Origin of the sequence: Acinetobacter populi, from assembly GCF_002174125.1 — a bacterium.
Classification (GTDB): Bacteria; Pseudomonadota; Gammaproteobacteria; order Pseudomonadales; family Moraxellaceae; genus Acinetobacter; species Acinetobacter populi.
Genome location: NZ_NEXX01000001.1, coordinates 920,998 through 978,668, shown reverse-complemented (window position 1 = coordinate 978,668; position 57,671 = coordinate 920,998). Strand labels below are relative to the sequence as shown.

Annotated in this window: 49 protein-coding genes (1 of these 49 running past the window's edge); 27 read left to right on the top strand and 22 right to left on the bottom strand. The window is 42.0% G+C overall.

The window, feature by feature from the left end:
• The 3 genes in view from CAP51_RS04565 to ubiE are tightly spaced (at most 38 nt apart) and all read right to left on the bottom strand, a layout consistent with a single transcriptional unit that may run on beyond the window.
• Nucleotides 1-1,280 carry the 5' portion of an ABC1 kinase family protein gene (locus CAP51_RS04565; RefSeq protein ID WP_087619546.1) on the bottom strand. 340 nt of this gene lie to the left of the window's left edge, so only the first 1,280 of its 1,620 coding nucleotides appear in the window; its start codon is at nucleotides 1,278-1,280; its stop codon lies off the left edge, out of view.
• Between the two features lie 24 nt (nucleotides 1,281-1,304).
• Complete coding sequence (locus CAP51_RS04560) at nucleotides 1,305-1,976, bottom strand: ubiquinone biosynthesis accessory factor UbiJ (protein ID WP_087619545.1); 672 nt, start codon at nucleotides 1,974-1,976, stop codon at nucleotides 1,305-1,307.
• Between the two features lie 38 nt (nucleotides 1,977-2,014).
• A complete protein-coding gene (gene ubiE, locus CAP51_RS04555) occupies nucleotides 2,015-2,968 on the bottom strand; it encodes a bifunctional demethylmenaquinone methyltransferase/2-methoxy-6-polyprenyl-1,4-benzoquinol methylase UbiE (protein WP_087619544.1) in 954 nt (317 codons plus the stop codon).
• 110 nt (nucleotides 2,969-3,078) lie between these two features.
• Between ubiE and CAP51_RS04550 the strand changes: the two genes are divergently transcribed.
• Nucleotides 3,079-3,504, top strand: coding sequence for a DUF7832 domain-containing protein (locus CAP51_RS04550; RefSeq protein ID WP_087619543.1), 426 nt, complete (start codon nucleotides 3,079-3,081; stop codon nucleotides 3,502-3,504).
• A gap of 36 nt (nucleotides 3,505-3,540) precedes the next feature.
• Here CAP51_RS04550 and CAP51_RS04545 read toward each other — a convergent pair whose 3' ends face one another.
• Nucleotides 3,541-4,248, bottom strand: a complete 708-nt coding sequence (locus tag CAP51_RS04545; RefSeq protein WP_087619542.1) for a DUF8198 family protein — start codon at nucleotides 4,246-4,248, stop codon at nucleotides 3,541-3,543.
• Nucleotides 4,249-4,600: 352 nt separating this feature from the next.
• On the opposite strand from CAP51_RS04545, the gene pap reads away from it, so the two are divergent.
• Nucleotides 4,601-6,031, top strand: coding sequence for a polyphosphate:AMP phosphotransferase (gene pap, locus CAP51_RS04540; RefSeq protein ID WP_087619887.1), 1,431 nt, complete (start codon nucleotides 4,601-4,603; stop codon nucleotides 6,029-6,031).
• A gap of 35 nt (nucleotides 6,032-6,066) precedes the next feature.
• Here the strand turns inward: pap and CAP51_RS04535 are convergent, their stop codons facing one another.
• Nucleotides 6,067-6,576 carry a hypothetical protein gene (locus CAP51_RS04535; RefSeq protein WP_087619541.1) on the bottom strand — a complete coding sequence of 170 codons (510 nt, stop codon included), beginning with the start codon at nucleotides 6,574-6,576 and terminating at the stop codon, nucleotides 6,067-6,069.
• A 312-nt stretch (nucleotides 6,577-6,888) separates the two neighbouring features.
• Between CAP51_RS04535 and CAP51_RS04530 the strand changes: the two genes are divergently transcribed.
• The 5 genes from CAP51_RS04530 (at nucleotide 6,889) to hisA (ending at nucleotide 18,639) form a co-directional block, all read left to right on the top strand.
• A complete protein-coding gene (locus CAP51_RS04530) occupies nucleotides 6,889-10,512 on the top strand; it encodes an exodeoxyribonuclease V subunit gamma (protein WP_171294723.1) in 3,624 nt (1,207 codons plus the stop codon).
• Nucleotides 10,513-10,515: 3 nt separating this feature from the next.
• Nucleotides 10,516-14,403, top strand: coding sequence for a UvrD-helicase domain-containing protein (locus CAP51_RS04525; RefSeq protein ID WP_087619539.1), 3,888 nt, complete (start codon nucleotides 10,516-10,518; stop codon nucleotides 14,401-14,403).
• 18 nt (nucleotides 14,404-14,421) lie between these two features.
• Complete coding sequence (gene recD, locus CAP51_RS04520) at nucleotides 14,422-16,230, top strand: exodeoxyribonuclease V subunit alpha (protein ID WP_245809068.1); 1,809 nt, start codon at nucleotides 14,422-14,424, stop codon at nucleotides 16,228-16,230.
• A 597-nt stretch (nucleotides 16,231-16,827) separates the two neighbouring features.
• Nucleotides 16,828-17,658: an alpha/beta hydrolase family protein gene (locus CAP51_RS04515; RefSeq protein ID WP_087619537.1), complete on the top strand. Its 831-nt coding sequence runs from the start codon at nucleotides 16,828-16,830 to the stop codon at nucleotides 17,656-17,658.
• A 249-nt stretch (nucleotides 17,659-17,907) separates the two neighbouring features.
• Nucleotides 17,908-18,639 carry a 1-(5-phosphoribosyl)-5-[(5-phosphoribosylamino)methylideneamino]imidazole-4-carboxamide isomerase gene (hisA, locus tag CAP51_RS04510; protein WP_087619536.1) on the top strand — a complete coding sequence of 244 codons (732 nt, stop codon included), beginning with the start codon at nucleotides 17,908-17,910 and terminating at the stop codon, nucleotides 18,637-18,639.
• 140 nt (nucleotides 18,640-18,779) lie between these two features.
• Here hisA and thrC read toward each other — a convergent pair whose 3' ends face one another.
• The 4 genes from thrC to xerD all read right to left on the bottom strand — a co-directional run bounded on the left by thrC (nucleotide 18,780) and on the right by xerD (nucleotide 23,238).
• On the bottom strand, nucleotides 18,780-19,928 hold the full coding sequence (gene thrC, locus CAP51_RS04505) for a threonine synthase (RefSeq protein ID WP_087619535.1): 1,149 nt from the start codon (nucleotides 19,926-19,928) through the stop codon (nucleotides 18,780-18,782).
• 63 nt (nucleotides 19,929-19,991) lie between these two features.
• Entirely contained in the window at nucleotides 19,992-21,293 is a 1,302-nt protein-coding gene (locus tag CAP51_RS04500) for a homoserine dehydrogenase (protein ID WP_087619534.1), read from the bottom strand.
• 88 nt (nucleotides 21,294-21,381) lie between these two features.
• Complete coding sequence (locus CAP51_RS04495; RefSeq protein ID WP_087619533.1) at nucleotides 21,382-22,200, bottom strand: DsbC family protein; 819 nt, start codon at nucleotides 22,198-22,200, stop codon at nucleotides 21,382-21,384.
• Between the two features lie 117 nt (nucleotides 22,201-22,317).
• Complete coding sequence (gene xerD / locus CAP51_RS04490) at nucleotides 22,318-23,238, bottom strand: site-specific tyrosine recombinase XerD (RefSeq protein WP_087619532.1); 921 nt, start codon at nucleotides 23,236-23,238, stop codon at nucleotides 22,318-22,320.
• Between the two features lie 170 nt (nucleotides 23,239-23,408).
• Here xerD and CAP51_RS04485 point away from each other — a divergent pair, with 170 nt between their 5' ends.
• From CAP51_RS04485 to CAP51_RS04475, 3 genes are read left to right on the top strand one after another with little or no spacing between them, the layout of a single operon-like run.
• Nucleotides 23,409-23,657 carry a FeoA family protein gene (locus CAP51_RS04485; protein ID WP_087619531.1) on the top strand — a complete coding sequence of 83 codons (249 nt, stop codon included), beginning with the start codon at nucleotides 23,409-23,411 and terminating at the stop codon, nucleotides 23,655-23,657.
• A gap of 11 nt (nucleotides 23,658-23,668) precedes the next feature.
• Nucleotides 23,669-25,513: a ferrous iron transporter B gene (gene feoB / locus CAP51_RS04480; protein ID WP_087619530.1), complete on the top strand. Its 1,845-nt coding sequence runs from the start codon at nucleotides 23,669-23,671 to the stop codon at nucleotides 25,511-25,513.
• Between the two features lie 24 nt (nucleotides 25,514-25,537).
• The gene (locus CAP51_RS04475) at nucleotides 25,538-25,792 is read left to right on the top strand and encodes a DUF6587 family protein (RefSeq protein ID WP_087619529.1); all 255 of its coding nucleotides are present in this window, start codon (nucleotides 25,538-25,540) and stop codon (nucleotides 25,790-25,792) included.
• A gap of 114 nt (nucleotides 25,793-25,906) precedes the next feature.
• On the opposite strand, the gene CAP51_RS04470 is transcribed toward CAP51_RS04475, so the two are convergent.
• Nucleotides 25,907-26,305, bottom strand: a complete 399-nt coding sequence (locus CAP51_RS04470) for a MerR family transcriptional regulator (RefSeq protein ID WP_087619528.1) — start codon at nucleotides 26,303-26,305, stop codon at nucleotides 25,907-25,909.
• 73 nt (nucleotides 26,306-26,378) lie between these two features.
• Between CAP51_RS04470 and CAP51_RS04465 the strand changes: the two genes are divergently transcribed.
• The 3 genes from CAP51_RS04465 (at nucleotide 26,379) to CAP51_RS04455 (ending at nucleotide 28,553) form a co-directional block, all read left to right on the top strand.
• Nucleotides 26,379-27,020: a cation efflux transmembrane domain-containing protein gene (locus tag CAP51_RS04465; protein WP_087619527.1), complete on the top strand. Its 642-nt coding sequence runs from the start codon at nucleotides 26,379-26,381 to the stop codon at nucleotides 27,018-27,020.
• Between the two features lie 199 nt (nucleotides 27,021-27,219).
• Nucleotides 27,220-27,867: a response regulator transcription factor gene (locus tag CAP51_RS04460; protein ID WP_087619526.1), complete on the top strand. Its 648-nt coding sequence runs from the start codon at nucleotides 27,220-27,222 to the stop codon at nucleotides 27,865-27,867.
• A gap of 173 nt (nucleotides 27,868-28,040) precedes the next feature.
• A complete protein-coding gene (locus CAP51_RS04455) occupies nucleotides 28,041-28,553 on the top strand; it encodes a DinB family protein (protein WP_087619525.1) in 513 nt (170 codons plus the stop codon).
• 69 nt (nucleotides 28,554-28,622) lie between these two features.
• Here CAP51_RS04455 and CAP51_RS04450 read toward each other — a convergent pair whose 3' ends face one another.
• Both CAP51_RS04450 and CAP51_RS04445 read right to left on the bottom strand, forming a co-directional pair.
• Nucleotides 28,623-29,384 (bottom strand): hypothetical protein, encoded by a 762-nt coding sequence (locus CAP51_RS04450; protein WP_087619524.1) that lies wholly within the window; start codon nucleotides 29,382-29,384, stop codon nucleotides 28,623-28,625.
• A 255-nt stretch (nucleotides 29,385-29,639) separates the two neighbouring features.
• Nucleotides 29,640-33,131 carry a PAS domain-containing hybrid sensor histidine kinase/response regulator gene (locus CAP51_RS04445; RefSeq protein WP_087619523.1) on the bottom strand — a complete coding sequence of 1,164 codons (3,492 nt, stop codon included), beginning with the start codon at nucleotides 33,129-33,131 and terminating at the stop codon, nucleotides 29,640-29,642.
• 255 nt (nucleotides 33,132-33,386) lie between these two features.
• On the opposite strand from CAP51_RS04445, the gene CAP51_RS04440 reads away from it, so the two are divergent.
• A complete protein-coding gene (locus tag CAP51_RS04440; RefSeq protein WP_087619522.1) occupies nucleotides 33,387-33,719 on the top strand; it encodes a DUF485 domain-containing protein in 333 nt (110 codons plus the stop codon).
• 1 nt (nucleotide 33,720) lies between these two features.
• A complete protein-coding gene (locus CAP51_RS04435) occupies nucleotides 33,721-35,448 on the top strand; it encodes a cation acetate symporter (RefSeq protein ID WP_087619521.1) in 1,728 nt (575 codons plus the stop codon).
• Nucleotides 35,449-35,581: 133 nt separating this feature from the next.
• Here CAP51_RS04435 and CAP51_RS04430 read toward each other — a convergent pair whose 3' ends face one another.
• Entirely contained in the window at nucleotides 35,582-36,469 is an 888-nt protein-coding gene (locus tag CAP51_RS04430) for an SDR family NAD(P)-dependent oxidoreductase (RefSeq protein WP_087619520.1), read from the bottom strand.
• A 261-nt stretch (nucleotides 36,470-36,730) separates the two neighbouring features.
• Nucleotides 36,731-37,810 (bottom strand): amidohydrolase family protein, encoded by a 1,080-nt coding sequence (locus tag CAP51_RS04425; RefSeq protein ID WP_245809067.1) that lies wholly within the window; start codon nucleotides 37,808-37,810, stop codon nucleotides 36,731-36,733.
• Nucleotides 37,811-38,089: 279 nt separating this feature from the next.
• On the opposite strand from CAP51_RS04425, the gene ettA reads away from it, so the two are divergent.
• A complete protein-coding gene (gene ettA / locus CAP51_RS04420) occupies nucleotides 38,090-39,751 on the top strand; it encodes an energy-dependent translational throttle protein EttA (RefSeq protein WP_087619519.1) in 1,662 nt (553 codons plus the stop codon).
• A 69-nt stretch (nucleotides 39,752-39,820) separates the two neighbouring features.
• On the opposite strand, the gene CAP51_RS04415 is transcribed toward ettA, so the two are convergent.
• On the bottom strand, nucleotides 39,821-40,168 hold the full coding sequence (locus CAP51_RS04415) for a type II toxin-antitoxin system HicB family antitoxin (RefSeq protein ID WP_087619518.1): 348 nt from the start codon (nucleotides 40,166-40,168) through the stop codon (nucleotides 39,821-39,823).
• A 10-nt stretch (nucleotides 40,169-40,178) separates the two neighbouring features.
• Nucleotides 40,179-40,433 carry a type II toxin-antitoxin system HicA family toxin gene (locus CAP51_RS04410; RefSeq protein ID WP_087619517.1) on the bottom strand — a complete coding sequence of 85 codons (255 nt, stop codon included), beginning with the start codon at nucleotides 40,431-40,433 and terminating at the stop codon, nucleotides 40,179-40,181.
• A 214-nt stretch (nucleotides 40,434-40,647) separates the two neighbouring features.
• Here CAP51_RS04410 and CAP51_RS04405 point away from each other — a divergent pair, with 214 nt between their 5' ends.
• Nucleotides 40,648-41,553, top strand: a complete 906-nt coding sequence (locus tag CAP51_RS04405) for a polysaccharide deacetylase family protein (RefSeq protein ID WP_087619516.1) — start codon at nucleotides 40,648-40,650, stop codon at nucleotides 41,551-41,553.
• A gap of 377 nt (nucleotides 41,554-41,930) precedes the next feature.
• On the opposite strand, the gene CAP51_RS04400 is transcribed toward CAP51_RS04405, so the two are convergent.
• The 3 genes from CAP51_RS04400 to dkgB all read right to left on the bottom strand — a co-directional run bounded on the left by CAP51_RS04400 (nucleotide 41,931) and on the right by dkgB (nucleotide 44,808).
• Nucleotides 41,931-42,647 carry a hypothetical protein gene (locus tag CAP51_RS04400; protein WP_087619515.1) on the bottom strand — a complete coding sequence of 239 codons (717 nt, stop codon included), beginning with the start codon at nucleotides 42,645-42,647 and terminating at the stop codon, nucleotides 41,931-41,933.
• 186 nt (nucleotides 42,648-42,833) lie between these two features.
• A complete protein-coding gene (locus CAP51_RS04395) occupies nucleotides 42,834-43,994 on the bottom strand; it encodes an MFS transporter (RefSeq protein WP_087619514.1) in 1,161 nt (386 codons plus the stop codon).
• 10 nt (nucleotides 43,995-44,004) lie between these two features.
• A complete protein-coding gene (gene dkgB / locus CAP51_RS04390; protein WP_087619513.1) occupies nucleotides 44,005-44,808 on the bottom strand; it encodes a 2,5-didehydrogluconate reductase DkgB in 804 nt (267 codons plus the stop codon).
• Between the two features lie 154 nt (nucleotides 44,809-44,962).
• Between dkgB and CAP51_RS04385 the strand changes: the two genes are divergently transcribed.
• The 7 genes from CAP51_RS04385 (at nucleotide 44,963) to mraY (ending at nucleotide 53,126) form a co-directional block, all read left to right on the top strand.
• Nucleotides 44,963-45,886: a LysR family transcriptional regulator gene (locus CAP51_RS04385; RefSeq protein WP_087619512.1), complete on the top strand. Its 924-nt coding sequence runs from the start codon at nucleotides 44,963-44,965 to the stop codon at nucleotides 45,884-45,886.
• A 131-nt stretch (nucleotides 45,887-46,017) separates the two neighbouring features.
• Entirely contained in the window at nucleotides 46,018-46,929 is a 912-nt protein-coding gene (gene rsmH, locus CAP51_RS04380) for a 16S rRNA (cytosine(1402)-N(4))-methyltransferase RsmH (protein WP_087619511.1), read from the top strand.
• Between the two features lie 6 nt (nucleotides 46,930-46,935).
• The gene (gene ftsL / locus CAP51_RS04375; RefSeq protein WP_087619885.1) at nucleotides 46,936-47,241 is read left to right on the top strand and encodes a cell division protein FtsL; all 306 of its coding nucleotides are present in this window, start codon (nucleotides 46,936-46,938) and stop codon (nucleotides 47,239-47,241) included.
• 24 nt (nucleotides 47,242-47,265) lie between these two features.
• A complete protein-coding gene (ftsI, locus tag CAP51_RS04370; RefSeq protein ID WP_087619510.1) occupies nucleotides 47,266-49,086 on the top strand; it encodes a penicillin-binding protein PBP3 in 1,821 nt (606 codons plus the stop codon).
• Nucleotides 49,087-49,092: 6 nt separating this feature from the next.
• Nucleotides 49,093-50,598: a UDP-N-acetylmuramoyl-L-alanyl-D-glutamate--2,6-diaminopimelate ligase gene (locus CAP51_RS04365; RefSeq protein ID WP_087619509.1), complete on the top strand. Its 1,506-nt coding sequence runs from the start codon at nucleotides 49,093-49,095 to the stop codon at nucleotides 50,596-50,598.
• A gap of 8 nt (nucleotides 50,599-50,606) precedes the next feature.
• Nucleotides 50,607-52,007 carry a UDP-N-acetylmuramoyl-tripeptide--D-alanyl-D-alanine ligase gene (locus tag CAP51_RS04360; protein WP_087619508.1) on the top strand — a complete coding sequence of 467 codons (1,401 nt, stop codon included), beginning with the start codon at nucleotides 50,607-50,609 and terminating at the stop codon, nucleotides 52,005-52,007.
• A complete protein-coding gene (gene mraY, locus CAP51_RS04355; RefSeq protein WP_087619507.1) occupies nucleotides 52,008-53,126 on the top strand; it encodes a phospho-N-acetylmuramoyl-pentapeptide-transferase in 1,119 nt (372 codons plus the stop codon).
• Nucleotides 53,127-53,183: 57 nt separating this feature from the next.
• Here the strand turns inward: mraY and CAP51_RS04350 are convergent, their stop codons facing one another.
• Entirely contained in the window at nucleotides 53,184-53,711 is a 528-nt protein-coding gene (locus CAP51_RS04350) for an HPP family protein (RefSeq protein WP_087619506.1), read from the bottom strand.
• Between the two features lie 106 nt (nucleotides 53,712-53,817).
• On the opposite strand from CAP51_RS04350, the gene CAP51_RS04345 reads away from it, so the two are divergent.
• Genes CAP51_RS04345 through CAP51_RS04335 form a run of 3 tightly spaced genes read left to right on the top strand, consistent with a single transcriptional unit; the run spans nucleotide 53,818 to nucleotide 55,559 of the window.
• On the top strand, nucleotides 53,818-54,378 hold the full coding sequence (locus CAP51_RS04345) for a TetR/AcrR family transcriptional regulator (RefSeq protein WP_087619884.1): 561 nt from the start codon (nucleotides 53,818-53,820) through the stop codon (nucleotides 54,376-54,378).
• A gap of 2 nt (nucleotides 54,379-54,380) precedes the next feature.
• Nucleotides 54,381-54,725, top strand: a complete 345-nt coding sequence (locus CAP51_RS04340; RefSeq protein ID WP_087619505.1) for a DUF7709 family protein — start codon at nucleotides 54,381-54,383, stop codon at nucleotides 54,723-54,725.
• Nucleotides 54,726-55,559 carry a putative RNA methyltransferase gene (locus tag CAP51_RS04335; protein WP_425426736.1) on the top strand — a complete coding sequence of 278 codons (834 nt, stop codon included), beginning with the start codon at nucleotides 54,726-54,728 and terminating at the stop codon, nucleotides 55,557-55,559.
• A 6-nt stretch (nucleotides 55,560-55,565) separates the two neighbouring features.
• Here the strand turns inward: CAP51_RS04335 and CAP51_RS04330 are convergent, their stop codons facing one another.
• Nucleotides 55,566-56,294, bottom strand: coding sequence for a sulfite exporter TauE/SafE family protein (locus CAP51_RS04330; protein WP_087619504.1), 729 nt, complete (start codon nucleotides 56,292-56,294; stop codon nucleotides 55,566-55,568).
• A 167-nt stretch (nucleotides 56,295-56,461) separates the two neighbouring features.
• On the bottom strand, nucleotides 56,462-57,478 hold the full coding sequence (locus tag CAP51_RS04325) for a CorA family divalent cation transporter (protein ID WP_087619503.1): 1,017 nt from the start codon (nucleotides 57,476-57,478) through the stop codon (nucleotides 56,462-56,464).
• Nucleotides 57,479-57,671 lie beyond the last annotated feature (193 nt).

The following is a 57,671-nucleotide window of genomic DNA, read 5'->3' as shown; positions in this document are numbered from 1 at the left end:
TTGGCCAGTTTCCAGATATCTAATTGCGGATAAAGATCGGTACCTAGTCCTTCAACATGCACTAGTGTTTTGAGTAAGAGCATCAATTGTGGTGGAATTTCCAGTCGGAAACGACGGGCAATGTCCATAATTTGCAGTAGAATCCCAGCAAAATCCAGTTGATCCATTGGCTTTGATACCATTGGACCTACGGTACGGCGCATTTCACGGGCCAGTGCATCTTTGTCGGTATCGGGTGGAATCCAGCCTGCCTGATGCACGATCTGAATTAACTGCATAAAGTCGCTGTTCATCACCGCCAGTAACATTCGCGCCACTGTCATCTGATCCTGCTTGGACAGTTCTCCCATAATGGCGCAGTCCAGTGCAATATAACGTGGGCTCTGCGGATTAATGGTTTCGACAAAGACATTGCCCGGGTGCATATCGGCATGAAAGAAATTATCGCGAAATACCTGCGTAAAGAAAATAATCAAGCCTTTTTCAGCCAGATCGGCACGATCCATACCCAGACGATCAAAGGTTTCAGTATCCGAAATCGGTACACCGGTGATGCGCTCTGCAACCATCACATCTTTGCTGTCCATATACACTTCTGGCACATACATCATGCTAGAGCCGGTAAAATAATGCCGCATACGTCGGGTATTATCGGCCTCAATGGTCAAATCCAGCTCATTTAGAATGATACTGCGATAATCCTGAATAATTTCTGATAAATGCAAGGCCCGTGCGGCTTCAAGACGTTGTTCCAGTGATTGACCCAGCCATGCCAGAATTTCAAAATCCTGAATAATCTGTTCACGAATATGTGGCCGGGTGACTTTTACCACCACTTCCCGACCATCATGTAATGCTGCGGTATGCACCTGTGCAATGGAGGCGGCTGCCAGTGGTTTATCGTCAAAGCGGGCAAATAAAGTATCAATATCGGCTTTTAATGCTTCACTAATCCGAGTTTTTGCCACATCGACATCAAATGGTTTGACCCGATCCTGTAATAGCGTCAATTGGCTTAAAATTTCAGGTGGAATTAAATCCCGGCGGGTTGACAGCAATTGCCCCAGTTTAATTGCTAACGGCCCCATATCTTCTAGGGCTTCTTTGAGCTTAAGCGGATTTCTTTTTTCTTTGGAAGACCAGGCGGCAGGATGGGCACGAATGAGTTTTAGGATTGGCCTTGCTTTATTTGGCAATTCGTTGGCAGGGACTAATATGTCCAAACGATAATGTGCTGCGATACGCCATAATTGCAAAAGTCTGGAAAGGTGCGGAACCATAAACTTCAATCCTGAAACAATGATTTAAATTTTGTGTGATGCATCAAACTGCTGTGAAATCTGTTGGATTCTGGCTTCAATACGGTCTATTTGCTGATTGAGCTGCCGTGTCTGCTGTTGCAGATCAGTCATTTGCCAGCGGCTGGCAAATAAACCGGAATCTTCTTTTAAACTATCGCTAAACATAAATTCGGCACTTTTGGCCGTTTTCACCAGATGTTTTGGAAGAGATTGAAATTTGCCAATTTCATGTGCCAGTGTTGGGCCGATCCACGGGCTTAAATGTGCAGCCAGATCAGGATCGACTTGTGCCATGATTTCTTTTAGCGCAAAGAGCAGATGATAATCGCCCTGTAAGGGGATATTCCCCAGCGCATCATCTTTGCTATTTAGGAGCTTGAATAATTCGACCAGATTTTTAACCTGTAACGTGGCGGTCGCTTCGTGCACAGTTTGCTGCGGATCGAATGGACGTTGTTCAAAAATGCTGGGTTGCTCTGCCTGCCCAAGTGCAGTAGGTTCAAAGCGTAGTTTGTCCTGATCAAAATAGACATCGACACTTAAACGCGGTGCATCAATGACAACGCGTAAACATTGTCCTTGTAAGGCATTGAGTTTCAGACGGGTAATCGCATCGAGATCAATGATGCGATTGACGATGGCTTCGGCAGCACCCAAGGCTAAAATTGACCACATAATCGGCCTCGATGTTAAAAAGATTGATGTAGCTAAAGTTAAAGTTTAAAACCACGATGCACGGCGACAATACCACCGGTCAGATTGTGGTAATCACAGTTCTTAAAGCCTGCATTTTCCATCATGCCTTTTAATGTACGTTGATCGGGGTGCATACGGATCGACTCTGCCAGATAGCGATAGCTTTCCGAATCATTGGCAATGATTTTACCCATTAATGGTAGGGCAGTGAAAGAATAGAGGTCATATAGTTTTGAGAAAGGTTCAAATACCGGTTTTGAAAATTCCAGAATCAGTAAACGGCCACCCGGTTTCAACACACGGAACATGGCTTGTAATGCAGCATCTTTGTCGGTGACATTACGCAAGCCAAAACTGATGGTGACAAGGTCAAAGCTATTGTCGGCAAAAGGTTCTAATGTTTCGGCATTGGCCAATACAAAATCGACATTGGTACAGCCGGCATCAAGCAGACGATCACGACCAACATTGAGCATAGATTCGTTGATGTCTGATAAGACCACATGACCGGTTTCGCCGACTTCACGGCTAAAAACCTTGGCCAGATCACCGGTCCCTCCGGCGATATCCAGCACTTGCTGACCACGACGTACACCGGATAGATGAATGGCGTAGCGTTTCCATAAACGGTGAATACCCAGTGACATCAGGTCATTCATCAAGTCATATTTACTGGCAACAGAATGGAAAACTTCGGCAACTTTTTGTGCTTTTTCTTCGGTATTAATGGTTTTAAAACCAAAATGTGTGGTTTCTCCGACATTGCCGGTATTGGCACCACGCGGAAGATTATAATGGGGAATATTCTGATTTGATGCGGTACTATTTTGTGCCAGTGTTTGTTGTTGACCCTGTGCAGTGCCTTGTGGCAATTGTTCAGTTAAAAATGGACTTGGCTTTTTCTCTGGCAAAGCAGTGCTGTTTGGGTTTGATGTCGTTTGATTTTCTATGTTTTGATTGTCGTTAGACATGTCGCACTCCTAAGACGAATAATTTTCTCAACTTCGGCAAAGATAACATATTCAAGGCAAATCATCATGGTAATATGTGAAAAAACCATAATTCAACGCAGGACTATCTCATGGCAATAGATCGGATAGATTGGCATGCTGATTCAACAGAACAATATGATTTACCCTATGAAAATGCAGGTACACATATTGGAATGTTTCTAGCATGGGTGATTAATCATCATCTTGAAGGTGAACTTCATATTGAAGAAAGTCTGGAAGAACTGGCACAGGTTCGTGAAAGAAAAATGACTGGTCGAGAATTTTTAATCAAGATGTGTGACGAAAAATTCTGGGAAGAAGATTTAAATGGCGAGGGTCTGGCATTTGTGAAATTTTATTACGAAGCGGAAGATTATCGTTATTATGCCGATTATGAAGAAACTTTAGTTCAAAATTTACCAAGCATCTATCATGTTGAAGATACTTGGGAAAATTATGATCTCATTGCAGCCAAAATTACAGCAGCTTATCAACAGTGGAAAACTAAAAACTGAATTGTTCTTAAAAGTTAAAAGTACCGACCAATCATTTTACAAGCTAAATGGTTGTGGATGACCTGCATGTACTGCCGCAATAATTTGTCTTTCTTTGCTGGTAAATACACCGACAAATTTTTGTGCCGAATCCAGTGGTTGCATGGCTTTAAAACCCTCATCAATAAAGTCGTAAATTGGATCAACCTTATAGTGATAAGCTAATTTTTTCGATAATTTAAATGCAGTTTTGACCATGCGAGAACGTACATATAGGTCAAGTTTTTCGCCCAGTAATTCCAGCAATTCCATTTGATGATAGCGCGCATTGGCTTGATCACAATCCAGATATGCCTGACGCATAATGTCATCATTGAGCGGATAATTTTCCGGATAATGTGCCAGCAGATGTTTGGCAATATCCTCATCCAGTTGAATCGATAATCGTGCCAATTCAACTCCAGCATCACCGGTTTTTAATGCCGATGCCGGAATCACTTTTTCCACAATATGCACATGATCAACCAGACGACGAATCTGGAAAGCCAACTGATTAAAATCTTCTGCGCCGTACAAACGATTGAGAAAATAGGCGGCCATCAACTGATGTTCAGGTTGTTTAAAAAAATCGGCATGGGTGTTTTGCATGCGCTGTTTTTGCCAAAGCTGAACATCATGTAAACGCTGCGCTAAAATAGGGTTGCGATGACTTTCAAGATTGTCATACAAATCGAGTTGCTGTTGCAGAAATTCAAATTTTGACATGTGATTCCCAATATTGATCTCTCACCGAAAGCATTTAATAGGCAATTGGTGAGGTGATTTTATCATTGCCGGCTAATATACGTGAAAGGCATGTGAATTGACATTGACCATTTGATCCAGACACTATTGCTGTTGTGCTATATTTTTAAATATAAGCCAGACATTGTGACAAGCCATCTATAATTTATAAAAATAGGCTTGCCAGATTGTCCTGAAATTGTGTAAAAAAGTATCAGTATGCTGTAATGTGAAAATAGATGTCATATGATGTTTGCTGATCAGACACAATTGACTGATGTATTTGAATAAATTTAAGTCATTTCCCGCTAAATTAAACCGAGCGCATTTAAAAATGTCACAGAAATCACATGACGCTGTAGAGCAACAGGATGAAAATCAACTGTCTTTTGATCTGATTGAAGCACAATATCAGCTCAAGGCAGGTCGGGGCAGTACGCAGGGTAAAAGTGTGCTGGTTCTGGTTAGTGGCATTGAGTTGGCGGGAAAAGGTGAGGCCGTACAGCAATTAAGGGAATGGGTCGATCCACGCTATCTTATTGTGAAGGCTGATGTACCGCATCCACTGACTCGGGAAGAACCGTTCTGGCAACCGTATGCTGGTTTTGTGCCTGCACAAGGACAACTGACCTTGTTGTTTGGAAATTGGTACAGTGATTTGCTGGCTACTGCAATGCATGTGTCCGAACCGATTAGTACCGAACAATTTAAAGATTATGTCGAACGTATGCGGGCATTTGAACAGGATTTGCAGGCCAATCATGTGCATGTTATCAAAGTCTGGTTTGATCTCTCGTGGAAAGAATTGCAGAAACGTCTGGATAAGCTCGATCCTACGGTACAGAAATGGCAGCAACTACACGGGTTGGATTGGCGTAGCCGCAAACAATACGACACCTTACAGCGCATACGGCAATATATTACGGACGACTGGATTGTGATTGATGGCGAACATGAGACTGCACGTGATCAGAGTTTTGCCCGACATATTTTAACTGCGCTAAAACAGCCCTTATCCGAGATTACACCCAAGCCAATTACCGGACGCTGGAAAAAATCTAAAATTCCTCATCAATTATTGAGTTTTGAACACGATGGCTTGGCGAAAGCAGAATATAAAGCAGAACTGAAAGATTTAACCAAACAAGTGGCACAGGCACTACGCAAAGAACGTAGAAATGTGGTGATCCTATTTGAGGGTATGGATGCAGCTGGCAAGGGTGGGGCAATTAAACGCATTATCAAAAAACTTGATCCACGCGAATACGACATCTACACCATTGCTGCCCCGGAAAAATATGAATTACGTCGTCCTTATTTATGGCGCTTTTGGACAAAATTACCAAAAAACGGTGGCATCGCCATCTTTGACCGTTCATGGTATGGACGAGTGCTGGTCGAACGACTAGAAGGCTTTGCCAAACCTTATGAATGGAAACGAGCTTATGCAGAAATTAATCGCTTTGAGCAGGACTTGATTGAAAATAATACGGTGGTAATCAAATTCTGGCTGGCGATTGATAAAGATGAACAGGCACAGCGCTTTAAGGCACGAGAGAATACCCCACATAAACGCTTTAAAATCACCGATGATGACTGGCGCAACCGGGGAAAATGGGATTTATATCTTCAGGCAGCAGCAGATATGTTTGAGCATAGTAGCACTGAATCGGCACCATGGCATATCGTAGCCAGCAATGATAAGCATACGGCGCGGATTGCTGTGTTAAAGCATATTTTGGCGCAGCTTAAAGCAACGCCATAATATTTATCTATCTTGTAATTTGATTTACGCACAAATCAGGAATTCACCACCTGATTATTTTGCTGTGCCAGTAATCGCTTAGCTGTTTCATAGCAGTCCTCGACATGGGTTTCTGCAATTTTTTTCATGATGATATAGCCCAGTGTTCCGGCCACGATAGAACCACCCAGTGGAATGAACTTGGTCACTTGTTTGGTGACAAATTTGCCAACCAGTCCATTGATGGATTGTTTCACTGCGGTACGTGCCACCACAAAACTGGATAATTCAAAGCCACGTTTGCGTAGTTCATTCCAATGCACTTTTTTGGTGACTGGATCATAGACACTCATTTGCTCAGGAGCTAGACCAAATTTTGCATTAATTTCTGGCAAGAGTGTGGTGAGTACGCCCAAATCCACGACCAGATCAAAAAAAGGAACTGGTACGACGGCTGCGCCTGCCGAAATAAAAGCCCGTTTCTTAATAAGTTCTAGGCTTTCCAGACGGGCTTGTTCCAGATTGATATGTGGGTCGATCCGGTTGGGAATTTGTTTTAATTTCATGGATGATTTTCCTCAAATTTCCTCAAAAATTTTTCTTAAGTAGAGTATGTTTCAATATTTTATCGCATTGTATAACTGCGTTGAACTGTCCTAAACACTGCCATAATTTAAAAAAAATGTATAGAGAACAATCGTATCTGAACATTATTATTTGGTGATGCTTTATCAGTAAATTGTGTATTGCGTTGATGGATAAATTGATTATTTACGACATCATGTGTCGTAATGTCACCCGATTTACCTAGTTATTTGGCAGGCTTTGCGCTAGGATTTACAAAACCAAACAAAGTAGACGAAGGATACAGGATCCGCATGAGCATTGATGTCATTCAGAGTCAAAACCTGGAAATTTTGCTTGAAGCTGTATTACATGTATCTTCACCCAAACAAGAAAGTGCAGCCGAACTGTTTAAAGCAAAATATTTTATTGTACCGGAGCATGGTACAGGACAATGGTTACAACACAAAATAGCGGAACGAAATAGTATTAGTGCCAATATTCATTTTATGGGATTGCGGACATTTCAGTGGGAGATGTATCAGAAAGTGCTTGGTGGTGATGCAATTGCCAAAGCACCACAAATGCTCAATATGAAATGGCGGATTTTCTTATTTTTAGCCAAATCTTTATCTCAGCCCCTGACCGCACAACATGCCTTATTTCCGATTTTTCAGCGGATTGCACAGCACAGCGATTTTATTGCAGATCCGGTACAAAAAGGGATCAAGCAGCAGCAAATGTTGTACTGGATTTCAGACCAGACCTCACGGTTATTTGCCAACTATATTATCTATCGCGGGCAGTGTTTAAATGGTTGTAAGCCGCCATGTCATTGTCGACAAAACTGGTTGAGTTTTTGGGGCAATGATGAGGCGCTTAATATCGAAAAATGGATTCGTCAACCCGAAAAAGAGATACAACAGAGCCAGCCGCATGTGGTTGAACATGCGATTGCACAGGCACAATCTTTGGAGGCATGGCAACGCTTTATCTGGAAAAATGAATTTGCAAAAGATTTTGCCGACATGCAAAAGATTGATACAGATTTCTGGGATGCGCTTAAAGGGCAAGATGCTGCGCTGTATATCAATCGATTACCCAAGCAAATTTATTTGTTTACCTTGTTGGAGTTGCCACCGTCACAACTGTTTTTTTTACGTCAACTGGCACAATACATTTCGGTACAGATTTTTCACTATACGCCCTCACAGGAGTATTGGGCGGACAGTGTCGATCCAAAATGGAAAGCCAAATATGCGCTGAAATATCCTGAGGCGGCAGTATATTATGAAAGTCGTCATCCTTTATTGACACGTCTAGGTAAACAGGCGCGGGATATCAGTGCTTTATTGAGTCAACTGGCAGGTGGTGAGGAAGGACAATGGCAGGATTTTTTCCCGGATTTTGCAGCACAAAATATACTGGAAAAAATTCAGTCGGATATTCTGCATTTACGTGAACCGACCCCGGCAAGTTATGTATTGTCAGAGCAGGATCAATCAATCCAGCTGCATGTGTGCCACTCTACGTTGCGTCAGCTTGAGGTATTAAAAGATCAACTCATTCGCTGGTTAAATGACGATAGCGAAGGCAAACGACAGGCCGCAGATATTCTGGTGCTGGTGCCAAATTTGCAGGACGTTGAACCACTGATACGTACTGTGTTTGCACAAAACTATTTAATTCAGTCCGAATCTGGGCAGGTGAATTTGCCGATTAAGATTGCTGGTGTGCCCTTACTGGATGCAGTGCAACTATGGCAAGCATTGACTTTGCGAATCAAATTACTACAGCAGCGTTTTAGTCTGGATCAGTTGATGGACTGGTTGAGCCTGTTACCGATTCAGGTGATGTATCAGCTGAACTTTGAGGATATTCAGCGGATCAGTGAATTGTTGACGCTTGCAGGCTTTAAGCGTGGCTTTGATGCCAAACATTTACAACAAAGCTTAAGCCCTGATGATCAGGATTATCGTTTTAGCTTTCGTTATGCGCTGGATCGTTTGACCTTGGCGGTTGCCATGCCCGAACATGCGATTTTTGCCGATGTGCTGAGTTTGACCGAGGTGCGACCCAGTGATTTTGAACTGATCAGTACTTTGATGACGATTTATCAGGATTTGGATCAGCGACGGGATTGGCTACTGCCGCAAGCACTTGCAGAACAGCAAAGCCTTATGCAGGGTCTGGCGATATTAGAACAGGAAATACAGCACTTTTCCAAAGTCACAGGGACTGAGCAAGTTCAGCAAGCCATTCAGAAACTCAAGCGTATTATCGAAGTGACCCATGCGGAAAATGTACAATTGCCATTGCAATATTTGCTTGATGAAATTGACAATAGTATTGCACATCAGGTGGGACAAACCGAACCGACCGGACAAATCACTTTTGCACAGATGGGGCAATTGCGTCCTTTGCCATATCGTTTGATTGTCTGTCTGAATCTGGACACAGGTACGTTTCCCAATCGTGATAATCATATTCCTTTTGATTTGATGGAATTATTACGTGCAGAATTGGGTGATCGCTCACGCTTAGAAGATGATCAGGGTGCATTTCTGGATGCTTTATTACAAGCAAAAGAAAGTTTCTGGATGTTTTATAACGGCTTTGATGTCAATGATCATGAAGTGCGTGATCCATCTAGCATCGTACAGGAGCTGGTTGCACATCTTGCCATGATCGTTGCACCAGTTGCACAACAACCGGAAAAGTTGGTGATTGATGGAATTGAAATTGCCAGTCAATTAAAACCATTGTTTCATATTCATCCGTTACAGCCTTTCGATCCGAAAGGCTTTGCTTCCGAGCAGTACCAACGTTATCAAAATCAATGGTTTTATGTGGCACAACAAATCACGCAGCCGCAGCAAGATGTGTTTAACTGGTTAAATCAGCCCTATCCGCAGCAGTCAGAAGACCTGTTGATCATCAATGCCCAGCAATGGATTGCCGATTTAAGTTTTCCGGCTAAACATTTCCTGAATCATGTCGGAATACAAAATATTGCGGGATTATCGGCACTGGATAATGTGGAACCTTTGCAATTAAATGGCTTGCAGAAATATCAGGTACGGGATTATTTACAGCAGTCGTTTAACCAGCTTTCCGGTACTATCTCGGCAGATGATCCAGTGGTTTCAGAGGATGCAGCCGTTTCACAGCATCAGTCACCGGATATGACCCAGTACGATATCGCCCAGTTTGATATAGCGTTGTTACAGGATCAATTGCCAATTGGCAAAATGCAGCATGCCACATGGCAAATGGCAGTGGGTGAATATCAACTGGTTGCAGAGCGTCTGGCATATTATGGTGGACAAATTACCGCTCTTACCCAGCGACAGTGGAATTTTAATGCACAGATACAATTTCGCCTGTATCTACCCGAAGATGACCAGGCTATTCGCTGGGTCAGTTTGTCGGCATCAAAATGTCGTGATGAACGGCCTTTAAAAATCTGGCTAGAATATTTGTTGTGGCGGGCAAGTTCTAATGCCAGTAAAAATTTACAACGCATTGCACTTTATCAAAATGTGACCTTGATCCTTCAGGGTTTAACGCAAATGGACGCCCAACACTACTTAAATGATTGGCTCGAAGTCTGGACACTAGCACAGCAAAAACCATTTATTTTACCGCCAGTACTGTTTGCAAATTTATTTACAGATCGGCCGAAATGGGCATTTGATGATCAGGGCAGAAGTTATATCGAAAATTATAAAAAACTGGAAGAACGCTGGCTCGGACAGAAATTTTATCAAAGTGGTGGGTTTGATCAATATCAGGATAAAGGCTGTTGCTGGCAGGCGGACTGGGCATTATTGCTGATTGATCAGGATGCCAGAGTATTACTCAATCAATTTACCGAGCAATATGCGGCACGGCTTTATCGTCCCTTAAGTGAATTTATTGAAGTGGTTGAGGCATAACGGATGAAAGCACAGGTCAATTATCAGGATCAACCATTACAGCATTTAAAACTTGAAGGGCTGCATTTAATTGAAGCCTCCGCCGGGACAGGCAAGACATGGACCTTGTCTAGTTTAATGGTACGGATTCTCACCGAAAAATATATGCCACGGCAGGTTGTTGCCACTACCTTTACCCGTGCTGCGGCGGCGGAATTGAAATCTAGAATCCGGCATCGTCTGACCGATATTTATCATCTGGCATTACAGTGGCAACAACTTTCACCTGTGGACTATTCACAACAACTTTCAACATTGAAAGATCCATTGGCACAGTTGCTATTTACCCGATTTCAGCATGCAGAAGATGATCGACAAAATTTTGATTATCTGGTCAATCGCCTGAAACTGGTGATTGATAGTCTGGATGAACTTTTTGTCGGTACGATTGATAGTTTTACCCAAAAATTATTACGTGAATTTTCCTTTGAAAGTGGTGAAATCATGCCACGACAAATCAGTGAGGACGAACAGCAATATCCTTATCAGATTGTGCATGATGTGTTACGGGCATGGCTACAACAGCAACCACAGAGTTTGGTTGATCTTTTGCTGCTGAGTCAGTCACTGGCTTCGATGGATAGTTATATTGCTACAGTCCAAAAGACCCTGAATTTTAGTCGGGCAAAACTTCAGCCCATCGATTGTCCGCAAATTGATCTGGCACAATTTGAACAACTGCTGGCACAATTTAAGGATTGTGATTTTACTGCGATTGAAGAATTGGCAGATTATTATCAGGTAGATGGTCAATATATCAAGGAATGGAATGGCAGCAACTGGCGTAAAGGTGTTTTACAAAAACTGTTTACCGAAACCCTGCCAGCGCTGCAACATGAATTGCGATTGAGCAATCGTTCGGTTTTGTTTGACAAAAATGCACTCGATGCATTTGAGCGATTACTAAAAATTGCCAATGCCTATGGCGTGAAAAATCCGCAATCTGCACCGATGCAGGCATTTTATCAGCATCCGTTGATTCAACTGTTATGTCAATGTGCCAGCATACTGGATTGCACTCGTACGCAGCTGCAAACACTGGATCAATATCTGCGTTATTATCTGTGTGTTGAAGTGAAATCTCGTTTACCGCAAGTGTTATTGCAGGCTGGTGAAACCACATTTAATCAGCAGATTTCTACCTTAAGTGATGCTTTGAGTGATGAGCGAGGACAACGTCTGGCGCAGGCCATTCGTCAGCGTTATCCGATTATTCTGGTGGATGAGTTTCAGGACACCAATCAGGAACAGGATAATATGCTGCATGCGATCTGGCGTGATCACCAGCATTTATCCCAAAGTTGCTTTATCGCAGTAGGCGATCCCAAACAGGCAATTTATGGCTTCCGTGGTGGTGATATTTTGACCTATATCAATGCCTTTAATGATATCGCTGGCAAACAGGGCTGTTTTTATCGGTTGCGAGATAATTTCCGTTCCATACCAAGTTTGGTGCAGGCAGTGGATGCGCTGTTCCAACGGCAGATTCAGTTTGGTGAGGACATTGAATATTATGCGGCCAACACCGGCTTAAATGATGATGCACCATTGATCGAGAACGGTGAAAAAGATACTCAGCCATTACGCTGGATAGAATTAAATGCCGAGCAAAACCCGAATGAAGCCTATCTGATTGCACATAAAATTCGTTATTTATTGGCACAGGCGCAGCAAGGCCAATTGTATATCGAAAAGTCGCTAGCACAGAAACATCAGAATGATTCAGCCAATGCAAAACATATCATCACTGCCGAAGATATTGCGGTACTGGCCGCAAGTAATTTTGAGCTGGATCAGATCCAGCGGCAACTCGAAGCCTTACATATTCGGGTCAACCGCACCACGCAAAACAGTGTATTTGCGAGTCAGGCTGCACAGGATATGGGTGCCTTATTACAAGCGATGATGTTGCCCGAACAGGACGCAATTTTAAAGCGTGCCTTGCTCACGCCTGCAATTGGTTTGACATTGGCAGATTTCTGCCAGTTTGAAACCGATGCCGAATTAATCAATACCCATGTGCAACATTTCCGTTTTGCCCGTCAGACTTGGTTGCAAAAAGGTTTTTTAATTGCCTGGGAATGGCTGGCAGCGCAATATCGTATCTGGCAGAATCTGGCGAAAAACTCTGGTATTGATAGCGAACGTCATATCGTCAATACCCGACATTTGGTTGAGGTGCTGAGTCAACACAGCCGTCATTATGCAAGTCTGCAACACTTGATTCAATGGTATGCCTTACAACTGGGGTCGCCTGCACAGCGTGAGTGGGAACTGGAACGCAAACTTTCCAGTGAGTCCGGTGTGCAATTGATGACTATCCATAAATCCAAGGGACTGGAATTTAAAATCGTGTTTCTGATGCATGCCAATAAGGAAGTCAAGTTTAAAAATGATGGCTTGGCTTTTTATCAGGAACAAAACACAAACGAAGCAGCCGAGCAAAATCAGAACAAAAATCAGGTACAGCCCAATCGGGTGATTGCCATTTCATCCAGTCAGATAGAGGATAATCCGGCAGCTTTGCAAGCGCATCAGGATAAGCTATTGGGGGAAAATCGGCGGCTGTGGTATGTGGCTTTTACCCGCGCCAGTTATCGGATTTATGCAGTTTTACAGCATCAGAAAACAGCTGCCAAGTTTGCCGGTGGTGCGGCATTCTGGTTGAATGCCAAGGCCGAGCCATTTGCACATCAGGCGGTAATGCTTGAAGATGCGGTCAGTCCACAATTGCATTATCAGCATCAGTTGGAAACACCTGCCCGATTGTATGCGATCCCTTATCCAAGCCAACAATTTTATCCGAAAAGCAGAACCAGTTTTAGTTATCTTGCGGCGCATTTAAAACAGCAACAAGCTATTGATGCACTGGCAGCATTTGAACAGCATAATGGTGCTGCCGAAGATGAAAGTATTACTTTGACGTTTTCTGAACATTCTCATGTGGAGGATTTACAGAATGCTGAGCATGATATTTTAACTGAGCAACAATGTCCTTTAGACTGGATCCGTATTCATTTTCCACGCGGCACCCTGGCCGGGAACTGTTTACATGAAATCTTTGAAGTGATTGATTTTCAGGATCAAACCTTGTGGGATAAGGAAATTTATAAACAGCTCAATCATTATAGTCTATGGCCGGTTTTGATCGAAAGCTATCAACAGCAATATCCTGCTGGGGAACAGGATTTGACGGCAATTCGTTCCAGTTTGGTTGCGCTGATTAAAACATGGTTACAACAGATTGTGGCAACGCCTATTTTATCTGATTCACAATTTTGCCTGAAAGATCTGGATGCCACGCAACGTTTATCTGAATTTCCATTTTATCTGGCCTTGTCTGACAAGCGTTTTAATAGTCAGGCGATTCATGCCTTATTTTTGGACTATGGCATTGCCATGCCTGAGTTTGAATCGGCCAATACGGCCCGTTATTTGAATGGTGCGATTGATCTGGTGTTTTTTGATGGTCAGCGTTATCAGATCGCCGATTATAAAAGTAATTATCTTGGTGACTCGCTGGCTGATTATGCTGTTGAAAACATTGAATACAGTATGTCAAAGGCAAGTTACTGGTTACAGGCGAGCCTTTATTTAGTGGCTTTGCATCGTTATTTAAAAAATAATCTGGCTGCTTATCAACCAGAGCAACATTTGGGCGCTGCCAATTATTTATATCTACGCGGTATGACGGGTAAACAGTCTATGGAAATGGAATTTAATCCATTAAAACATGATGTTAAAAAATGTTATGGGGTGAAGTCATGGCAACCGGATTTACAGTTAATTCTGGATTTAGATATTTTACTGGGAACAACTGAACAATATCAGCCTGTGGATAACTCTGTGTAAAACCATATGGATAACTCTGTGAATAACCATGTTAATAAGTTTGAGGATAACACTGTGGAAAATCTGTTGAAAACTAGCGAAACTCAAACATGGTTTGAAAAGTGGGCGGCATTTTTAACCCAGCCACCATTTTATCATGGCGAAAAAAAACAGGAAATACAAAGTATTATCAGTGAATTGTGTCAAAGTCTGGAGCAGGGAGATAGCTGTCTGGAGTTTGCAACATTGCCTCCACAACTGGGCGAATTATGCCATGTGATCCAAGGAGAGGAATTTGCCTATAAGCCCTTGATTTGGGATGCACCCTATTTATATTTGCAGCGTTATTGGGCCTTGGAGCGTCATCTGGCACAGCGTGTTGTTGCCATGTTGAAACAACAGGTTGAACCCGTCGATTTAAGCGCATTTCGCACCTTGTTTGAAGATCCGTATCAGCAACAGGCTTTGGCAGTTGGAGTAAACAGTGCTTTTGCCATGATTACTGGTGGACCGGGAACAGGGAAAACCTATATTCTGACCCGTATTGTTGCGGTATTGAAAAAAATCTATCCAGAAATGCGTATTGCTATGGCTGCACCAACCGGAAAAGCTGCACAGCGTATGCAAGAGGCATTGCAATCGGCTTTTTCCGATCCAAAGCTAATTGATGCAGGGCTATATCATGCCGATTTTGCCCAACAACAAACCCAGACCTTGCATCGTTTGCTGGGAATGGGCAATCGGCAAGTACCACGTTTTAACAGTAATAATCCTTTGCCTTATGATGTGGTGGTGGTTGATGAGGCTTCAATGCTGGATTTGAGTCTGGCAAAAGCTTTGTTCGATGCGGTTCAAGTACCTACACGGTTGATTTTACTGGGTGATGCCAACCAGTTAAGCTCGGTAGATGTGGGTTATGTCTTGGCAGATTTGCATCGGGTTAGTGCGTTGCAACCTTATCAGGTGAGATTGGTTAATAGTCGCCGTTTTTCCGATGATGCCAATATTGGTCGTTTTGCCCGATTCATCAATGCAGAGCAGGTAACTGGTGAAAAACTCACAGATCAGGATTGGTTGCAATACATTCAACCACAACAGATGACAGTAGATCAGGAGTTTAATATTGTACTGGCCGAAGGTGAAGCAGAACAAGGATTGGCAAAAGACTGGGTGGGATACTATCCTTTAAGCAGTGAACCAACCAAGAATGAGATTAAAGCACTCTATGCGGTTCTTGCCCGGGGGTACGATGATTATATTGCCGCGCTAAAACACTATCAGCAGGGACATATCAACAAGCAACAATTGAGTGAAGCATTTGATCGCTATAGGATTCTAGTGGTGATGCGTTATTTTGATCTGGGTTTGGATGCAGTGAATCAGGCCATGACATTATATGTTCGGGAAAAATTAAATATTGTACATGAAGGCGAATGGTTTTATGGTCGTCCGGTGATGATGGTCTATAACGATTATCAACTGGGTTTATCCAATGGCGATGTCGGTATCTGCATTTTTGATGATAAACAACCAGAGCAATACACGGTTTATTTTCCGAGTTTGCAAAAAGAAGTAGCCGCAGCACGTTTGCCACAGTCTATCCAGACTGCTTTTGCATTGACCATTCACAAATCACAAGGTTCGGAATTTCGTCATACTGCGGTAGTCCTTGATGATAAAGCAAAAGAATTATTAAGTAAGGAATTGCTCTATACTGCAATTACTCGGGCGAAAAAAATGTTAAGTATTTATAGTTCACCATCGGCATTAAAGCAAAGTCTGCAACATCAGACCCAGCGTAAAAGTGGTCTGGTTCAGCAAATTCAACATCTTGAAAAACGTGCATAAACTAGCCGCTTTAGTTGAAAAGTTAAAATGTCATATTGTACGTTTTGGCTTACATAGATTCAGGAAATTTACCAATAGTCGAATCTTGTGAGTTCTGTCAATATGGTCACATAAAGCTTGATCAGGAAGATCAGGTAACCCGCAAATAATATGATATTGATCGAGAGATCGTGCGGACTTACAGTGACGTAAGGAAAATATCTCAGTCGAGATTGCAGTAACTTTAGAGCCTTATCATTTTGGGAGAGATGATAAGGCTTTTATTTTTAGCAACGTAAGAAAGAAAATCTATATGTTATGTCGTGGCTAACGTAATTGAATCCAATTTTTGCTATTTTATAGCAAAATTCGATTTTTAGACTATATAGAATTCCGTCATACTCACGAAAGTCTTGCACCATTAAATGCATTATGGATATTCGGTCAAGTCGAGTATAACAATAATTAAACAGTGTATCCTATATTTTGGGTTTTGCTATTGTGATTAATAATTATCATTTTTTTGAATATTTCTTAAGTTATGGTCAAAGAGTTTCATTCGCCAAATCTTTATATTTTAAACGATACAAATTGGTGTATTATCCGAGAGGAATTGCCATGGAAACAATTCAAGTCACCACATTAGACAATATTCAATTAAATGGTTCATATCTCAAGTCAGAGCTTTCTACTTATAAAGTCGTTTTGGTATCACCTGCGACTGGTGTAAAAAAACATATTTATATTAAATTCGCCGAATTTCTAAATAAACACGGCTTTGATGTGATTACTTGGGATTGGCGTGGGATTGCTGATAATTTGACAGGACATGTTAAGGATGATATGTCTATTATGGAAGATTGGGCCAAAAAAGATCTTAACGCCATAATTAATTGGACATCTGCGAATTTACCTGACCATAAGATATTTGCTGTTGGACATAGTTTTGGGGGGCAAGCATTTGGAATGGCAGAAGATATCCAAAAAGTACAGTCAATTGTGACTGTTGCTACACAAAGTGGATATTGGCGACATTGGCCTGTTAAACAGCGTTATCAATTTGCAGCACTTTGGTATGCTGTAATGCCTATATTATCGCATACGATTGGCTTTTTCCCATCGAAAAAATTGGGTTTGGGGGAAAATTTGCCTAAAGGTGTGGCATTACAATGGGCATCTTGGGGACGTAATCCAGATTATATGGGAGATTATTCTGGTCATAAAAAAATGAAACAAAGAATATTATCGTTTTTTTTCACAGATGACTCATTTGCACCCAAACAAGCTGTTGAGGCACTCCATCAACATTATAGTCAGTGTTTAATACACTATAGAGAGATATCTCCGCAAGATTTAGGTGTGAATACTATTGGACACTTTGGTTTTTTTAAGAAAGATGAAGCCCAAAAGCTTTGGGTTGAAGTAATAGAGTTTTTTAATACTAATTAGTTTATTAAATTTATTGGTTACTTGCTTATTATTAAAGGAATTTTAAATTTTTATCTAAACTTTTAAAATATAAATATAGATTAATCACTATTCCTGTTTGTGATATAAGATAAAACAACTACAAATCAAAATTTAATATGTGGTATTAAAAATTTAAACATTCATGTAGTCATAAGTATTTAGAGAAATCTTAATAGTTTGTTAAGATGTCAGGCAATAGATAAAGTCTTGCATTTGAGGAGCAATGGCATGTTGATTATTCCTGCCATAGATTTAAAAGATGGAAAATGTGTACGTCTAAAACAGGGGCGTATGGAAGATGATACGGTTTTTTCCGATGATCCTGTGGCTACGGCGCAGCATTGGGTTAATGAAGGCGCCCGTCGTCTGCATCTGGTCGATCTCAATGGCGCTTTTGCCGGAACACCGATTCACAAGCCAGTGGTAGAAGCAATTGCCAAGGCACAACCAGAATTACCGATACAAATTGGTGGCGGGATTCGTTCTCTGGAAACCATTGAACACTATTTGGATGCAGGCGTGTCCTTTGTGATTATCGGGACCAAAGCAGTGAAAGAACCTGAATTTGTTGAACAGGCTTGTAAACAGTTTGCCGGTCATATCATTGTGGGTATTGATGCCAAAGATGGACTGGTTGCAACCGATGGCTGGGCTAATGTGACCGATGTTAAAGCCGTTGATCTGGCCAAACGTTTTGCCGATGCAGGTGTCTCAAGTATTGTCTATACTGATATTGCCCGTGATGGCATGATGCAGGGTGTCAATGTTGAACAGACCGTACATTTAGCTGAATATTGTGGTTTACCTGTGATTGCATCAGGTGGCGTAACCAATCTTGATGATGTGCGTCATTTAAAAGGCCATAAAGGGATTCTGGGCGCAATTACCGGCCGTGCGATTTATGAAGGCAGCTTAAACCTACGTGAAGCACAGCTATTGCTGGATGAAGAACAATTTTAATGATTAATCTGCTTGAACATATATTGTAGAAAGCAGACATTAAAGAAAAGTAGGGTATTCTATCCCTGCTTTTTTAATACAAAAAATCCTCCAAAATATTGGAGGATTTTGCTGACTTAGACCAAATGAATGATCTAAAATTAGTCATCCATATTCGACAAAATAGATGTTTTAACATCATTCATCGTCGCATCAATGGTCAACATCACTGCATCAGAACATTGCTTGATGGCAGTATCTGGATCTTTCAAGCCATTACCAGTCACTGTACATACAATTACAGAACCTTCAGGAATTTTACCATTTTTTACATCACGAATTGCACCACCAAGTGACGCCGCAGATGCCGGTTCAACGAATACGCCTTCATACATGGACAATAGACGTTGGGCTTCCAGAATTTCCTGATCTTGTAGTTCATCAAACCAACCGCCAGATTCTTTCATCACGGCATGGGCATGATTCCAGCTTTGCGGATTACCAATACGAATAGCAGTCGCGACAGTTTCAGGATTTTCCACCGGAGCACCACGTAAGAAAGGTGCTGCGCCCGCTGCTTGATAACCCAGCATTTTTGGACGAGCAGCAGTTGCTTCTGCACCAGAGAAAGAATGAGTTTCTGGCTGGTAAACTGCACGGTTGCTTGCATATAGGCTAGGATCAACAGCTTGTTCTGAATAACCCATCCAGTGTGCAGTAATATTCCCTGCATTACCAACAGGCAGGCAGTGATAATCCGGTGCCTTGCCCAAAGCTTCAACAATTTCAAATGCTGCGGTTTTTTGACCTTGCAAACGATATGGATTGATTGAGTTTACGATGGTGACAGGTGCTTCATCAGCCACTTCTTTAACCAGACGCATACCATCATCAAAATTACCGCGGATTTGCATGGTGATGGCACCGTACATCAACGCTTGCGCCATTTTACCCATGGCAATTTTGCCTTCTGGAATCAGTACAAATGCCTTGATCCCCGCACGGGCAGCATAGGCAGCCGCAGCCGCAGATGTATTACCGGTAGAAGCACAGATAATGGCTTTGGAACCTTCTTCAACTGCTTTGGTTACAGCCATGGTCATACCACGGTCTTTAAATGAACCTGTCGGATTTAAACCTTCGTATTTCACATAGATTTCAACGTCTTTGCCAATAATGCGAGGTATATTCTCAAGTTTGATCAGCGGTGTATTACCTTCACCGAGAGAAATAGCACGAGTAGTAGCAGATACAGGTAAACGATCACGATAGCGATCAACTAGACCAGTATAACGATTGGCATTCGACATGATGATGTTCCGATCAATTTATGTGAGTTAAGTGAGGGCAGTGCCCTCGACTTGGTGTACAAATTAACTTTCCAGCGATTCTAAACGAATTCGCACAATTTCGCCACGTGTAGCGGGTAAAGCCTGAATTTTAGTTAAGGCTGTTTCCATTTTTGATTCGACAATAGGATCAGTTAGAATCACAATAGGAATCAGGTCTTTCAAACGGGGTTGCTGCATGATGGCATCAATACTAATGCCTTCACGACTTAAAATAGTGGTGATGTCCGCAAGTACACCAGTCTGGTCTTCTACATCGACACGTAAATAGTAACCCGTTGTCATTTCTTCATGACTGAGAATACCGACATCTGATAATGCTTCAAACGCCAATTGTGGAATCGTCCCTGCACCATCTTCGGTATAGGAAATATCACGTACGATGTCAATAATATCCGCGACGACTGCCGAAGCAGTTGGGCCAGCACCAGCACCAGCACCATAATATAAAGTTGGGCCAACAGCATTCGCTTGTACCAATACAGCGTTTTTAACACCGTTAACGTTGGCAAGCAGTTGTTCTTCCGGAATCAGTGTTGGATGTACACGTAATTCGATCCCTTGTGGTGCACGACGTGCAATACCTAGATGTTTGATACGAAAACCGAGTTCTTCTGCGTATTTGACATCTTGTGCAGTAATTTTACTGATGCCTTCGGTATAGACTTTATCAAACTGTAATGGAATACCAAATGCGATGGATGCAAGCAAAGTCAATTTGTGCGCTGCATCAATGCCTTCAACATCAAAAGTAGGATCGGCTTCGGCATAGCCCAGTTCTTGTGCTTCTTTTAATACATCTTCAAATGTACGGCCTTTTTCCCGCATTTCGGTCAGGATAAAGTTACCTGTACCGTTGATGATGCCAGCAAGCCACTCGATATGGTTAGCTGCCAGACCTTCACGAATCACCTTGATAATCGGAATACCGCCGGCAACCGCAGCTTCATAGGCAATCTGAACCGCATGATCATCAGCTGCCTTGAATAATTCATTACCATGTTCGGCCAGTAATGCTTTATTTGCAGTGACGACTTGTTTGCCATGTTTAATGGCTTCCAGAATGACTTCATTGGCAGGGTGAATACCGCCCATGACTTCAACTACAATATCAACATCGGGTTGGCGAACAATATCTAAAAGGTCGGCACTTTGTGCAATGCCGTCTAAATTGAGTTCTGGATGAGGACGACGGATGCCAACATGGGTGATTTGGATTTCTCTACCTGTACGGCGTTTAATTTCAGCAGCATTTTCTTGTAGTAGTTTAAGAACTCCACCACCAACGGTACCTAAACCGAGTATAGCCAGACGAACTGGTTTCACGTCAAACTCCATCATCTTATAAAAATATCGCTTAGATAATAGCTAAAAAGCGATGCCGACTCTAGGGTGAAAATCGCTTTTATGCAAATTATTTCTCATTTAAACGTTTAAGTAGATCAGCTGGCTCAATATAGCCACCCAGATATTTACCATCTGCGTTATAGACAGCAGGTGTACCGTTTACACCAATATTCATGCCTAGTTGATATTGGGCCAGAACAGGATTATCACATTGAGCAGCTTGTACTGGAATACCGCTGACAGATTGATCAAAGGCTGCCTTACGATCTTCGCTACACCAGATACTTTGCATGGTCGGAAAATATTGCTCGCCACGTGGCCATGCGATATAACGGACTTCGATGCCTTTTTGATTCATTTCGACCATATGTTCATGGAATTTATGACAATATGGGCAACTGGAATCGGTAAAGACATAAATAATGTGTTTGGCTTTGCCTTGTGCGGGATAGATAATCAGATCTTTTGGATTGAGCGCAGCAAATTTGGCTTTGTTGTCGGCTGCCTGTAAATCTTCACTGACATGATGAATTTGCTTGTCACCCAGACGAATCACATCACCCTGAAAAATATATTTGCCATCGGCTGTTGCCAGTACCGCTGGAAAGCCTTCTAGTGTTACCCAGTACATGTTGGCAATTTCGGTGTTACGAATATTTAAAATTTTGGCTTTTAAGCCTGCTTTATCAAAGTTGGCCTGTAAGGTTTGCATCAGGCGTTGATGTGCATTATTTTCGGGTAATGTTGAAGCTTCGCCTGTGGCAGATGTTGTTGCAGTAATGGCTTCATCTGAGGACTTTTGATTTGCATCCTGTTTTGAACAGGCAACAAAACTGAATGCACTGGCAATCATGAGTGTACTCATTGCAAGTTTGGGAAATTGCATACAACGCCTTTTTATAAAGAATGAAAAATAATCGATGCTAAAGCATAGCAAAAAGCAAACTTACTGCCTAGTTTAAAGCTGTAAATACACGGTTCTAAATCTGTGACTTGAAACAGATTAGCCACGTGGATGAAATTGCTGATGAATCTGTTGCATACGGGCTTGTGCGACATGGGTATAAATCTGGGTGGTAGATAAATCGGCATGGCCGAGCAGCATTTGTACGACACGCAGGTCTGCACCGTGGTTGAGTAAATGCGTGGCAAAAGCATGACGCAAGACATGGGGTGACAGCTCATGCTGGATATTGGCGATCAGAGCATAGCGTTTGATCGCATACCAGAAATTTTGCCGTGTCATGATTCCTCCATGCTGGGTGAGAAACAGCGCATCCGTGGTATTTTTATATAAAGTCGGACGTGCAGAATGCAGATATTCTTTTAGCCATTCTATGGCGATTTCTCCCAAAGGAACTAGACGTTCCTTATTGCCTTTGCCCTTAATACGTAGAAAACCTTGTTCCAGATTAAGCATTTGGGTTTGTAGACCAATCAATTCACTAACACGCAGGCCACAGGCATATAAGACTTCCAGCATGGCACGATCACGTAATCCTAAGGCCGTGTTGGTATCCGGCGCATTAATTAAGGCTTCAACTTCTTGCTTGGATAGGTCTTTGGGAAGGCTACGGCCCTGTCTGGGTGTCTTATGTTCGGCCAGCGGATCATCTTGCCGTAATCCGGTTTCTCTTAAAAATTTAAAAAACTGACGCAGTGCAGACATATAGCGCGCAATTGAGCGTGGACTTTTGGCTTGTGCAGTGAGTGCCAGCAAAACACTTTTGACATCTTCCGATTGCCATTCAGGTAAAGTGGTTGGATGTAGGTCAGAACATTGGATTAGATCGGATAAATAGGCATTCCGGGTATGGATACTGCTGCTATGGCTGATCAAATAGTCACGGAATCCCTGTAAATAGGGTTTGTCTTGTGGGATGGTGACAGGTGTTGGCTGTCTAAGTTTCTTTGCCTGTAACATCGGCTGGCTAATCTATTAAAAAAGATAAAATAACAAAATCCATATGGATATTGAAGTTAAACAGTCAAATTTCTTTTATAAAATGAAAATCAACTTCATTAGTAAATATTCTCATTTGACGTTATAATGTAGCATGATTAAATGATTGAACTATAGCTAGGGCGAACACTGTGCGTTTAACTGAATTAAAAACTAAACAGCCAGCCATAATTAATCAAATTTATCATCTGAATCGTTCACAAGACGGTGGAGAAGATGGTATTGCAACACGATTAATGAGTTTAGGCTTTGTACCAGGTGAAAAAATCGAGGTGCTTACACGAGGCTTATTTGGCGGCGAACCAATTTTGGTCAAAGTTGGTTTTTCCCGCTTTGCATTACGTCGTAATGAAGCTGATCGCATTGAAGTAAACGTATAAGGACACTTGATATGAGTAGCGATGTATTACGTGTTGCGCTGGTCGGCAACCCTAACTGTGGTAAAACATCCCTGTTTAATAATTTAACCGGTACCAAACAAAAAGTTGCCAATTATGCTGGTGTTACAGTAGAGCGTAAGGAAGGTTTTTTTAATCTGGCAAGTGGACAGTCTGTTCGTGTTCTGGATTTACCCGGTGCCTATAGTTTAAATGCAGCAAGTCCGGATGAGGCAATTACTCGGGATGTGTGCAAGGGCATTCTCAGCAGTGAGGCAGAACAAGATGCTTTTTTGTATATTGTTGATGTCACCAACCTGAAATTACATTTAAATTTATTGCTGGAAGTGGCGGCACTGAAACGTCCGATGCTGATTGTGCTGAATATGATGGATGAAGCACGTCGTCGTGGTATTCAAGTTAATCCACAGGCATTATCGCAGGCGTTGGGTGTGCCTGTGGTTGAAACTGTTGCGGTGAAGCAGGGCGGTATACAAAATCTGCTTAAATCTTTGGAGCTCAAGGATTTTGCAGTATCTACCTTTGTACCGCGACCAGACATCACCAAGGATATTCAGTCTATTTTTGATGCGACAGTAACCTCTGTGATTGAGGAAGATCAGCGCACCTCATTTCTGGATAAAATCTTTTTGCATCCTGTATTTGGCTTGATTGCTCTGGCTGTGATGATGTTTGTGGTATTTCAGGCAGTATTTGCCTGGGCTGCGCCATTTATGGATTTGATCGAAACTTTCTTTGGCTGGCTGGGTGAAACGGTGGGTGAATATATCTCACAACCCTTACTGCAAAGTCTGGTGGTCGATGGCATTATCGCCGGTGCCGGTGGTGTGGTGGTGTTCCTGCCACAGATTTTAATTCTGTTCTTTTTTATTTTATTGCTGGAAGAATCGGGTTATTTACCCCGCGCTGCATTTTTGCTGGATAAACTGATGTATCAGGCCGGCTTAAGTGGTCGGGCGTTTATTCCTTTATTGTCCAGTTTTGCCTGTGCAATTCCGGGTATTATGGCAACACGGAGTATCAGCGATCCACGAGATCGTTTTACCACCATTCTTGTGGCACCATTGATGACCTGTTCTGCCCGACTTCCAGTGTATGCCCTATTGATTTCTGCCTTTATACCCCAACAAATTATTGGTGGTGTTTTAAATTTACAGGGTCTGGTGTTATTTGGCCTGTATATGGCAGGGATTGTCAGTGCCTTGATCGTTTCTTATATCGTCAAGCTGTTCCGTAAAGATAAATCCGAACATGCTTTGATGATGGAATTGCCGAGTTATCGTATTCCGGATTGGCGCAGTATTTTGCTTGGTGTCTATGAACGTGGCAAAATCTTTATGAAGCGTGTCGGTGGTATCATCTTCGCACTGTCTATTTTGCTATGGTTCTTGTGTACTTTCCCGCAACCGCCTGAAAATGCCACAATGCCGGATATAGATTACAGTTTTGCCGGTATTGTCGGACACTGGATACAACCACTTTTCGCACCGATTGGTTTTCCTTGGCAAGTGTGTGTGGCTTTAATTCCGGCCATGGCTGCCCGTGAAGTTGTGGTGGCAGCACTCGGTACGGTCTATGCACTTTCGGGTGATGAAGATGCACAGGCACAAAGTCTGGCAGCGCTGATCAGTTCACCGGATTCCGGCTGGACATTGGCAACAGGCTTATCCTTATTGGTGTGGTTTATTTATGCACCCCATTGTCTGGCAACGTTGGCGACAGTACGACGTGAAACAGGTTCATGGAAAAATGTTGCAATTATGACGGTATATTTATTTAGTCTGGCTTATGTGATGTCATTCATTACTTATCAGGTTGCGTCCCGCGTACTTGCTTAACGAATTGGAGTAGGAGTAAAGACAATGATTCAATATCTCATTATTGCTGTTTTGGTGTTATGGAGTAGTGTTGTTGTCTTTAAAAAGGTTATGCCGAACACGGCAAATAAAACCTTTTTGGCGATTTCTTCATTTTTTAAACAGCAAGGTTGGCATAGTTTGGCTAAAAAAATTGCACCGACACAATCTGCGGGTTGTGGTGGCGGTTGTGGCTGTGGCAAGGAATCCGAGGTTGCGGGTAAACAGCCTCAAGAAATTAAAACGGTGAAGTGGAAATAAACCACAATCCGTGATTTGAGATGCATTTGCGATTGTAATGATGGCAAATGCATTTTTTATTTAAGCATGCTGTTTAAGTCGTTTAAGTCAATGTACATGATGAAAAGACAGTTTTTAGAGATGTTCCAGTGTCTTGATAATTTGGCAGTGTTCCACGGTGGTATTTTGATTACAGGACTGGCGTAATTGCTGGAGCTGTGTTTGAAACTGCTGTAAAGCCAGAATTTTCTCATTGACCTCTTGTAGATGTTTTTCAATTAATATATTGACCGCATGGCAGTTCTGTTGAGGATGTTTGAGTAATTCATTCAAACTGCTGATCTCATGAATGGCAATACCCAGATCACGGCAATGTTTGATAAATAATAATTTTTTTAATGCATCTTCATCATAATAACGATATTGATTGTCAGCACGGAAAGTAGGCTGAAGCAGATTCTTCTTTTCATAAAACCGAATGCTATCTACTGAAACCTGTGCTTTTTCGGCCAGTTCACGAATTTTTAATAACATCTCGTTTTCCTCTTGACCCTAGTGTAACACCATAGTTTTTAATGATTGTAAAAGCATTCAAGAGGATTAAGCAATGGCATGTTGTTGTACGCCCGAACCACCCAAGCAAAATCATTCATATCCTGCAAAATTTAAAATCGCTTTATGGATCGCACTGATCATTAACTTGAGCCTGTTTATTGTTGAAGTCATTGCTGGTATCTATGCACATTCATCATCGCTTTGGGCTGATGCACTGGATTTTGCTGGTGATAGCATGAATTATGCGATTTCATTGGCTGTTCTGGGAATGAGCCTGTATTGGCGTGCGACAGTTGCCTTACTCAAAGGTGTGACCATGGCCAGTTTTGGTATTTTTGTTCTGATTAAAATGTGCTATGCCTATATGCTTGGTATTGTGCCAGAAGCAATCACCATGGGCATGATCGGTATATTGGCTTTATTTGCCAATGTGATTTGTGCGCTTATTTTATATGCTTTTCGTGATGGCGATGCCAATATGAAATCGGTCTGGCTGTGTAGCCGTAATGATGCGATCGGCAATATTGCCCTGATTTTTGCAGCCATCGGTGTCTTTGGTACAAACAGTATTTATCCCGATCTACTGGTTGCTTTGATCATGGCGGTATTGGGGATCAGTGCCGGATATACCGTGATCAAACATGCTTTGCTGGAACGGAAACTTGATAAAGTTGTTGAAAACAAGTGTTGTTAATGGCAAAAACGGTATGGGTAGACTAGCTACAATGTGAATTACTTTTGGTTTTCCTAAAAAATACCAAAGGTGATTCACATTTTTTAATATCTAGTTGATGAAATTGTTTTTATTGTGCTTTAGCATACCTCTGTGAATTTATGTTAAGATTTGATCTGCCAATAGACTGGAAGCTCGCAAGGATGGAATACATACGTCTATGAATATCTTAATTGTTGACGATCATCCGCTATTTCGCCATGCCTTGATTCAGGCAGTACGATATAGCTTGCCACAGGCACAAATTAGTGAAACCGCATCAGTTGCCGAGTTTTATCAGCGATTGGAAACGGGACCAGAACCTGATCTGGTCTTGCTGGATTTACATCTACCCGGTGCATCAGGGTTTTCGGCATTGGTGCATGTACGCGCACAATATCCTGCGATCCCAATTATCGTAGTATCGGCGCATGAAGAAGCCAATATTATTCAACGTTCGATTGCACATGGTGCGATGGGCTATATTCCAAAGTCGGCGCCGCCTGTCCATATTGGTGAGGCGATTAAAACCGTGCTGGAAGGTGATATCTGGTTGCCGCCGAATTTATTACAATCTTATCATGATCCCCGTGCCGCCAATGAAACCGAACTGGCAGAACGCATTCAGTCTTTAACACCACAACAGTTTAGAGTGCTAATGATGGTCGCAGAAGGATTACTGAACAAACAGATTGCGTATGAACTGGATGTGTCTGAAGCGACAATCAAGGCGCATGTCACAGCAATTTTTAGAAAGCTGGGTGTGCAAAACCGTACACAGGCAGTGTTGGCAATCAATGCCCTGAATATTGAAGACCAGAAAATATAATCAATATCCAGCTGGAGATTTTCATCATTGGGGCTGTAGTCGATAAGCCTTAATGTCTGGTGCTGGAGATACTTTTTATTGCCTATCAGCTCATGTCGTTCTTGCTCTATTGTCAGCAACAATAGGGTGATGCTGATAGGTGAGGTATCAATGTCAGGATTGGAAGGGCAGCCATGGATTTACAAACTTTCAAATTACTGGCGCGTTATAATATTTGGGCGACTCAAAGACTGAATACAGTTTTAGCAGACGTTTCAGATCATGATTTCTTTGCAGACAGTGGTCTATATTTCAAAAGTATTTTTGCGACCTTAAATCATTTGTTGGTGGGCGAACATTATCTCTGGTTTCCACGATTTGCGACGGGCACTTCGGCAAGAATGGCGCTAAATACAATTATTGAACAAGATCGTCAAATTTTAACCGATACTTTACTGGAAAAATCTTATAACTGGTCTAGGTTTTTAAATGATCTGGATGAACAGCGCCTTAGGCAGGATTTGAACTATCAAACCTCATCCGGACAGGACATGGTGTTACCTTATGCAGCTACATTATTGCATGTGTTTAACCATAGCACACATCATAGAGGTCAAATAACGGCTGCTTTGACAGCAATGGGGTATCCTTGTCCGGAACTTGATCTGGTGTATATGTTGATCGAAGAAAAAAATCATAAGGCCTAAATCTCGGGCTTGTGTATCATGGATAGCATACTAACAAGCCCTTGAATGATGGTTTATAGGCGACGTTGATTAAACCAGATAATCCTGTTTGCTGGTTTGGTCTGCACAGTTCAAAGGGTTTAAGGCACATTGCAATTCTTCAATTTGCTCTTGAGTCACCAACTGCTGTGCAAGGAAAAATTCTGCTACAGTTTCATCTCTTAAACTTAAAAATACCGGATCATAGACGCCTAAACGGCTAAACAGTATCGCAGTTTCCAGACAATTAAAGCGTTCAAGAAAAACCTGATCTTCAAAGGTTAAAAATAAATGTTCGTACTTGGCTTCTGTATCAACACGGAGTTGTTTTGCCAGTTGCTCCGGTTTGGTTTTGATCCATAATAAATCTGACAGTTCATCAAATTGGCTCAGATCAATTGTCAATTGTCCGGTTTTTACCAGTCCTAACCACACTTTAAAGACCAGAACTGCACCACCACGCAATAACATACTCCAGATTTGATGGCGTGTTTCGTGATCCAGATCATCAGCCATGCTAGAAAGAATATGCAGAAAACGATCTTCCTGTTTTGCCAGTTGATCAAACAGTCCTAATCCTTGTGGATGATAGGCCGCAGGAGAAAATACATCAAAATTCAGACGCTTGAATACTGTCAGCGCGAGTGGAATCGCACTTTGATAAATGGTATCCAGCGCAGTGATTTGGGCAGGCGTGAGGCGTTGTTGCTGAAACAGGGCTTGCCAGTCGATATTGGGGAGAAGGGCATTTTCGGCATACTGACGTTGCAGGCTTTGCATCGCATGCAGATTTTGGTGGGTGCTGATATTCATGTCGATGCTCCTTTTAGCGTCTATCTTTATTTCTTATTCTTATACGCTGATCATTTTTCAAACCTATAAGACTAATGTACAATATCGGCAAGAATTGGTTTTAAAACTTAATAAAAACAGAATATTAGCTATTTGTAATAAAGTGTACAACTGTTCACTTATGTAAATGAGCAATTCTGCCATAGAATTTCATTAAAAGTGTTTTCAAGTCGTTTTATGGTCCCTGTTAAAGCACCCTAAAACGACTTTTTATTTTTAGTATTCATTGGTTTTAATACTGGATAAAAATGCACGAAGCGCGGCGGGTTTTAATGGTTTTCTAAGCAAGACTATACCGAGCTCTTTTAACATTTCCGGTAATTCCGGATTGGTATCAGCGGTAATTAAGGCGGTAGGAATCTGTTCATTTTTATGCTGACGGATAAAATCCAGTCCATATTGGTCATGATTAAGATGCTGGTCAATCAACCAGACATGAATATCATGCTGCTGAATCAGTTCAAGTGCTTGTTCAGGTTCGGTTGCCAGAATTGCATGATAGCCCCATTTATTCAGTAAAAGTTGCATCGCATTTAAAATGGTGTGGTCATTATCCAGACACAAGATATTTAAAGATTTTTGCTGTAATTTTAACTGCTGTGGTACCGTTATCTGTTCTACAGGCGCAGGGACGGTAGGAACTTCAATCATAAAGCATGAGCCTTTGCCCAGTTCCGACTTTACCTGTACCCGATAATTTAACTGATGGGTCATACGCTCGACAATGGCCAGACCCAGACCAAGTCCTTGCTCTCCCCAGGGGGAGGTATGACCACCACGTTCAAACTCATGAAATAGTTTTTCTTTTTGTTCGCTGTTGATTCCGGGACCTGTATCCCAAACACCGATCCGGATGTGGTTGGGTTTCGAGGCCGATCCCAATACGCCAACAATGACACGCCCGGCAGCTGTATAACGCAGGGCATTACTGACAAAGTTCTGGATAATTCTTCGGATCCATTGCGGGTCGGTATCGATCCAGTATTTGGTATTGTGTACATGCAAGATGATTTGGCGTTGTTCCGCAATGGAGCTAAATTGTAAGCGTAAGTCGCTGAGTAAATCCTGAAGTTTGTAAGGTTTTCGATTGGGTTTGATCGAACCGCCTTCAAGTCTTGCAATATCCAGTAGTGCAGAAAGCATGCTTTCTGCACCGAACAGGGCACGATCCAGTTGTTCTAAAGTGCGTTTATCTTCCTGATTCAATGTGCTTTGTTCTAAGGCAGCACTAAAGAGACGTGCGGCATGCATGGGTTGTAATAAATCATGGCTGGCCGCAGCAATAAAGCGACTTTTTGACATATTGGCTTGATCGGCTTGTTGTCGTGCGATTTGCTGTTCGGTCAAGGCTTCTTCAAGCTGTTGTGTACGTTCACTGACACGTGCTTCAAGAAAGGCCTCATTCTGTCTAAATGCAGTAATGTCGGCAAATGTAGTGACAAAGCCACCACCCTCAATCGGATTACCACGCATTTGAATCACACGACCATCGGCGCGATAGCGTTCAAATTCATGTGAGCTGCCTTTACGCATCCAGTTGACCCGTTTTCTGACATGTTCTTCGACTGAACCGGGGCCACATTCACCACGTTCTGCATTATAACGAATCAGGTCGGCAATAGGACAACCGACGTAAACCAGATCTTTTGGATAATCAAACAGTTTTAAATATTGATTATTCCATGCCACCAGACACATATTTTCATCAACCACACTGACGCCTTGGGTCATATGGTCAATCATGGTCATGATTAGATTCTGGTTAAAGCGTTGCCATTGTGAGGCCTGATCGAGAATATTGGCTACTTGTCCGAGAGCCAGACCATTATTTAATAAAGCGGTGGTTAATAATGTACGGGCAGAGGCTGTACCAATTGCACCTGCCAGATATTGTTCGGTAAATCGCCACCACATCCCATTGGCGAACTGTTGCTTGTCCAGCGAGAACAGATTGTTTTCGGCAAACTGGCTAAAGGCTTCCAGCGTATTTTTTTCTCCGGTAATTCTTGCACACAAGGCAATCAGATCGGCAATTTTTAACCGGGAAATTTGCTCACTGGGAATATGTCCATCATGTAAAGAGCTTTGTGTGGGTAAAGGTTTGGTATCGTAAAAGAAAAAACTTTCCGCTTGAATCTGCTCGGCAACACTGGGGCGATAGCGACGTGAAAAGCCATAAAAACACAGGATATTGGCACCCAGTGACCAGATCACGCCATGGGTGAGGGCTGCCAGAGAATTAAATCCAAATAATGCTTCCGGGCGCAACCAGTTAATATAAAAAGGTCCATCATCGAGAATGTGATAGGCCCAGAGTTGATGTTGTTCAGGCAGACTACGTAAAATCGTTGGAAATAATAAGGTATAGGACCACAGGGCAAAACCCACGAGCAGACCAATATAAACCCCTTGTTTGCTGCCGCCACGCCAGTATAAACCACCAATTAATGCCGGGGCGAATTGCGCTACTGCACTAAAAGCCAATAAACCGAAAACCGAAAGCTGATTAATGTCGGCAAAGAAATGATAAAACAAAAAGCCCAGTAGCATAACTGCCAGAATAGATATACGACGAACCAGTTTTAATAGTTGCGGCAGGCGGGCATCATGTCTGGAAATCAGATTAAAACGCCATAATGCCGGCATGATTAAGTCATTGCTGAGCATGATCGAGAGCGCAACAGAGGACACCAGTAGCATACCGGTTGATGCAGAGAAACCACCGACAAATGCCAGTAAAGTCAGCCATTCATTGTTATAGCTCATTGGCAGCATCAAGACTGCAATATCTGCGACTGGAAGAATATCCAATGGCGTATGTAGGGCCCAGCTTGCCAAAGGAATAATGGCAATGGTGGTCAGAATCAAATAACCGCCAAACCAGCGTCTGGCACCTTTGATGTGTGATTCTTCGCGTAACTCGACCACAGCAACATGGAACTGGCGTGGTAAACAGATGATGGCAAGTCCTGCCAGAATTGTTTGTGTCCAGAACGAAGGTGGAACCCCAATTTGCTGAATTTGATAAATATTATCTAAAAAATCAGTTTTAATTTGCTGTAAGTTTTCAGTCGATGAAAAAGCAAAAAAGCCCGCGACTGCCAGTAGGGCAAACAGTTTGACAAAGGACTCAAATGCAACGGCAAGCATTAAACCGCCATGTTGTTCTGTGTTGGCGATATGCCGGCTACCAAATAACATGGCCAATATTGCCAAGACACCAGTTAATAATAAAACACTATTGGTTGCAGCATATTGATAATTGGTTTGTTCTAGTATGATGGAGGTACTTAAGGCAATGGCCCGAAGTTGTAATGCCAGATAAGGTAGAATCGCCACCACTGCCAGAATAGTGACCAGTGAAGCCAATGCCCCTGATTTACCATAACGCGCTGAGATAAAATCCGCGATTGATGATACCGCATGGTGTTGCCTGACACGGCCCAAACGGCGCCAGATATCATAACCAAACCAGATAAATAATAAGGGTCCGAGATAGATGGGTAAAAAGATGGCGCCATCCCGAACGGCTGCACCTGTCGCACCATAGAATGTCCATGAAGAACAATACACTCCCAAGGTAAGACTAAACAAAATCATGCGTCGGCGAGGACTTAAACGGCTGGCGTGACGTTCTCCCAAAAAGGCACAGGCAAATAATATAAAAATATAAGTAGCAAGTACGCCCAAGATTAAACTGGCATTCATCAGATCGCGACCTAGTGTTTGACCGCTACATCATACAGCAACAGCAGCCTATGATCATGCTGAATCAGATGCTGTGAACTGCAAAATATGAATGGAATTGCTGTAAATACGACTTATTGATGAGAGCGTTTCAAGACCAAAGTCTAAGTTACCATTGCCTAACAAGTTGTTAATTTGACATCAACCAAAGTTATGGCTGTGATGGCCACAAGAATATGGCTAAGGCTGGTCGTGGTTATATTAGGAGAGTTGAGAATGGATGATGCTCAAGTAAAACGAATTCTGGAAAATCCAAAATTTCAAGAAATGGTGAAAAAACAGGGCAAATTAAGCTGGACATTGACAATTATCATGTTGGTCATCTATGTCGGGTTTATGTTATTAGTCGGTTATAACAAAGAATTCTTGATGAGTTCTTTTAATGGTGGTGTAACAACGTGGGGAATTCCACTGGGTCTGGGGATTATTGTTTTGTCATTTGTACTGTGTGCAGTGTATTCGTATATTGCAAACAACACATTTGATCAATTGAGTAAAGAAGCCCTCAAGGAAGTAGAGGCCATTACCCACGAGAAAGGAACACACTAATATGAAATGGAATTCAATCAAGGCAAAAGCCTTACTTGCTGCAACTGGCGCATTAACCGCCATGTATTCCAGTGTCGCAATGGCAGGACCGGATTTAGGTGCAGCCGAACAGCAGGCGACTAACTGGCATGCCATTATTATGTTTGTAATATTCGTAGGTTTTACCTTGTTTATTACCAAATGGGCAGCTAAACAAACACAATCCACTCAAGATTTCTATACAGCGGGCGGCGGAATTTCTGGTTTTCAGAATGGTTTAGCGATTGCTGGTGACTTCATGTCGGCAGCATCGTTTCTGGGTATTTCTGCCATGGTGTTTAGTTCAGGTTTTGATGGCTTGCTTTACTCTCTGGGCTTCATGGTCGGCTGGCCGATTGTATTGTTCCTGATTGCAGAACGTTTACGTAACCTAGGTAAATACAACTTATCCGATGTGGTGTCTTTTCGTTTGGAAGAGAAACCAGTGCGTACACTAGCAGCGATCAGTTCTTTAGTTGTAGTGGCATTCTATCTAATTGCACAAATGGTCGGTGCTGGACAGTTAATTAAACTGTTGTTTGGTCTGAACTATAATATCGCTGTGGTGATCGTTGGTTTATTGATGATGGCATATGTGATGTTTGGCGGTATGCTGGCAACCACATGGGTACAAATCATTAAAGCAGTGTTATTGCTTTCTGGTGCAACCTTTATGGCATTCATGGTAATGAAGGCTGTAGGTTTTAGTTTCAGTAACATGTTTAATCAGGCAATTGTGGTCTTTAGTCAGGCCAACAATGTCAGTCTGGAAGATGCGCAAAAAATCATGGGACCAGGTAAACTTGCTGCCAACCCAATTGATGCCATTTCACTAGGTCTTGCATTGATGTTTGGTACAGCAGGTTTGCCTCACATTCTGATGCGTTTCTTTACGGTAAAAGATGCCAAAGAAGCACGTAAATCTGTGGTTGTGGCAACAGGCTTTATTGGTTACTTCTATCTATTGACCTTTATCATTGGTTTTGGTGCGATTCTGTTTGTATCTAATAATCCACAATTCCTTGATACAGCCAAAATGGCAGTTACAGGCAAGTTAGAACTGGTCGGTGGTAGTAATATGGCTGCGGTGCATCTTTCCGATGCGGTTGGTGGCGATTTATTCATGGGCTTTATTTCAGCCGTTGCATTTGCCACAATTCTTGCGGTAGTGGCTGGTCTGACCTTATCTGGCGCATCTGCAATTTCCCACGATTTATATGCCAACGTTATTAAAAAAGGTAAAACCACACCAGCATCTGAACTTAAAATGTCAAAAATTGCGACTTTAGGTTTGGCTATTTTTGCAATGATTTTAGGTATCTTGTTTGAAAAGCAAAACGTTGCATTTATGGTGGGTCTGGCATTCTCAGTGGCCTGTTGTGCCAACTTCCCGGTACTGGTTTTATCTATGTTCTGGAGAGGTTTAACAACGCGTGGTGCAGTAATTGGCGGTGTTGTAGGTCTGGTTACGGCTGTTGTCCTGATTATTCTATCTAAAGCAGTTTGGGTCGATACTTTCAAAATTTCTGATAATCCGATTAATCCATTTAACGGTCCAGCGATTTTTGCAATGCCATTGTCTTTCTTCTGCTGCTGGTTATTCTCGGTCACAGACAAATCTGCCCGTGCAGAAAGAGAACGCAAAGCATTTAATGAACAATATGTTCGTTCGATTACAGGGATTGGTGCATCAGGTGCATCTGACCACTAAGATTCATATTTCATCATCTAAAAGCATCTTCGGATGCTTTTTTTTATGAGAGAAATAAGTACAAAGAATTGACATAAAAAAAGAGATTTAAGCGGCTTAAATGCTTAAATCTCCTGTTGAAATAATTGATAATTTACCAGTGTTCACCGGGGAATAATCGGGCATAAGCACGTTGTAACAGGTTAAGTTTCTGTGATTCACCTTTCGCTGCCGATGAACTTGGAAAAAGGTTAAAGCCAATCGACATCAACACATTATTGATATCAGGTGCAACTGCATAGGTGATCGATGCCAAACGCCCTAAATGTGTGGCAACTTTTTTCGGACGCTTAATAATGGCATAGGCAATCAAATCTGCTGCCTGTTCGGGTGAAAGTGTTGGTACATATTTATAAATTTTAGTCGGTGCAATCATCGGCGTGCGAACCAGTGGCATATAGATTGAAGTAATCGAAATCTTATGTTTTAACACTTCGGCTGATAAACAGCGACTAAAGGCATCCAGAGCAGCTTTGGAGGCGACATAGGCAGAAAAACGGGTTGCATTTGCCAGTACGCCAATCGAACTAATATTAATGATTTGTCCGTTCTTACGGTTAATCATATGCGGTAATAGATTAAGGACCAGACGTACTGCACCAAAATAATTAAGCTGCATGGTACGCTCAAAATCATGGAAGCGATCAATCGATTCATGCACGGAACGTCGAATTGAACGACCTGCGTTATTAATCAAAATATCTATATGCTCAAATGTTGCCAAAATGTCTTTGGAAACCTGATCAATTGATTCCATATCATTTAAATCACAAGTAAAAAAAGATGCCAATCCACCATTAGCCTGAATTTCTGCTTGTGCTTCCTCTAACTTTTCCTGTGTTCTTGCCACCAGAATGACATGTGCCCCATATTCTGCCAGCATTTTTGCTGTAGTCAGCCCAATACCGCTGGATGCGCCCGTGATCAGGATATGTTTGCCTTTTACTTTGGTGGGTAAAAGTTTTTGTAGTTTTGTATTCATATCAAGCCATCCTTTTGGTTGAAACGGTAATCCATTCCACTATTTAATTAACATAGGGGATTACCGATTTGTACACGACGATAAAAATCTTTATGTTTTAGGATAAATGATGTTTAATCCTATTGTCTATAAATAAGTGTATGAAAATAATAATAAAAATAGAGTAATTGCTCTAGTTGGTATTGGGATCAAATCGTGGCCATAAATTCGGTTTTCTCATCTGGGATTTGAGAAGTGTCGTGTTTGTTTATCACATCAAAACTAAACCATCCGATAAAAAGATTTGGCATTTTGTCGAAAGATTGCCTGTAATGCTTGATCACCATAAGGACGAATCATTTCCAGATAAGCCGTGATAATATCAACCAGTTTGGCATTTGGTTTATCCATTGGATAGTTTGATGCAAAAATAATCTGGTCGATACCAAACGCTTGAATGGCATGATTGATCAGTGGCGATAATTGATCAATCATCTCGTCTACACTGGCGTATTGTCCTTTACGATAATAATCATGGCCTAACACTGGCATCATCAGCCCGGAAATTTTGGCATATACATTACGATGTTCGGCAAGTCGTGCAATATACTCTTTCCAATGGGCAAAAATATTCAGTCGATCTTGTTGGGTTTGACCTGTGGTTTTTCCAACCGGACCGAATAAACCGGCAGGCGTGGCCAGATGATCAATCACGATTGCGGTTTCTGGAAACTGTTTTGCCAGATCAATGACATCATTGAGTTGACTGGAATATACCCATGCATCAAAACTGAGATGCCGTTTGGCAAGTTCTTCAAAACCGATTAAAAATTTCTTATCTCGATATAAATTCGCCTGATCACACCAACGATAAATGCCCTTATCTTGATGATAAGAGGCCATTTTACGGATTCCCCGAAATACAGGGCTGACCTGTTGATGTAGGTCCAGAATTTTTTTGAACTGCTTATCTCGGGGATCGGCAGCAGCCACAATGGCACCCAGTTGAATATTATACTGGGCAAAGGGCAGGGTATTAATCCAGTGGGTTTCACCCACTACACCAGTACCTTTATGGTCATGCCAATTGGCTTCAATATGCACCACACTGTCTACCTGATAATGTTGCAGATCTTTGGTATAATCCTGCGGTAAATAGGGTGCAAGAATATGTGCTGTTGAGCCGACGGTATCAATGAGGGGTTGGGGTTTGACCAGACGCAGCAATTTATCCATGACACCGGGATAATCACCGAAAATTTTAACCAGTGTATGTGCGGGATGCGGCGTATGATAAGGATCCCATTGATGGATATGGGGATCTATAATGGCAAAGTCGATGGTCTTATTTGTATTGATCACATTGAAATCCTTTTGATTATTAGCGAATTAAGTTTTTATGCACACCCAATTGACTCCTTCAATTGAGCGATGGACAAGTCCAGCATAGAATAAATACCCTGCCTAAAGAAATGCTTTATCTGAATCTGTTGATATGAATGCTGTTCATAATCAACAAGAAACATTCAGATGCGTTTAATTCCAATAATTTGATATTTTATCTCGTATTTCATCGTATAATAGTCGGCATTTGTATGTTGCCATTTTTTGGCATTGACTGATTTAACTTAGGAGTCCTACGTGGCCCAATATATTTACACGATGAACCGAGTGTCCAAGATGGTGCCGCCCAAGCGCAACATCTTAAAAGACATTTCTTTATCATTTTTCCCGGGTGCAAAAATTGGTGTACTGGGTTTAAACGGTGCAGGTAAATCAACCTTACTGCGTATTATGGCAGGTGTCGATAAAGACTTTTCGGGTGAAGCACGGGCACAACCGGGTATTAAAATTGGTTATTTAGAACAAGAACCACCATTAGATCCAAATAAAGATGTGCGTGGCAATGTTGAAGATGGTTTGCGTGAACCGCTGGATGCTTTGGCACGTTTGGATGAAGTATTTGCAGAATATGCGGCTGAAGATGCCGATTTTGATGCGTTGGCCAAAGAGCAGGAAAAACTGGAAGCAATTATTCATGCCTGGGATGCACATAACCTGAATAACCAGATGGAACAGGCAGCAGGTGCATTAAATCTTCCGGCTTGGGATGCAGATGTTACTCTGCTTTCCGGTGGCGAGCGTCGTCGTGTGGCATTATGCCGTTTATTACTGTCCAAGCCAGACATGCTGTTACTGGACGAACCAACCAACCATTTGGATGCCGAATCAGTTTCATGGCTGGAACGTTTCCTGAAAGATTTCTCAGGTACGATTGTGGCCATTACCCATGACCGTTACTTCCTTGATAATGTGGCAGAGTGGATTCTTGAGCTTGACCGTGGACATGGTATTCCTTATCAAGGCAATTACTCTTCTTGGTTGGAACAGAAAAATGCCCGTTTAGAGCAGGAAAACAAACAGGAAGAATCTTTTGCTAAGGCATTGAAAAAAGAACTGGAATGGGTTCGTTCTAATGCCAAAGGTCAGCAGAAGAAAAACAAAGCCCGTATGGAACGTTTTGAAGAGCTGAACTCGAAAGAATTCCAGCAACGTAATGAAACTTCTGAAATTTATATTCCACCAGGTCCTCGTCTGGGGAATAAAGTAGTAGAAGTCGAAGGAATTAGTAAATCCTTTGATGGACGTTTACTGTATGAAAATCTGACTTTTACCGTGCCGCCTACTGCAATTGTGGGTATTGTCGGTCCAAATGGTGCAGGTAAAACCACTTTGTTCCGTATGATGACAGGCGAACAACAACCTGATACTGGTACTGTGACTTTAGGTGACTCTGTAAAAGTGGCTTATGTCGGTCAGATTCGTGACACATTAGATGACAACAAAACTGTCTGGGAAGAAGTTTCTGGCGGTTTAGATATCCTGAAAATTGGTGACTATGAAATTGCATCTCGTGCATATATCGGTCGTTTTAACTTTAAGGGACAGGATCAGCAAAAACGTGTTGGTGAGTTGTCCGGTGGTGAGCGTAACCGTTTACAACTGGCTAAAATCCTGCAAATGGGTGCAAACGTTATCTTACTCGATGAACCATCAAACGATCTGGATATCGAAACTCTACGTGCGCTGGAAGATGCCATTTTGGTGTTCCCAGGTACTGTGATGGTGGTATCGCATGACCGCTGGTTCCTTGATCGGATTGCGACACATATCTTGTCTTTTGAAAACGAAACACCAGAATTCTACACAGGAAACTATGCAGAATATGAAGCTTATCGTGCTTCTCGTCTAGGTGAAGATGCAGTTGCCAAACGGACAAAATATAAAAAGATTAGTGGTTAATTGCCATGTGATAAAAAACCAGCTTTCGGGCTGGTTTTCTTATTTTTAGTTTTTCCAAAATGAATTAAATTAAGTTATTTCAGCTTCAATAATTTCTTTTTCAATCGCCTGTTTAACAAAATCATTAATACTTTTCCCTTGCACTGTAGCAATCAGCACAAGTTTTTTATGTAATTCAGATGGAATGCGTGTATTAAAACGACCAGAATAGGTTTTTATTGGTTCGATGTTTCGTTCTTTACAAACAGTTAAAAATGTATCTAAAGAAATTTTTGCTTCTTTTTTTAGATCATCAATCGTTGTGGCATAGAAATCAGCACTGCCGTTTAGATCGGTAAACTCTCCACGAAACATATCAATATCAGGATCATAATTCACTACAGCAGAGTAGCCATCAACTTTTAATATGTTAATCATTACTGACTCCTTATGGTGTAACATCATTTAAACTAAGCCACGCTCTTATAGATGCTATAGCACCTTTATCCGTGGTTGGTTGTGGATGAGGTCGATGAAATACCTTTACCTGACCAAATAAAATAACAGCAATACGTGATCCTTCACGTTCTTCAATTTCGGCACCTAAACCCTTAAATAACGATTCAATATCTTTCCATGCAATGTTCCCAGATATTGGTTTTTTAAAAATGGCTTCTAAAGTTTTTTGATGCTGTTTTTTCATTGACCAGATCACAAATTCTTTTTATAAATAGTACTATTATTTAGTACTAATATAAAGTAAATTTAATGATATACCTGTTATTGAGAATATTCTTCTTTAATTTGTTAAACATCATTGTTTTTTTACAGCCAATTTTATTGAAATCATATATTTTTGATATGTAGTGGGTTAGTTTTGGTATCTTATACCGATAATTTTCCTCTAGGAAATATACATGCAGCATTGGCTAGCAATACTATTTTTATTATTCAATGGCTTTGCCTCTGCCAAACAACTGGCTTTAAGTTTTGATGATGGATTAGACCCGCAAATTGAAGTACAGGCCAAGCAGATTAATCATGATATTTTAGCGACCTTGTATCAAAACCAGATCAAAGCGATTCTATTTCCATCACTCAGTAAAATTGGCTATGAACAGGGGTTGGCTTTAGTCTCCGAATGGGGACAACAAGGGCATCGAATCGGTAACCATAGTGATCTGCACCAGAATTTAAATCATGATGATGTTAGCTTGGCGGCGTATTTAGACAGTATGCAACGTGGAGATAGTTACTTTAAGCCGTTGCAGGGATTTGTGCCACGTTATCGTTTTCCTTTTTTAAAAGAAGGCAATACTCAGCAAAAAAGAGATGGCGTAAGACAATGGCTGGCGCAGCATCATTATCAATCGGGTGCGGTGAGTATGGATGCCAGTGACTGGTATTACAATCAACTTTTTATGCAATATCAAACTGCCAATGATCAAGTCAGTTTAAGCAAATTAAAACAGGCTTATATTGCGCATTTGCTAGATCGGGCTGCTTATTATGATTGTCTGGCAGAAAAAACGTTGGGACGTTCACCCAAGCATGTATTATTACTGCATGTTCGTGCGATTAACGCTGCATGGCTTGGCGATGTGATCACCGCATTTCGGCAACAGGGCTGGCAATTTATTGATAGTGATGCTGCCTATCAGGATCCAGTGTATAAAATTCAACTCAATGTTTTACCCGCCGGTGAAAGTATTCTCTGGCAGATCGCAAAAGTGTACGGTATAGACGGCTTACGTTATCCGGCTGAAGATGCACCTTATGAACAGGAAAATTTACGTCACTTTGGTTTGACTGTGGATAAGTAAATGGTTATGCACAAGCTTATGGATAAACGTGTGCAATAAAATTATGGTTAACGTCTGTTCGGGATAAAAGCACTTGTTTTATATAGATCAAATTAATTTCAATGAAAGAATCACGACGGAGTCTTACATTATAGGCTCATATATCTGGTTTAACCTTCGGTTCGACCTGAGAGGCATTGCCTCACAAGGCTTTCGGGAAAAGTAGGCAAAACCATTTGTCCGCTGCAAACTCGGTCAAATACCGCTAAAAAAACAAATTAATTGAAAACCATTATTTTGCAGACAACTTACTAACCTCGGACAAGCAGCGGACACTGCTACGAAATCGATTTTTTCTACTCATCTTATCCTGAATTCACGTTATGGCTAGATTCATCTTATTGTGATGTCGTGTTTTTTTGCCTAGAAATCTCATATAAAGTTCCCAATGTAATTGGAAAGGTGATCACATCATAGCCGATTGCCAAAGGTGTGAGAACGATCTGTTTAAGCAGATTTTGGTTTTTGAAGGTCCTTTTTTCGGTTTCGTATTGAATTTTTATGGGAATGCTTTGCTCAAGATAATGTTGAATCGGTTGTGTCAATTCTGCTGAATGAATATAACCCATAATATCAATTTGCGCTGTCATATACTGTTCATCTGATTGTCCTGCATCATGGTTGGACGTAGTATTAAAACCCAATGTAAGTAACTGTTTTTTCTTATCTGTCGTTAATTGTGAGATTGGTATGGGATGGATAAAGTTAATACGTGTTTTAAAACTTTGATGATCTGGATACAGGATGAAATTTAACGGGTCAGCGCTTATCAGACGTTCTTCATCAGTTAAGGTTTGAATAATATTATTGAGTTGATGATGTCCTTGAATACTCTGGTAATGATATTTTTTTCCTATAAATATTGCAGTGACCAATTGGTTGAGCTGGACAGGATGAGCAACGGCAATAAGTTCATCACTATCAATAGTTTGATAATTTTTTTCGAGGTTTGTTACAGGATATCTGGCATTTAGGTAAAGTGTTGCACAGCCACTACAGAGTAGAAGTGTGGATAGAATTAAAGTTATACCCAGTTGCAATATTAATTTATTCATATCAAGTATCTGCTTTTAGGTAGAAGCATTATAGGGCAGATCACCAAAGTGTACGATATAGACGGCTGACGTTATTCGGCTGAAGATGCACCGTATGAACAGGAAAATTTACGTCACTTTGGTTTGGCTGTGGATAAATAAAGGGTTATGCACAAGCTTATGGATAAACTTGTGCAATGATCAATATTATTGGGTAAGTGTTTGAGGAATATTTTTCATTTGGAAAAACACCAATATTAAACCTAATCCAGCCAACATTGCACCAGCAAAGGAAACGGCTGTATAACTCCAGCCCAGACTTAATACTGCTGCACCGGCTGCTGCGCCAATGGCATTACCCAGATTAAAGGCTCCAATGTTGACGGAAGATGCCAACCCTGGCGCATCGTGGGCAACCGACATGACGCGCATTTGTAATGGTGGAACCACAGCAAAGGCAGCTGCACCCCAGATCACTAACGCAATACCAGCACCGATGGTTGTTTTTGCCAAAAATGGGAAAAGTACCATCATCAACATTAGCAATACTAAAAAACCGATCAGGGTTTTATCAATTGAGCGGTCGGCAAATTTCCCACCGAGATGATTACCGATGGAAAAGCCAATACCAATTAAAATCAGCATAATGGTAATCAGTTGGGGTGTTGCATTGTTAAAGTTTTTTAAACTTGGCGCAATATAAGTGTACAGGGTAAACATGGCACCAGCACTCATGACTGTGGTGAGTAAGGCCAGAATGACAGGTCCGCGCGTCAAGACTTTAAGTTCCTGTTTGACATTGGGTGGATGTCCGGCCTGACCTTTGGGTAAGGCTTTGCCTAGGGACAAAATAGTGATCACACCTAAAATTGCAATCGCTGCAAAGGACATACGCCAACCCACATTTTGTCCAAACCATGTTGCTAAGGGGACGCCACCGATATTGGCAATGGTTAAGCCCATAAACATGGTCGCCACCGCACTGGCCTGTTTATCCTTGGGGACGAGGCTGGCCGCAACGACAGAACCAATCCCAAAAAAAGCACCATGATTTAAGCTGGTAATAATCCGTGCTGCCATTAAACCCAGATAGTTGGGGGAAAAGGCTGCCAGTAAGTTACCAATGGTGAAAAGTACCATAAGTAACATCAATGCTTTACGCTGTGGAAACCGGCTAAACCACAGCGTCATCAATGGTGCGCCAATCATCACACCCAGCGCATAGGCAGTGATGAGCATACCGGCTTGTGGAATGGAAATATCCATGCCTTGTGCAATTTGTGGGAGAAAACCCATCGGTGAAAATTCGGTCGTACCGATGGCAAATGCACCAATTGCTAGTGCAAGTAAGGGAAAATTGAGCTTCATTGCTAAAACCTTAATCCCATAATGGTGCCAGTTGTTCCGGATCAACTTCTCGGCCATTGCGTTCAAGCGCAGCGATCAGTTGCATTTCATCTGCACTTAAGCGGATGTCCTGTGCCTGTAAATTACTGATCAGATGTTCCCGTTTGGTTGAAGATGGAATCACTGCATAGCCTTTTTGTAATGCCCATGCCAACGCAATTTGTGCGCTATTGGCTTGATGTTGTTGGGCAATCTCTTGTAATACAGGGTCATTCAGAACTTTGCCATAGGCTAGGGTCATATAGGAAGTGACATCAATATTCTGGCTGGTTAAGAAATTTGCCACTTTTTCATTTTGTAGATACGGACTTAGTTCAATTTGATTGGTAATAATATTTTCTTTGCCTACCGCATCAATGGCTTGTTGTACTTCGGCAATATTAAAGTTGGATACCCCAATATATTGCGTTAAACCTTGTTGTTGTGCTTCATAAAGATTTTCCACAATCTCCGCAATCGAAAAACCTTGTTTGGGTGCGGGCCAGTGAATTAGGGTTAGATTGACCGCATCAGTTTTTAACTTTTGAAGACTTTCTTTTAAACTTGGGATTAATTTTTCACGGGAATAATGGTCTGTCCAGATTTTTGTGGTAATAAACAAATCCTGTCGGGCAATACCACTTTCGGCAATGGCCTGACCCACCTGTGCTTCATTGTCATATATTTGTGCAGTATCAATGGCACGATAGCCGACCTCAAGGGCTGTTTTGACCGAATCAATCACCACTTGGTCTTTTAAACGAAATGTACCAACGCCAAATTTTGGAATAGTCATCTTTCTTTACCTCAGGTTTTATCTCTGGTATTAGACTGCATAGCATATACAGTCTTGTCTTGATAGGTATTTTGCTTGGATTTTTGTTGCAAAAAAACCAGATGATCTGCAAAATATTATTGACTAAAACTCAACAATAAAGTGCGGTGATCAAATGAAATCTTCGATTGAAGAATTACTTGCTTTTGTCACTATTGTTGATGCGGGTTCGATTGTGTATGCAGCACAGCAGTTGAACCAGACCACATCGGGAGTAAGTCGGGCTTTACAGCGTCTCGAATCCAAACTGAATGTCACTTTACTTGAGCGTACCACACGAAAATTAAAACTAACGCAGGAAGGGCAATTATTTCTGGATAAGGCACGAAAAATTCTCAATGATCTTGGTGAAGCAGAAGATGCTTTATTGCGATTTGATCATGAAATCTCAGGTTTAATACGCATAGATTCGGCAACACCCTTTGTTCTGCATGTGATCGCACCTTTAATACAGGAGTTTATGCAGCGTTATCCCTGTATCGAAATTGAATTGAATAGTAATGATCAGGTGATTGATTTGCTTGAACAAAGAACAGATGTAGCGATTCGTTTTGGACAGCTCAATGATTCTAGCCTGCATGCAAAATTACTGTGCCGGAGTCGCTTGTATATTGTGGCAAGTCCGGAATATCTGGCACGGGCAGGTTATCCGGAAACAGCACAAGATTTATTGCAGCATCAATTGATTGGTTTTAGCAAAGTGCCCACCTTAAATACTTGGCCGTTAAAAATTAATGATCAATTTTTAACAGTTCAACCCAAATTAAAAGCCTCAAATGGTGAAACGGTACGGCAATTGACTTTACTGGGTAATGGCATTACCTGTTTATCACAGTTTTTGGTGGCAAAAGATTTAAAAGAGGGCAAACTGGTGGCATTGCTGGAAGAACAAAATACCTTGTATTATCAGAATATTCACGCGGTGTATTATCAACAGGAACATTTACCAAAACGGGTGAGTCTATTAATTGCATTTCTGGCAGAGAAATTGCAAAAATACCGGGGGAATGAATCAATAAACCCGAAAATCAGCGTATAATTATGGAAATTTATCCCAAAGTTGCATAATTTTAAAATTATATACAAAAAGCCGCTTGGTCATTTTTGCTAATCATTGAATAATTAGCAACTTAAACTTGGGTTCGTCTTACTTTAAATTGTTGATTATACATGTCTCATATTTCCGTCCTGCTCCATGAAACTGTTGATGCTGTTTTGGGACAAAAAACAACCGGTATTTTTGTCGATGCGACTTTTGGTCGAGGTGGACATAGCCGTGAATTATTATCCCGTTTGGACGCAGATGCAAAAGTAATTGCTTTTGATAAAGATCCGCAGGCATTGGCAGCAGCGGCTGAACTTGCCAGTGAGGATTCACGGTTTCAGATTGTGCATGCCAGCTTTGCCGATCTTGCAGCGCAATTACAGCAATTGGGTATTGCGTCTGTTGAAGGGATTATGGCAGATCTTGGTGTGTCATCTCCGCAACTGGATCAAGCTGAACGCGGCTTTAGCTTTATGCATGATGGACCGCTGGATATGCGGATGGACAATTCACAGGGACAAACCGCAGCGCAATGGTTGGTGGCAATGGATGAAACAGACCTTGCCAATGTTATTTTTAAATATGGCGAAGAACGTTACAGCCGCCGTATTGCCCGAGCGATTAAGCAGGCAGGTTTGATTGAAACCACTGCGCAACTGGCCGAGATTGTAAAAGTTGCCCATCCCAAATGGGAAAAACATAAACATCCTGCGACCCGAACCTTTCAGGCGATCCGTATTGCGATTAATAAGGAACTGGACGATGTTGAAACATTTTTACCGCAAGCGGTCAGTATGCTTAAATCTCATGGGCGCTTGGCAGTGATTAGTTTTCATTCTCTGGAAGATCGTTTAATCAAACAGTTTATCCAGAAGGAATCAACACTGCCGGAACAGGATTGGGGCATGCCACAGGCACAAAAAGACACTCGTACCCTGAAAAAAATTGCACGTATTGCACCAAGTGCTGCGGAAGTAAAAGAGAATCCACGTTCTCGTAGTGCGTGGTTACGTGTGGCAGAGCGACTGGAACATTAAAATATGATGATCAAAAACCATAAACTAATTGAGAAAAGCATTTTGCAACAGGTGGCGATTGTTCTATTGATCATCATTGCGATCATGGGCAGTGCATTTATGGTGGTGAATCAGGTATTTAATTATCGCCATGATTATCGTGGTTATAATAATTTAATGAAAGAAAAAGATGATTTGAATGCAGAATGGGGACGTTTGCTGATTGAGCAACAAACGTTTGGTGCGACAGCCCAGATTGGTTCCCGGGCGGTGACGCAATTGCGTATGTATTCTCCTCCTGCTACTCAAACTGTCGTGATTTCAACAAAATAATGATGTGAGGCGAAAGACACAGCAATGGTTGCTCCTACAAAAAAGACGAAACAGCGGAAAAGTGCTGTCAGTGCCAAGCCTACACTCGCGCAGGATATGTGGCGTTTTCGGTTACTGTGGTTTGCTGCATTTGCTGCGTTTATTTTATTGATTGGCCGTGCTTTTTGGGTACAGATCCTCGATAGTGACTTTTTGCAAGAAAAGGCAGATGCCAATATCTCCCATACCGAAGTGATTCGGGCAATGCGTGGCGTGATCAGTGATCGCCATGGCGTACCATTGGCCATCAGTACGCCGGTAATGACGGTTGTGATTGATCCCAAGGATTATTTTGAAGCTAAGGCACAGTTTGAAAAAATTTCTCAGGAACTCAAAAAAGATCCGCATAATGCCAAATTAAAGCGTGCATTACCGCAGAAAAGTTTTGATCTTGATAAACTGGCTCAAGTCGTAGGGATTGATGCAGCCAAATTGCAGCAAGACATGCAGCGTCGGGCACGCTCACGTTATCTACCTTTAAAACGTCAGGTACCACCTGCACAAGCAGATGCCATTATGGCGCATAAATTTCAGGGTGTTTATACCGAAAAAGATTATAAACGCTATTATCCGCAGCCCCAGCCGAATGCACAGATTATTGGTTTAACCAATAGTAATGGTGTTGGGATTGAAGGGCTGGAAATGCAGTTGAATAAGCGGTTGGCAGGTGTCGACGGTGAGCAGCGGGTACTTCGGGATCGTAAAGGTAATCGCTTAAAAGTTGAAGAAGTGATCACACAGGGCAATGGCGGTGAGAACATCACTTTGAGTATTGACTCACGTTTGCAATACATCATGTATCGTGAGTTGACTGCAGCAGGTGTTGCCAATAATGCCCGTTCTGCCACTGCAATTGCGGTTGATGTCAAAACTGGTGAAATTCTGGCCATGAGTAGCTGGCCATCATATAACCCGAATGATCCGAAGGGCTTAAGTAATCAGGATGCGATGCGGAATCGTGGCGCAGTTGACTCATTTGAACCTGGTTCGACCATGAAGCCGTTCACCGTGCTAATGGGTCTGGAGAGTGGTAAATTCCAGCCAACAACAATTATTAATACCAGCCCCGGCTCGATGCGGATTGGTAACCATACCATTCGTGATACACATAATTATGGTGCATTGACTTTAGGCGGGGTATTAATTAAATCCTCCAATGTGGGGGCCTCAAAAATTGCCTTATCCTTGCCTTATTCCACTTTACCGACGTTTTATAAAAAGATTGGTTTTGGCAAGCGCTCGGCTGTAGGTTTCCCGGGTGAAAGTGCTGGTTTGATTTTGCCACCGAGTAAATGGAATGTATCCGAAGTTGCAACCATGTCGTATGGTTATGGTCTAAATGCGACCGTACTACAATTGGCACAGGCCTATGCGATGATTGCCAATCATGGTGTAGAAGTCCCGTTAACCTTGTACAAAGTATCGGAGCAACCCAAAGGCGAACAAGTGGTTGCACCGGAAATTGCCGATACCGTATTGCATATGCTGGAAGCCGTGACTCAGCCTGGTGGTACGGCACGACAAGCGGTTATTCCCGGTTATCGTGTAGGTGGGAAAACCGGTACTGCACATAAATTACGTGCCGACCGTAAAGGCTATTCTCAAAATGAATATCGCGCCTTGTTTGCCGGTGTTGCGCCGATCAGTAATCCACGTATTGCCATGATTGTGGTGGTGGAGAATCCACAAGGTAAATATTATGGTGGTTTGGTGGCTGCGCCGGTTTTTGCCAAAATCATGCAAGAATCATTACGCTTGCTCAATGTGCCACTTGATCGACCACTTGAAACACCAAAAGGAAGTTAATACATCATGACGACTTTATCTGAAATTTTCCCGCATGATGAGCAGCTTCCTGACTGGGCGATGCAATCCTTTAATGGTTTTTGTCTGGATAGTCGCAAAGTACAGACAGGTCATATTTTTATTGCATTGCAGGGGCTGCATAATGATGTAACTGCAACGCAGCATTATATTCAGCAAGCCTTGCAACAGGGAGCGATTGGGGTATTAACCGAAGTTGAGCTTGAAAGACAGGACAGTATTTTATTTGTTGCCAATCTGCGCCAAATTTTGGGCGGTTTACAACAGGCATTTTTACAGGCAGGACAGCCGCAAACATTGGCGCGTGCAGTTGCAGTTACCGGAACAAATGGTAAAACCACGGTATCTCGTTTGATTGCCGAGTTGTTGACTTTGCTGGGACAAGCGACTGCCGTGATGGGAACGACAGGTAATGGCATTTTGCCAAATTTGCAGGCATCCAGCCATACCACACTGGACGCCTTGCAGTTTCAGCAAATGTATTATGATTTTAGTCGGCAAGGGGCAAAGTTTTTGTCACTGGAAGCCAGCTCACACGGCATTGAACAAGGCCGTTTGGCAGGTACGCCGATTGAGGTTGCTGCATTTACCAATTTAAGCCGTGATCATCTGGATTATCATAAAACGCTAGAAAATTATGCCAGAGCCAAAGCCGGTTTATTTGATTTTCCTAGTTTAAAACATGCGGTGATCAATCATGATGATGATCATGCCGCTTTAATGATTGAACATGCAAAAAACAATCCGGCCCAGCCTGAGATCTGGTTGTATGCCTTGTCTGAAGCACGCTCAGATTATCGTGTTTCGGCGTTGCAATTTAGTCTATCTGGTGCAACATTTGTTTTGGATAGTCCGTCTGGTCAATATCAGGTTGAGAGTCCGCTGCTAGGCCATTTTAATGTAGAAAATATATTGGCTGCGATCATTTGTGTAGAAAAACTGGGCTTTGCCTTGCCTGATATTATTGCCCTGATTCCGCAGCTTAAAGGTGCCCCGGGCCGTATGCAAACGCTGAGTGATCAGGGACGATTATTTATTGTCGATTATGCCCATACCCCAGATGCATTAGAGCAGGTATTGATCAGTTTACAACATCATGTTGAAGGCCAATTATGGGCGGTATTTGGTTGTGGTGGAGATCGTGATCGCGGCAAACGTCCGGAAATGACTCAAGCTGCCCTGAATCATGCCGATCAGGTGATTTTGACCACGGATAATCCACGTAGTGAAGATCCTGTACAAATTTTTGCGGATATGAAAGCCGGGATTAATTTTAATGGTCATCAGGTCGAGGAAATTCATGATCGACGTGAGGCAATCAAGTTTGCCGTAAAACATGCACAGCCCGGTGATATTGTGGTAATTGCAGGCAAAGGGCACGAAAATTATCAGGAAATTGATGGTGTTCGACACTGGTTTGATGATGTGGTTGAAGTGCAGTCTGCCATTGATACCCCGCATCATTTATCGCCATCGGCTTATCCTGCGCAATAGGAACGTTTATGCATACCTCTACAACCAGCACTGCGCCTCTAGTGCCATGGTCTAGCGATCAGCTACAACAGGCAACACAAGGGCAGTGGCTGCACAATCAACATCCAGACACCTCTATCCTGCGTATTCTCACCGATTCTCGTCAGGCAAAAGCAGGTGATGCTTTCCTAGCGTTAAAAGGTGAGCGTTTTGATGCACATGACTTTGTACAACAAGTGGTCGAACAGGGTGCAACCTGTGTGATCGTACAGCGTGAAATCACTGGTTTATCTATTCCACAGTTAATTGTTGCTGATACTCGTCTGGCATTGGGACATCTGGGGGCCTATCGCCGCCAGCAATGTCAGCATCTAAACGTGGTTGCTTTAACTGGTAGTAGTGGTAAAACCACCACCAAGGAAATGCTGGGCAGTATTTTTTCCCGTTTGGGGGCTACGCTGGTCACACGCGGCAATCTGAATAATGATCTGGGTGTACCGATGATGTTGCTGGAGTTACGTCCTGATGAGCATCGTTATGCAGTAATGGAACTGGGTGCTAGCCATCAGGGGGAAATTGACTATACCTCGAATCTGGTCCAGCCTGATGTGGCCGGTATTATTAATATTGGTACTGCACATCTAGGTGAATTTGGTGGACGACAAGGTATTTGTAATGCAAAGTCGGAAATTTATCCACACATTAAAACAGGTGGGATTGCGATTATTCCGGCCGCAGATGATTTTGTCGAACCTATCCGTCAAGCGGCGCAAGCTTATAGACAACTGAGCTTTGGCAAAGGTGGCGATATTTATGCCGAAAATATCCAGCTTCATGCCCAGTCTTCAAGTTTTGATTTAATTACGCCACAGGGCGAAGTCCACATCGAATTGCCTTTTGCCGGTGAACATAATGTACATAATGCCGAAGCAGCCGCAGCCTTTGCACTGGCCATGCAAGTAGGTCTGGAAGATATCGTCTTTGGATTGGCACAAGCCAAAGGGGCAAAAGGACGTCTGAATTTTATTCAACATCAACAATACTTATTGATTGATGACACGTATAATGCCAATCCAAATTCCATGCGTGCGGCTGCCGATGTCCTTGCCCAACAAAATGGTATTAAAGTCATGGTGATCGGTGATATTGGTGAACTGGGTGATGATGCCCAAGCCGAACACTTTGCTTTGGGGCAGGCACTGGCAGAGAAACCACTCGATTATATTGTTGCAGTTGGCGAATATGCCACAATCATCGCCAATGGGGCGAAAGCTGCACATTGTTCAGCTTATACGAATCAACAGGATGCTTTGGCAGCCTTGTTGACCATTGTCAATAAGCATCAACCACAGCCAATGAGCTTCCTGTTTAAAGGGTCACGTTATACCCATATGGAAGATGTATTGGCGGCATTGATGGAGAAACTTTAAATGCTGTTATGGCTGTTTGAGCACCTTGCAGGCTATCATAGCTCGTTTCAGGTTGTTCGATATCTAACGTTACGTTCTTTACTGAGCGTTTTAACTGCTTTGGGGATTGGACTATTTTTGGGTCCGGTCATGATTCGTAAGTTGCGTGCGCTTAAATACGGACAAGCTGTAAGTAGCTTTGCACCGGAAAATCATGCTGCAAAAATGGGTACACCGACCATGGGCGGGGTATTAATTCTACTGTCTATCGGTATTAGTACCTTGCTTTGGGCAGACCTGAGCAATCCTTATGTCTGGATTGTGCTGGGTGTCATGGTGATCTTTGGTGCAGTGGGCTGGGCCGATGACTGGATTAAAATCCGTTATAAAGACAATGCCGGTTTACCAGCGCGGAAGAAATTCTTTTGGACGTCTATTGGTTCATTAGGTGCCGGGATTGGCTTGTATATCATTGCGACCCAGCAGGGTAATCCAGCAGTCACGGCCAATATGCTGGATTTACTGATCCCGTTCTTTAAGAATATCAGTATCCCATTGTCTGTGATCCCGTTTGGTTTGGCATTTATTGTGTTTACCTATCTGGTGATCAATGGTGCTTCCAATGCAGTCAACTTAACCGATGGTCTGGATGGTTTGGCAATTATGCCGATTGTTCTGGTGTCTGCTGGTTTGGGTGTATTTGCCTATCTGGCGGGTGATATTCGTTTTGCCAATTATCTGCATATTCCTTATATCCGCTATGCTTCAGAACTGGTCGTGATTTGTGCTGCCATGATTGGTGCGGGTTTGGCGTTCCTTTGGTATAACGCACATCCTGCACAAATTTTCATGGGGGATGTTGGTGCACTGGCACTTGGTGCAATGCTAGGTACTATTGCGGTGATGGTACGTCAGGAAATTGTCTTTGCCATCATGGGCGGTGTATTTGTGATGGAAGCAATCTCTGTATTCTTGCAGATTGGCTCGTTACGCATGCGGCAAAAACGTGTGTTTTTAATGGCACCTTTACATCATCATTATGAAAAACAGGGCTGGAAAGAAACCCAAGTGGTGATCCGTTTCTGGATTATTACCATCATTTTAGTGGTCGTGGGCTTAATGACCTTAAAATTACGTTAAGTTTGCAATCTATATTAACCTGCAATTTTGTGATAGAAATTGCAGGTTTTTTAATACTTATTTTTTTAACCATGCAAATCCTTGTACAGGATATTTCTGGTGACGACCGATATTATTGACAATACATGCAATTAACACCAGAACTATAGCGCCTGATAAAGTCGGAAATAATAAGAAACTCCAGTCGTACTGCACAGTATTGGCGGTTAGTAAAATTACCAATGGATTGGCACCAGCAGGCGGGTGAACGCATTTTAAGAGTTGCATGGCGGCAATGGCACAACCTACCGCAAATGCGATACTGAGCATGGATGTGGAAAAGAATTTCAGGAACAGTAAACCAATCAATGCCGAGATAAAATGCCCTAGAATAACATTTCTAGGCTGTGCCAAAGGCGATTGAGAAACAGCATAAAGAATGACACAACTTGCACCGAACGGCGCCATAATCCAGACGTGCTGGCTGAATTGAGTTAACCAGAGTAACGCCAAAATACTAGCTGTCCCACCGATTAAACTACGTAAAACTTCAGATTGCTGGAAAAATGACGCCAGCCGTTTTTTCTGTTGTAAGTAAAAAGCCATGATGGTGTACTCGGATTGATTTTTTATGATCATAGCGTTATTATTTTAAATAGTACAGATCTGTACTATTTTATAAAGGAAATTTATGCAGTCTAATCCATCCAAAATGTCAAAGTCGGCAGATAAAATCTTGAACACGGCAGAAAGCTTGTTTAATCAACAGAGTTTCACCGCGGTGGGAGTAGATTTAATCCGGGATGAATCGGGCTGTTCCAAAACCACCATGTACACCTATTTTAAAAATAAAAATCAGTTGGTACAGTCGGTGCTACAAGCTAGAGATCAACGCTTTAGGCAAACGTTAACGGATTATATTGGACAGGCGGAAGGATTAAATGCCTTAAATAAAATTTTCGACTGGCACTTGGACTGGTTCCAGACCGATACGTTTAAGGGCTGTTTATTTGTACGTGCAGTGGCCGAAGCCAATGTAGAACAAACTGAAATCATTGTAATTTCAAGGTCGCATAAACAATGGTTATATCAATTGATTTGCCACTATTGTTGTCCTCAATCTGGCATAATAGACCTTGCAGATTTGCTTTATACCTTATTGGAAGGGTTAATCAGTCGTTTTCTGGTCGATGGCTATAATGAGCAGATCGCGCAGCAGACCAGACAAATGTTTAATCAAATATTTGAAATTTCAAAAACAGGAAGCGTGTAGACATGTCTAAAATTTCCGGATCAGATCAATTATCACAAATTAATCATAAAGTGGTTGAAGCAGGTGAAGTTCTAACACAGGTGACATTAAAAGATGGTAGTCGTGTTCAAACCGGAACGGTCGCGACCATGTTGCATAATATTGCACTTTACAATCGTTATGAAAGTGGTGCAGCTGAACGCAGTGCAGTAGAACAAGAATTAAAAGTTGCCGTACCGACATTGGTAAAAATTGGCTTATTCGATTTATTTAATGTGGATGAGTGGATTCAGGGTGAGAATGCCGGGCGGACCTTTGTGGGTATGCAAGCCAAAGCCTATTTAAAGAATTTAGACGAGAAAGCCTGAATGACGGTGAATTTAATGTGTCCTGTGTGCAGGGAAAATCTGACACTTCAGGACAAGACATGGCAATGCAGCAATCGCCATAGTTATGATCAGGCCAAACAAGGCTATGTCAATTTGCATGTAGTCCAGCATAAACACAGTAAATCGCCGGGGGATACACCCGAGGCTGTGGCTGCCCGTCGGCGCTTTTTAACGGCTGGATTTTATCAAAGCTTACAGCACAAAATTGTTGCAGTACTACAGCAGTTAAATATCCAGTCGGCTATTGATATTGGCTGTGGTGAGGGATATTACACACAGGCTATGGCCGAGGTTGTACCGGATTTAATTGCGGTGGATATTGCCAAGTCGGCGGTGCAGATTGCTGCAAAACAAGATACACAGAAGCAGGTAGTTTGGGTGGTCGGTACAGGTGCGATACTTCCGGTACAGGATCAGTCGTTACGATTGTGTAGCAGTTTTTTTAGCCCATTACCAAAAATGGAAATGTTACGTGTACTGGAATCTCAGGGGTATTTACTGGTTGCCACACCTGCACCGCAGCATTTATATGCCATGCGTGAAGCCTTATTTGATCAGGTCAAGGTGCATGAACCGGAAAAGTTTATTACCCAGTTGCAGCCAGAGTTTGAGCTTATTGAACAGCATCTTATTACAGATGATTTAAGCCTGAATCAGCAACAACTCAAAGATTTAATTGCCATGACACCCTATGCGTGGAAGGCCAAGGCGGATAAGCGGGCAGCACTGGAAGCTCGGGATCAATTTAAAATTCAGGCGCAGTTTTGTTTATATCTATTTAAAAAACAGTCTGATGAATCAAATTTTGATTAAATGATTTTAAAGTACCGTATAGGCAGAATACCACATGGCTAGACCTGCTATCAGTAACATTAAATCCAGCAACAGGTGATAGCATTGCTCTGACATCTGTAAGACATAATATTTACCGATATAATTGCCCAGCATCAAGGTTAGCCCAACCATTATTCCGATGATGATGGTTTGTCCATTTAAAGCGCCTAACAGACCAAAGGTAAATACCTTGGTTAGATAGATGCTAAATGATGCAGCGGCTTCGGTGGCCAGTAATGCACCTTTGGTTAAACCAAATCCACTAAATATCGGCAAGGTTAATGGACCGGTTGAGAATACAATGCCGGTCAAATAACCTAATACCGCACCAGCAAGAACCAATTGCATGTTATTGAGTTGGAAGTGATGGGCTTTGGCCCAGTATCTGATTGGAATCAAGCAAATAAAAAATAAACCGATGATAATATCGGAAACAACCGGAGAAATAATCCAAAGGGTATTTGCGCCAAGAATCGTCATTGGCATACCCAAGCAAATAAAGAGCAAAAAAGCCTTAATATTAAGCTGACTACGCCATAATATTACTCTTGAGATATTACCCATGATTGAAGCAATCGCCATAATGGGTACGGCAAGTTTTGCGCCAAATAAATAAGCCAGAATCGGCAACAAAATAATGGATGATCCTGTGCCGACGATACCACTAATGAAACCAGCTAAAATACCAGTGAGCGCCAGCGCAAGATATATCATAAAAATTCTCTAATTTTATTGCATGATCCGGAATCATTATCCGGATGTTTATCCTAAATTAAAGAATCGGTCTGTGAAAAGAAAATTGAATAGAATCTGCTGTCTTGCAAGACTGCATTTTTACAACCTAAGAAGCAAAATGATATTTTACGTCTTAGGTCATGTGATTAAATCCATTTTTTCCATTTAAAGATAATGATCGGTGCAGTCAGGAAGAATAATACAATACCAAAGACCATGACAAAACTCATTGGGCCTTGTGAAAAGGGCAATACATCGGTATTCATACCATAAATACCAGCCACTAGCATTGGTGGTGCCAACATACTCGGTAAAATCGAGAAACGCTTAAAGGTTTCATTCATTTCGGTGTTGGCAAAACCTGTGGTGATGTCGAGCAAGAATTTTAACTTCTGGAACAAAAAGGTATTATGTTCCAGCAATGAACGCACGTCTTCGTTCATCTCGCGAATATCGGCATCATAGATATGACTACCCAAAGCCCGTGGACGAGAGAGAAAGGTCAATACACGGCGCAGATCAGTCAAACACAGCTGTGCTTTTCCCAGCATATCTTCTTGATGCGCAAGTCGGGTAATCATGTCATCGAGATCAAGAATTTGTTCACGGTGATGGTTGTTTAACACTTCTGCTGAATATTCTTCCAGATATTTATGGGTATCTTCGAGAATATCTGACAACTCATCCAGTTTGGCTTCCAATAACCCCAGTAAGATCCAGACAGGATCCTTATAATCCATATCATAATCATTGCGTCGGGCACGGGCACGAAACGCCCGGAAAGCAACCAGTTTTTCTCCCCGTAGGGTAATCAGTCGGGTTTTATCCAGCAAAAAAGCAACGGTATGAACTGTCGCAGCTAGCGTATTTTCCAGATCTTCCAACTCGCCATCGACCTGAAAATTTTTATTTTTGGTGAGGAAGTAGGTGCTGATATGCAAAATACCATCATCATCACGATAAAAACGTGCTGATGAGGAAATGTCTTCTAATGATTTTAGGGTTGGAAGATTCTGTTTATAGGCATCCAAGATCCACTGTTGTTCTTCTTGCGTTGGTGCAATCAGATCGATCCAGGCCAAATCCTGATGTAAATCGAAGCCACCATTAATGGTGACATCTTCCAAACTACCGCGCTCAGTGGCATAAAAGGCTTCTAACATATCAGTCTTCCTTGCGCGATGATCAATGGGAAAAATAAACCTGCCTATTGTAGTCAAGCTCTAGGGTAAAAATCACTAGCTAAAAAATATTTTTCGTAAAAAGTTAAGGTTGCTTATTCGGGAACATTGATTTATCTCATGAAGACGATACTTCATTTGATGAATTTTTACCCTACTCCTGCACCAATTTAAC

Excerpts from the sequence above, each read along its gene's own strand:
- CAP51_RS04360 (WP_087619508.1), top strand. The coding sequence starts at position 50,607 with ATGCATACCTCTACAACCAGCACTGCGCCTCTAGTGCCATGGTCTAGC.
- ftsL (WP_087619885.1), top strand. The coding sequence starts at position 46,936 with ATGATCAAAAACCATAAACTAATTGAGAAAAGCATTTTGCAACAGGTG.
- CAP51_RS04450 (WP_087619524.1), bottom strand. The coding sequence starts at position 29,384 with ATGAATATCAGCACCCACCAAAATCTGCATGCGATGCAAAGCCTGCAA.
- mraY (WP_087619507.1), top strand. The coding sequence starts at position 52,008 with ATGCTGTTATGGCTGTTTGAGCACCTTGCAGGCTATCATAGCTCGTTT.
- CAP51_RS04410 (WP_087619517.1), bottom strand. The coding sequence starts at position 40,433 with ATGAAAAAACAGCATCAAAAAACTTTAGAAGCCATTTTTAAAAAACCA.
- CAP51_RS04460 (WP_087619526.1), top strand. The coding sequence starts at position 27,220 with ATGAATATCTTAATTGTTGACGATCATCCGCTATTTCGCCATGCCTTG.
- CAP51_RS04545 (WP_087619542.1), bottom strand. The coding sequence starts at position 4,248 with ATGTCAAAATTTGAATTTCTGCAACAGCAACTCGATTTGTATGACAAT.
- CAP51_RS04340 (WP_087619505.1), top strand. The coding sequence starts at position 54,381 with ATGTCTAAAATTTCCGGATCAGATCAATTATCACAAATTAATCATAAA.
- ubiE (WP_087619544.1), bottom strand. The coding sequence starts at position 2,968 with ATGTCTAACGACAATCAAAACATAGAAAATCAAACGACATCAAACCCA.
- CAP51_RS04400 (WP_087619515.1), bottom strand. The coding sequence starts at position 42,647 with ATGAATAAATTAATATTGCAACTGGGTATAACTTTAATTCTATCCACA.
- CAP51_RS04550 (WP_087619543.1), top strand. The coding sequence starts at position 3,079 with ATGGCAATAGATCGGATAGATTGGCATGCTGATTCAACAGAACAATAT.
- dkgB (WP_087619513.1), bottom strand. The coding sequence starts at position 44,808 with ATGACTATTCCAAAATTTGGCGTTGGTACATTTCGTTTAAAAGACCAA.
- CAP51_RS04405 (WP_087619516.1), top strand. The coding sequence starts at position 40,648 with ATGCAGCATTGGCTAGCAATACTATTTTTATTATTCAATGGCTTTGCC.
- CAP51_RS04345 (WP_087619884.1), top strand. The coding sequence starts at position 53,818 with ATGTCAAAGTCGGCAGATAAAATCTTGAACACGGCAGAAAGCTTGTTT.
- CAP51_RS04515 (WP_087619537.1), top strand. The coding sequence starts at position 16,828 with ATGGAAACAATTCAAGTCACCACATTAGACAATATTCAATTAAATGGT.
- CAP51_RS04325 (WP_087619503.1), bottom strand. The coding sequence starts at position 57,478 with ATGTTAGAAGCCTTTTATGCCACTGAGCGCGGTAGTTTGGAAGATGTC.
- CAP51_RS04415 (WP_087619518.1), bottom strand. The coding sequence starts at position 40,168 with ATGATTAACATATTAAAAGTTGATGGCTACTCTGCTGTAGTGAATTAT.
- CAP51_RS04495 (WP_087619533.1), bottom strand. The coding sequence starts at position 22,200 with ATGCAATTTCCCAAACTTGCAATGAGTACACTCATGATTGCCAGTGCA.
- ftsI (WP_087619510.1), top strand. The coding sequence starts at position 47,266 with ATGGTTGCTCCTACAAAAAAGACGAAACAGCGGAAAAGTGCTGTCAGT.
- CAP51_RS04560 (WP_087619545.1), bottom strand. The coding sequence starts at position 1,976 with ATGTGGTCAATTTTAGCCTTGGGTGCTGCCGAAGCCATCGTCAATCGC.
- CAP51_RS04455 (WP_087619525.1), top strand. The coding sequence starts at position 28,041 with ATGGATTTACAAACTTTCAAATTACTGGCGCGTTATAATATTTGGGCG.
- CAP51_RS04435 (WP_087619521.1), top strand. The coding sequence starts at position 33,721 with ATGAAATGGAATTCAATCAAGGCAAAAGCCTTACTTGCTGCAACTGGC.
- pap (WP_087619887.1), top strand. The coding sequence starts at position 4,601 with ATGTCACAGAAATCACATGACGCTGTAGAGCAACAGGATGAAAATCAA.
- CAP51_RS04395 (WP_087619514.1), bottom strand. The coding sequence starts at position 43,994 with ATGAAGCTCAATTTTCCCTTACTTGCACTAGCAATTGGTGCATTTGCC.
- CAP51_RS04445 (WP_087619523.1), bottom strand. The coding sequence starts at position 33,131 with ATGAATGCCAGTTTAATCTTGGGCGTACTTGCTACTTATATTTTTATA.
- CAP51_RS04350 (WP_087619506.1), bottom strand. The coding sequence starts at position 53,711 with ATGGCTTTTTACTTACAACAGAAAAAACGGCTGGCGTCATTTTTCCAG.
- hisA (WP_087619536.1), top strand. The coding sequence starts at position 17,908 with ATGTTGATTATTCCTGCCATAGATTTAAAAGATGGAAAATGTGTACGT.
- CAP51_RS04385 (WP_087619512.1), top strand. The coding sequence starts at position 44,963 with ATGAAATCTTCGATTGAAGAATTACTTGCTTTTGTCACTATTGTTGAT.
- CAP51_RS04470 (WP_087619528.1), bottom strand. The coding sequence starts at position 26,305 with ATGTTATTAAAAATTCGTGAACTGGCCGAAAAAGCACAGGTTTCAGTA.
- CAP51_RS04430 (WP_087619520.1), bottom strand. The coding sequence starts at position 36,469 with ATGAATACAAAACTACAAAAACTTTTACCCACCAAAGTAAAAGGCAAA.
- CAP51_RS04525 (WP_087619539.1), top strand. The coding sequence starts at position 10,516 with ATGAAAGCACAGGTCAATTATCAGGATCAACCATTACAGCATTTAAAA.
- CAP51_RS04475 (WP_087619529.1), top strand. The coding sequence starts at position 25,538 with ATGATTCAATATCTCATTATTGCTGTTTTGGTGTTATGGAGTAGTGTT.
- CAP51_RS04330 (WP_087619504.1), bottom strand. The coding sequence starts at position 56,294 with ATGATATATCTTGCGCTGGCGCTCACTGGTATTTTAGCTGGTTTCATT.
- rsmH (WP_087619511.1), top strand. The coding sequence starts at position 46,018 with ATGTCTCATATTTCCGTCCTGCTCCATGAAACTGTTGATGCTGTTTTG.
- xerD (WP_087619532.1), bottom strand. The coding sequence starts at position 23,238 with ATGTTACAGGCAAAGAAACTTAGACAGCCAACACCTGTCACCATCCCA.
- CAP51_RS04440 (WP_087619522.1), top strand. The coding sequence starts at position 33,387 with ATGGATGATGCTCAAGTAAAACGAATTCTGGAAAATCCAAAATTTCAA.
- CAP51_RS04535 (WP_087619541.1), bottom strand. The coding sequence starts at position 6,576 with ATGAAATTAAAACAAATTCCCAACCGGATCGACCCACATATCAATCTG.
- thrC (WP_087619535.1), bottom strand. The coding sequence starts at position 19,928 with ATGTCGAATGCCAATCGTTATACTGGTCTAGTTGATCGCTATCGTGAT.
- CAP51_RS04465 (WP_087619527.1), top strand. The coding sequence starts at position 26,379 with ATGGCATGTTGTTGTACGCCCGAACCACCCAAGCAAAATCATTCATAT.
- CAP51_RS04365 (WP_087619509.1), top strand. The coding sequence starts at position 49,093 with ATGACGACTTTATCTGAAATTTTCCCGCATGATGAGCAGCTTCCTGAC.
- CAP51_RS04335 (WP_425426736.1), top strand. The coding sequence starts at position 54,726 with ATGACGGTGAATTTAATGTGTCCTGTGTGCAGGGAAAATCTGACACTT.
- CAP51_RS04530 (WP_171294723.1), top strand. The coding sequence starts at position 6,889 with ATGAGCATTGATGTCATTCAGAGTCAAAACCTGGAAATTTTGCTTGAA.
- feoB (WP_087619530.1), top strand. The coding sequence starts at position 23,669 with ATGAGTAGCGATGTATTACGTGTTGCGCTGGTCGGCAACCCTAACTGT.